Source organism: Promicromonospora sp. NPDC050880 (genome assembly GCF_044456525.1).
Taxonomy (GTDB): domain Bacteria; phylum Actinomycetota; class Actinomycetes; order Actinomycetales; family Cellulomonadaceae; genus Promicromonospora.
In genome coordinates this window covers 1-57,671 of the sequence record NZ_JBITFV010000013.1, presented here as the reverse complement: position 1 = coordinate 57,671, position 57,671 = coordinate 1, and the positions used below count along the sequence as shown (strand labels likewise).

Genomic DNA, 57,671 nt, shown 5'->3' with positions numbered 1-57,671 from the left:
AGGAAGGACCCCGTGGGCCGGTCGGGGTCGGCGACGCCCGCCCGGGTACGTCGCACGGCGTCGGACACCGCGGACACCGCGGCCTTCTGACCGATGAGGCGCTGCCCGAGCACCTCCTCCATGTGCAGGAGCTTCTCGGACTCGCCCTGGAGCAGGCGCCCGGCGGGGATGCCGGTCCACGCCGCGACGACCTCCGCGATCTCGTCGGCACCGACCTTGTCCGCGATCATCGGCTGGTCCGGGGACGGCAGGCTCTCGACCTCGGACTCCTCCTGCTCGGCCGCGGCGAGCTGCTTCTCGACCCCCGGGATCTCGCCGTACCGGATCCGGGCGGCACCCTCGAGGTCGCCCTCGCGGAGCTTGCGCTCGGCGTCGGTCCGCAGCTCGTCGAGGCGCGCGCGCAGGTCACCGACGCGGTTGTGGCCCGCCTTCTCGGACTCCCAGCGCGCGGTGAGCGCGGCCAGGGCCTCCCGGCGGTCAGCCAGGTCGGCGCGGAGGCGCTCCAGCCGGTCCTTCGACGCCGCGTCCTCCGACTCGGACAGGACCACCTCCTCCATCTCGAGCCGCGTGACGGCACGCTGCAGCTCGTCGATCTCCACCGGGGACGAGTCGAGCTCCATGCGCAGGCGCGACGCCGCCTCGTCGACCAGGTCGATCGCCTTGTCCGGAAGCTGCCGTCCGGAGATGTACCGGTCGGAGAGCGTGGCCGCGGCCACGAGCGCCGAGTCGGCGATCGTCACCTTGTGGTGCGCCTCGTAGCGCTCCTTGAGCCCGCGCAGGATCGCCACCGTGTCCTCGACCGACGGCTCGCCGACGAAGACCTGCTGGAAGCGCCGCTCCAGGGCCGGGTCCTTCTCGATGTGCTCGCGGTACTCGTCGAGGGTCGTGGCACCCACGAGACGCAGCTCGCCGCGCGCCAGCATCGGCTTGAGCATGTTGCCGGCGTCCATGGCACCCTCGCCGCCGGCTCCCGCGCCGACCACCGTGTGCAGCTCGTCGATGAAGGTGACCACCTCGCCGTCCGACGCCGTGATCTCCTCCAGGACCGCCTTCAGCCGCTCCTCGAACTCACCCCGGTACTTGGCACCCGCGACCATGCTCGCCAGGTCCAGCGCGACCAGACGCTTGCCCTTGAGGGACTCGGGCACGTCACCGGCGACGATGCGCTGGGCCAGGCCCTCGACGACGGCGGTCTTGCCGACGCCGGGCTCGCCGATGAGCACCGGGTTGTTCTTGGTGCGGCGGCTGAGCACCTGGATCACGCGGCGGATCTCCGAGTCGCGGCCGATCACCGGGTCCAGCTTGCCGTCCCGGGCCTGCTGGGTCAGGTCCGTTCCGTACTGCTCCAGCGCCTTGTACGTGCCCTCCGGGTTGGGGCTGGTGACCCGCCCGGACCCGCGGACGGCGGGCAGCGCCGCGCGCAGGGCGTCGGCGGTGGCCCCGGCGTCGGACAGGATGCGGGCCGCGGACGACTGGCCGGCCGCCAGCGCGATGAGCAGGTGCTCGGTCGAGACGTACTCGTCACCCAGCCCCTGGGCCTCCTTGCCCGCCAGGTCGAGCACCGTCGCCAGGGCGCGGCTCGCGCTGGGCTGGGCGGTGCTCGCGCCGCTGGCCTGGGGCAGGGCGACGAGCGCCGCGCGCACCTGCTGTCCGATGGCCTGCGCGTTCGCCCCGACCGCGTCGAGCAGCCCGACGGCCACGCCGTTCTCCTGCTGGAGCAGCGAGGCGAGCAGGTGGACCGGCTCGAGCTGCGGGTTGCCGGCGGCGGACGCCGACTGGATCGCGTCGCCGATCGCCTGCTGCGACATGGTCGTGAACTTGGTGTCCATGAAGCCTCCCGGGGCTGATGACGTGGGCAGGGGTCTGTCCAGGGGAACCTGATCAAAGTTGAGTCTATTCCACTCAACTTGGAATTTCACTCTAGCGCGTACCGCCGACACTCGTAGCGTGATCCCATGAACACCCAGGTCATCGTGCTCAACGGCGGCTCCAGCTCCGGCAAGTCCGCGATCGCACGGAGCCTCCAGGCCGTGCTCCCCGACGCCTGGCTGTCGCTCAGCATCGACACCCTCGTCGACGCGATGCCCGCACGGCTCACGACCGGCGGCGACGGGATCGGCTTCGCGGACGACGGTGGCGTCGACGTCGGGCACGAGTTCATGGCGCTCCAGGACGCCTGGATCACCGGACTGGTCGCCATGGCGCGCGCAGGAGCGCACGTCGTGGTCGACGACGTCTTCCTCGGGGGCGCCGCCTCCCAGCGCCGCTGGCTCGACGCGCTGGGCGACGTGCCGGCGCTCTGGGTCGGCGTGCGGTGCGACCCGGCCGTCGCCGGGCAGCGCGAGGCGGCACGCGGCGACCGGGTGGCGGGCATGGCCGCGAAGCAGGCCGACGTCGTGCACCAGGGTGTCGCCTACGACCTCGAGGTCGACACCACGGGCACCAGCTCCGTGGACTGTGCGCGGACCATCGCCGCACACCTGAGATCATCACGAGGTGACCGAGCAGACTGACGACTCCCTGACACCCCCTCGCGCCGCCCTCGTCGGGATCGTCGGAGGCTCCTTCTCGGGACTGTTCGGCCTGGGCGGCGGCATCGTCATGGTGCCGCTCCTGACCTCGCTGGGCGGCCTGACGCAGCGCCGGGCCAGCGCCTACTCGCTGGCCGCGATCCTGCCGGCCGCCGTCGTCGGGTCCATCCCGTACCTGACGCACCAGGCCGTCGACCTGGTCGCCGCGGGCCTGCTCGTCGTGGGCTCGGTGATCGGCGCGGTCGTGGGTGCGCGCCTGCTCGCCAGGGTGCCGGAGTCGCTGCTGCGCTGGCTGTTCGTCGGCGTGCTGGTCGCCGGGATCGTGCGGTCGCTGCTCGACGGGTTCGGCGAGCCCCCGGAGGTGGACACCGCGGGGGGCCTGCCCAGCCTGCTCGACGGCGCCGGGATGGTGGGCCTCGGCCTCGTCATGGGCGTCGCCTCGGGTCTGCTCGGCATCGGCGGCGGCCAGCTCGCCGTGCCGGGCCTGTCGGCGCTGTTCGACTTCGCGCCCGCCCTGGCCAAAGGCACGTCGCTGGTCGCGATGATCCCCACCGCCGTCTCCGGCACCTGGGTCAACGCACGCAACGGCCTGGTGCACCTGAAGACCGCCGCGCTCATCGGCCTGGTGGCCTCGGCCTTCTCCTTCGGCGGCGCCAGCCTGTCGGTGGTGCTGCCCGACCGGGTCGCGTCGGTCGCGTTCGCCGCGCTGCTCGTCTTCGCCCTGGTCCAGCAGGTCCGCAAGGCACTGGAGAGGCGGCCACACTAGACCCCCGTCCTTCGAGACCCGACTTCTCGGCTCCGGACGATGCCGGAGCGAAGAGAGCCGGGTCCCGAAAGCGGCGGCGAGCCGGTCAGTCCGCCCGGCAGGCCTGGTCGCGGCGCGGCATCTCGCCGTCGACCAGGTAGGCCGTCCCGACGTTCAGGGCGCACGCGTTGCCGCCGATGACGTAGACGCCGTGACCACTGCCGTCCACGCTCACGAGCCGGGCACGCTCGCCGAACTTCTCCCGGGCCAGCTCGGCGCCCAGGTGCGGCGTCGCCGGGTCACGACGGTTCTGCATGATCAGCAGGTTGCGCGGACCCTCGTCGGTGATCTGCACGGGCGGCTCCACCGGCTCGTTCGACCAGAAGGCACACGGCGTGACGTTGGCGGTCGCCGCGCCGTACAGCGGGTATCGCTGACGGTCCTCGGCGACGGCCTCGCGGTACGTGTCGACGTTCTCCGACCAGTTGACGTCGTTGCAGGTCACGGCGAGATAGGCGGACCAGGCGTTGGACGCCGGCCACGGCTCGCCGGCCGCCGTCGCCCCGACGCCGGCCGGGCCCGCACCGAACCCGATGTCGGGACGGAAGGTCTCGGCCAGCCGCAGGGCGGCCTCGCCGTCGCCGCTCCGGACCGACTGCCAGGTCTGCGCCAGTCCCGCGTAGCTCGACTCGCCGTACAGACCGGCGAAGCTGACGAAGCGGAACAGGGTGCCGTCCAGCCCCTCGACCGGGTTCTGGTCCAGCCGCTCGGCGGTCTCGAAGTAGGTGGCCTGTACCTGCGCCGGCGTCCGGCCCAGACCGTACGCGGCGTGCCGCTTCGCCGCCCACCTGGCGAAGTCCGGGAAGGTCTGCTCCGTCCCGAGGCCGAACCTCCGCAGCCCCTCACGGTCGAGCGCGGTGTCGCCGAGGTTGCTGTCGATGATGACGCGATCCGAGGTCTCCGGGAACAGCGACGCGTAGGCCGCCCCGAGCGCGGAACCGTAGGAGTAGCCCAGGAAGCTGGCCTTGTCCTCGCCGAGCGCCGCCCGGACCTGGTCCAGGTCACGAGCGATGTTCGCCGTCGTGACGTGCTGCATGTGGCCCTCGGTGTCGTTGCGCGCGCACTGCTCGGCCGCCGACCGGGCGACGTCCGCGTTCGCCAGCACCGCGGCGTCGTCGACCGCGTAGGGCGGGACGTTGCTGAAGTACGCGTCGTCCATCGTGAACCTGCAGTCCACCGGGGTGGAGTGCCCCACGCCACGGGTGTCCATGCCGATCAGGTCGTAGGCGTCCAGCACGCTGTCGGGCATGCCCCGGGTCTTCAGGACCGCCGGGAAGTCCAGGCCCGCGCTCCCCGGACCGCCCGGGTTCAGCAGGAGGATCCCCCGGCGCTCGGCCGGGTTCGTGCTCGCCAGCCGCGAGATCATGACGTCGATCTGCTCGCCGTCCGGCTCGGCGTAGTCCAGCGGCACCGGCACGGTCGCGCAGGTCAGCACGTGCGGCTGCGCCTGCGCGACGACGTCGGCGGGGCACTCGCCCCACTCGACCTGTGCCGCGGGCCCGCCGCCGGTCCCGTCCTGGTCCTCGGCGGCAGCGGGCACCGCGGCCGATGCCCCGGCCAGCCCGATCGTGAGCAGCAGGGCCAGTCCCCGGCCCAGCTTCCGTCGTCGTTCCATGGTGTCCAGCCTCTCGGCCTCGGCGAGGGCTTCCGCCCCTGTCGAGACCCGACTCCACCCCGTGTGCCCACCACAGGGTCAAGCGCCCGGCGGGCGCGTCGGCCGATCACCCCGGGACGGGGACGCGCCCCAGCACCGCCGCGCACTCCGCCGCCACCGCCACGGCGACGTCGCGCACCGTGTCGCCGTCGCGCTCCGGGACCACCCGCTGGACCGCGCCCTCGGCGAGCAGGTCGACGGCGCGGACGTGCTGCGCCTCGGCCATCGCCGCCGCGTGCGCCGTGTCCCCGTGCACGATGACGCTCGCACCCTCGGGCGGCAGCGGCGACAGCCAGGCGTGCTCCGCCGCGATCACGGTCCGCGCGGGCAGCAGCGCGAGCGCCCCGCCACCGCAGCCCTGACCGAGGATCACCGACAGCGTCGGCACCGTCATCCGCGTCAGCGCCGCCATGCAGCGTGCGATCTCGCCGGCGAGCGCCCCCTCCTCGGCGTCCCGGGAGAGCTCGGCGCCCGGGGTGTCGATCACGGCGACCAGCGGGAGCCGCAGCTCCTCGGCGAGCCCCATCGCGCGCCGGGCCACGCGCAGCGCGGCGGGCCCCATGGGTGCGCTCTCGCTCTGCCGCGTCCGGTCCTGGCCGACCATCACGCACGGCTGCCCGTCCAGCCGCGTCAGGGCCACCAGCATGGACTCGTCCCGCTCGCCCTCGTCCGTCCCGGACAGCCGCACGGTGCCCGAGGCCCCGTAGCGCAGCAGGTCCCGCACGCCGACCCGGCCCTCGGCGCGGGTCCGCAGCACGGAGTCCCAGGCGGACGTCGCCGCGGACGGCTCGCCCTGACGACGCGGCAGGGACGACGGCGACGGCGGGTCGACCAGCACCGCGAGCGCCCGTTCCACCAGCGCGGGCAGGTTCTCGGGGGCGACGACGCCGTCGAGCACGCCCTTGGCGGCGAGGTTCTCGGAGGACTGCACGCCGTCGGGCAGCGCCGTGCCGGTGAGCGCCTCGACGACGCGCGGCCCGAGGAACCCGATGAGCGCGCCGGGTTCGGCGACGGTGAGGTGCGCGAGCGAGCCCCAGGACGCGTACACGCCGCCGGTGGTCGGGTGGCGCAGGTACACGAGGTAGGGCAGGCCGGCGGCGCGGTGGTCCATGACGGCGCGGGAGATCTCGACCATGCGGAGGAACGCGGGCGTGCCCTCCTGCATGCGGGTGCCGCCCGACGCCGTGGTGGCCAGCAGGGGCAGCCCCTCGGCCGTCGCACGCCGGACGGCGGCGGTGATCCGCGCGGCGGCCGACCGGCCGATGGAACCGCCCAGGAACCGGAACTCGTTGACGATCACCACGACAGGCCGGCCGCGCACGCGGCCCCGCCCGGTGAGGACGGACTCGTCGGTGCCCGCCTTCTCGGCAGCCGCGGCCAGCACCGCCCGGTACTCCGCCCGGTGCCCTGCGGTGTCGACCGGCTCGTCCCAGGACTCGAAGCTGTCGTCGTCGAGCACCAGGTCGATCAGCTCGCGGGCGGACCAGCGGCGGGTCATCAGCCCGCCTCCGGCCTCGGGCCGGCCGCGGCCGACCGGACCGAGGCCCGCTCCGCCGAAGGACGGTCTGGGGTCGGGCCGTCCCCGTCCAGCCAGGCGCGGATCCGCTCGGCGTGCTCGTCCAGCACGGGCGGCGCCCGGTGGTCGCGCCGCGTCACCTCGGCGCCGTCGGCGTCGAAGAACCGCAGCGGCGGCCCGGGGAGGGTGACCGTGCCGAGGCTGGTGTGCTCCACGTCGACGAGCAGGCCCTGGCTGGCCGTCTGCTCCCACGCGTACACCTCGTCGAGGGTGCGCACCCGGCCGGCCGGGATGCCGGCGTCGGACAGCCGGGTGAGCAGCGCGTCGGCGTCGTACCCCGCGAACACGGCCTCGACCGCCTCGATCACCTGGTCGCGGCGGGCCACCCGCTCGGGGTTGCTCCGCAGGCCCTCCGCGTCAGGGTCGAGGCCGAAGGCCAGACAGAACCTCTGCCACAGCGCCTCGGACCCGACGGCTATCTGGACGGCGCCGTCACGGCAGCGGAACAGACCGTACGGCGCGATGGAAGGGTGGTGGTTGCCCTGCGCTCGCCCCACCTCCCCGGCGACCGTCCACCGGGTGCCCTGGAAGGCGTGCACCCCGGTGACGGCGGCCAGCAGCGACGTGCGCACCACCTGGCCGGCGCCCGTGGTGTGCCGTTCGTGCAGCGCCGCGAGCACCCCGTACGCGCCGTAGATCCCGGCGAGCAGGTCGCCGATCGGCACGCCGACACGCTGCGGGTCGTCCGGACCGGATCCCGTCAGGGACATGAGGCCGGCCTCGCCCTGGGCGATCTGGTCGTACCCGGCGCGGCCGCCCTCGGGCCCGTCGTGACCGAACCCCGTGATCGAGAGCACCACCAGGCGCGGGTTGCGCTCCAGGAGCGACTCGACGCCGAGCCCGAGCCGCTCCAGCACGCCGGGCCGAAAGTTCTCCACGAGCACGTCGGCACGGTCGACGAGCGCCAGGAGGGTCGCCCGGCCGGTCTCGTCCTTGAGGTCGAGCGCGATCGACTCCTTGTTCCGGTTCGCCGACAGGAAGTACGTGGACTCGCGCGCGTCCTCCTCGCCGACGAAGGGCGGGCCCCAGCCGCGCGTGTCGTCGCCACGCTCGGGCACCTCGACCTTGATGACGCGGGCGCCGAGGTCGCCCAGCATCATCGTGGCGTGCGGCCCGGCCAGGGCCCGGGAGAGATCGACGACGACGACGTCGGAGAGGGGTCCGGTCATCGTGCTCACCAGCCCGGCAGCACGAGGATGGCCCATACCAGCAGCGGCCCCGCGAGGGTGACGATGACGGCGTAGCCGAGGATCTGCTTGTAGTAGGTCTGCTCGGAGATCGTGTCCGGGCGGTTGGCGAGCATCAGGGCTCCGTTCGTGGAGAAGGGGCTCACGTCGACGATGGTCGAGGAGACGGCGAGGGCCGCGGCCATGGCCCAGGGGCTGACCCCGCCCGCGGCGATGAGCGGCACGGCGATCGGGATGATCACCGGCAGCAGCGCCGTGGACGACGCGAACGCCGAGACGATGCCGCCCACGTAGCACAGGACGAGCGCACCGACCGCGACGATGCCGAGGCCCGCGGCCCAGTTGCCGATGTACTCGGGCACGCCGGCCGCGGTGAGGATGGCGGCGTACGTGCTGACGCCCGCCACCAGGAGCACGGTGGGCCAGGCGATCTGCTTGACGGCGTCCTTGTGCTGCTGCGGGGACAGCATGGCCAGCGCGACGGCGGCGGTGATGGACACGAAGCCGATGTTCTGGTCGAACGCGAGGGCGGTGACGGCCACCGCCGCGAAGGCGACGAGCGTGAGCACGTGGTCACGGCGCACACCGACGGCGCGCGTCGTGGTGGAGACGCCCGCGCCCTGGCCCCGGACCGTGACGGACGCGCCGCCCGCGTGCAGGTCATCGGCGAGGTGCGCCGACGCCTCGGCAGGGTCGACCCGCTCGCGCATGAGCTGGCGGCCGCCGAGCGCGAGGAACAGGACGACGGCCATCGCGATGTTGATGCCGAGCGACGCGAGGAAGACGCCCATCTCGGTGCCCTCGTAGCCGACCTCGGTCATGACCGAGTTGGTGATGGTGCCGTAGATGCTGATCGGGGAGAACCCGCCGCCCTGGGCGCCGTGCACCACGAACATGCCCATCATGAGCGGGTTGATCTTGTACCGGCGGGCGAAGCCGAGCGCGACCGGGCCGATGATGGCGCAGGCGGCGGGGCTGGCCGCGCCGATGGCGGTGAGCAGGGCGGTCACGGCGAACATGACCCAGGGGATCAGTGCGACCCGACCACCGACCGCCTGCACCGCTTTGGACACGATGAGGTCGACGGTGCCGTTGTTCTTGGCGATGGAGAACAGATAGGTGACGCCGATGAGGGTGAGGACGAGATCGGCGCTGATACCGCCCAGCACCTCCTTCTCGTCCATCTGCAGCGCGAAGACTCCGACGAACCAGGCGGCGACGTAGGCGAGCGCGCCCATGTTGATCGGCAGCACCGTCCCGGCCACGAACAACGCGACGAGCGCGATGATCGCGATCCACTCAGGACCCATGACAACTCCTCTTCCCATCGCGGCGGACACCTTTGACCGACGAGGCACGATGGATCAGTGGCCTAGCCAATAGTCCACTGCCGCTTCTGTCAAGTACTCTCGGCTGGTGACCTCGAAGGCTTCGGCCGAGCTGCCGACACCACTGGCCCGCACCCGCCTCTACGAGCAGGTGGCGGAGCAGATCACCGCCTGGATCCAGCAGAACGGGCTGCAGGCCGGGGACCGGCTGCCGCCGGAGCGGGAGCTTGCGGCGCGCCTCGGCGTCAGCCGCGCGACCCTGAGCCAGGCGCTGGTCGCGATGGAGGTCGTGGGCGTGGTCGTGGTGCGCCACGGGGACGGCACCGTCCTGACCGGCAGGCACAGCGAGAGCCGCATCGTGGAGGCCATCCGCGCGCACGCCGACCGGATGCCCGAGATCATCGACATCCGCGACGCGCTGGAGACCAAGATCGCCGCCCTGGCCGCGCAACGACGCACCGAGGACGACCTGGTCGCGATCGACGCCGCCCTGGACGCGATGGAGCAGTCGATCGAGCACGGCGACCGCGGCGTCGACGCCGACGAGCAGTTCCACGCGGCCGTCACCGCCGCCGCCCACTCCGACCTCCTGGCCCAGACCATGCGGGAGATCGCGAGCCTGATCCGGGAGAGCCGCATCGAGTCGCTGTCGCAGCCAGGCCGACCACGCAACTCCCTGGCGGGGCACCGCGCGATCACCGACGCGATCCGCGCCCGCGACCCCGAGGCCGCCGCCGCGGCGATGCACGCGCACGTCGAGATGGTCAGTGACGTGGCGCTGCTGCGGGAGGACGACCGGTGAGCGGCTGGGAGCACCTGGCCGTCCTGGGCGCCGGGCTCGGCGCCGGCGTCCTGACCTCGACGGTCGGCGTCGCGTCGCTGCTCAGCTTCCCGGTGCTGCTCGCCGTCGGGCTGCCCCCCGTGGTCGCGAACGCGTCGAACACCGTGGGCCTCGTACCGGGGGCGCTCAGCGGCGCGTTCGGCTACCGGCAGGAGCTGCGCGAGCACCCGCGCGTCACCGTGGTGGTGCTGGTGACCTGCGCGGTCGGCTCGGTGGCCGGCGCCGTGCTGCTCCTGGCGCTCCCGCCGGGCGTCTTCGAGACCGTCGTGCCCTGGCTGATCCTGCTCTCCTGCCTGCTGGTCGGCGCCCAGCCGTGGATCAGCCGGTGGCTGCGCAGCACCCGCAACGAGCCCGCCCGGCTCCGGCACGACATGTCGCCCGCGACGATGGTGTTCTCCGTGCTCACCGGGACGTACGGCGGCTACTTCGGGGCCGGCGCCGGGGTCATGATGGCCGCGGTGCTCGGGCTGGGCACCGACCTGCCGGTGCGCATCGTCAACGCCCTGAAGACCCTCGCGGTGCTGGCGGCGAACGTCGTGGCGACCGTCATCTTCGTGGCGGTCGCCGACCTGGACTGGGTGGCGATCGGTCTGCTCGCGGCAGGGTCGCTGGTGGGCGGGTACGTCGGCGCACGCCTGGGCCGCCGCATGCCGCCGGTGGTGTTCCGCGTGCTCGTGGTGGTCGCCGGCGTGACGACCGCCGTCGTCATGCTGCTCTGACGGCTGCCCGCCGCCCCGCGCTCCCAGCGGCGTGCCGCCCTTCGTGCACATTTTTTGTGCACGACTCTTGTGCACAGAGAGTGTGCACGCTTATCGTGCACACATGGCCACTCCCGACGACGACTTCCGTCTCACCCCCGAGGCCGTCAAGGTCCTCGCGCACCCGCTGCGGTCACGCCTGCTCGGCGCGCTGCGCCGCGGCGGCCCGGCCACGGCGACCACGCTCGCGACGACCCTGAGCACCAACTCGGGCGCCACGAGCTACCACCTGCGCAAGCTGGAGTCCGTGGGCCTCGTCACGGACACGGGCGAGGGAGCCGGCAAGCAGCGCCTCTGGCGGGCCGCCACGAGCTCCCACAGCTGGGAGCGCACCGAGCTGGCGCACGACGAGGACGCCGCCACCGCGCTGGGCTGGCTGGAGCGTGACTACCTGCGCCTGTTCAGCACCGAGTTCGGCCACTGGCTCGACGTGGCCGAGACGTGGCCCGACGACTGGCAGGACGCGACCGGCATGGGTGACACCTGGGTCACCGCCAACCCGGAGCAGCTCCAGGCCCTGCGCGCCGAGCTGCACGACCTCTTCGAGCGGTACCGCGCCACCGAGCCCGGCCCGGGCGCGCGGCGCGTCACCTTCTGGCACGCCCTCTACCCCCTGGAGGCCGACGCCGTCCCCACCGGCCAGGACGACGCCGTGCCCGACGGCACCGCTCCCGGACAGGAACCCTCATGACCCCCTTGACCCCGGCCCGCGCCCGCCGGATCTTCCTGCTGCTGACGCTGACCCGGTGGTTCCCCGTCGGGCTGGTCGTCACCGTGACCACGCTGCTGCCCATCGAACGAGGGCTGCCGGTCACCCAGACCCTCACGGCGCTGTCGGTCACCGGGCTCACGGTCTTCCTCCTGGAGCTGCCCACCGGCGGCCTCTCCGACGCGCTCGGCCGACGCCCGCTGCTGGTCGCGGCGGCCGCCATGCAGGTGCTCGCCGCGGTCCTGTTCCTCACGGCGCAGACCTTCTGGGCCTTCGCCCTCGCCGCAGCGGTCACCGGCGTCTTCCGGGCGCTCGACTCCGGGCCGCTGGAGGCCTGGTTCGTCGACACCGTGCACGCGACCGAGCCGGGCGCCGACGTCGACCGGTCCCTCGCCGCGCACAGCACCGTGCTGGGCGGGTCGATCGCCGCCGGCGCGCTGGTCTCGGGCGGGCTCGTCTGGTGGCACCCCTTCGGCGCGTGGTCCGCGCTGGCGCTCCCCTACGCGGTGTACGCCGGGCTCGCGGTGGTGCACCTGGTCGCCGTCGCGCTCCTGGTCCGGGAGGCGCCGCGCCCGCTGACGCCGCCGTCCGCCGTCACCGCGGTGGAGGACGGCGGGGCGGCGGACGACCGGGCGGCGGACGACCGGGCGGCGGACGACGTGGTGGAGGACGGCGCGGCCGGCCCCGGCACGGCGCCGGCGCTGCCGCCGTCGGGCCGCTGGGCCGGGGCGCGGCGCGCGCTGGACTCCGCGCGGGGCGCGCCCGGCGCCGTCCGTGACGGGCTGCGCCTCGCGCGGGACAACCGGGTGCTGCGCTACCTGCTGCTCGTCGAGGTGTTCTGGAGCATCGGGATGGTCGTGTTCGAGACGTTCCAGCCGATCCGCCTGTCCGAGCTGCTGGGCGGCACCGCCGCCGGGGCCGCGGTCTCCGGCCCCGCGGCTGCCGCCGGATGGGCGGTGTTCGCGGCCGGGGCCGCGCTGACCGGCCTTGCCACACCCCGCCTCGGCGTGGCGCGCACGGCCATCCTCGCGCGCGTGCTCAACGGGCTCGGGGCGGTGTGGATGGGGCTCGCGCTCGGACCCGCCGGGCTGATCGCCGCCTACCTGGTGACCTACGGCCTGCACGGTGCCTGCGGACCGGCCTACCAGGCGCTGCTGCACCGGGAGGCGGAGTCGCGGAACCGGTCGACCGTGCTGTCGATGGCCTCGATGCTCGCGTTCGCCGCCTTCTCGGTCGCCGGCCCGACGCTCGGCTGGGTGGCCGACCTGCTCTCGACGCCGGCCGCCATGGTGCTGGCCGGGGCGCTGAGCACCCTCGGTGCGCTCTGCTTCCTGCCGGCCCTGCGCCAGGAGCGCCGCCGGGCGGCCGCCCTCGCCACGCCGGCCGCGAGCGCGGCCTGACCCCTACCCGATACGCCACGTCCCGCACATGGGGACAACTCCCCTCGATCAGGCTTTTCCAGACGGGCGGTCGGCCGTCATGCTGTCCCGGTGACCCCTCCTCGCCGCGTCGGTGCCCTCGCCGCCCTCGCCGTACTGACCCTGACTCTGTCGGGGTGCGTGCGCATGGGCGTGGAGCTCGACCTGAGGCCGGGCGACGCGGCGTCGTCGAGCGTGGTGCTCGCGGTCGAGGACCGGTACCTGGACCGGACCGGCCAGTCCCCCGGCGACGTCATCGACACGCTGACCCGGGACCAGGAGGACCCGGCCCAGGACGCGGCGCGCACCGAGGACTTCCGGCAGGACGGCTACACGGGCACCCGCTACGTCTACCCGGAGACGGGTATCGGCACGGTCGGCGCCCAGGTGGGCTGGCCCATCACGGTGGTCCGCGAGGGCGACGACTACCTCGTGTCGGGCACCCTCGACCTCACCGAGGAGGGCCTCGGGAGCCGGGGCGCCGCGTCCGTCGAGAACCTCAGCTTCACCGTCGACGTGACCTTCCCGGGCGAGGTGCGCACGTCGAACGGCACGGCCGTCGGGAACACGGTGCGCTGGGAACCTGCCGTGGGCGAGACGGTCGAGATCCACGCACGCGGCTCCGCCGTCGGCCCGGAACGGGAGGATCCGGCCGCGGCGAGCGGGGCCGCGGAGGTGGTGACGCTCCCCGTGGTGCCCGAGTGGATGGTCCTCGTGCTCGGGCTGAGCGGCCTGGTCATCCTGCTGCTCATCGGCGTGATCGTGTGGCAGGCCATGCTGCGGGTCCGGGACCGCCGTCCAGCGGAGGGGGCCCCGGCCTACGCACAGGTGCCCGGCCCGTACGGCCCGGTGGCCGGACAGCACGGTGCCGGGCCCGCACCGTACGGGGCCGGACCCGCTGCACCGCCGTACGGGGCAGCGCTCCCGTCGCACGGGGGTGCGCCGGGGCCGCACCCGGGTGCGTCCGTCCCGTACGGCGGCGCCCCGGGGCACCCGCAGGAGCAGACGACCCCGCCGGACCCGAACCGGCCGCCGAGCTTCCCGCCCGGGTTCTGACCCGGACGCGCCCGACGACCCCGCACCGGGTGCCGACGCAGCGGGCGACCCGCGGGCCCGTTGCCGATATGGTCGGCGGGCCGTGCGACGTGCGCGGCACGACGCACAGGAGCGACGTGGACGACACCGAGAAGAACCGGACCGCGGGCGGCTGGACCGAGGACGTGCTGGGCGCGGGTTACGAGGCCCGGACGCTGCACCTGCCCGCACCCACCGGCCGTCCCCGCGGACGCGCCGCCCGGCGAAGGACGGGGGACGGCGGCGCGGAGGCGACGCTGGTCCGGTACGTCCCCGAGGGGACGCCGCGCGCCGGCCGCCCGCCCGTCCTGTACGTGCACGGGTTCGCCGACTACTTCTTCCAGCGTCACCTCGCCGAGGCCGTCGCGGCGCGGGGCTACCCGTTCTACGCCGTCGACCTGCGGGGTCACGGGCGGTCGATCGACGCGTGGACGGCCTCGGGCGGCGACCCCAACATGGTGGACGACCTGGACCTCTACCAGCAGGACCTCGACGCCGCCGCCGACGCGATCGCCGCGGACGGCCACACCGGCCTCGTGCTCCTCGGCCACTCGACCGGTGGGCTCGTCACCGCGCGGTACGCGCACGCGCGACCCGGGCGGGTGACCGCCCTGGTGCTGAACAGCCCCTGGTTCGACCTGCGCGGGAGCTGGTCCGACCGCACCCTGGCCACCCAGATGGTGTACGCGCTCGCCCGGTTCGCGCCGCGCACCGTCGTCAGCCACCTGGGCGGGGACTACGGCCGTGCCCTGCACCACGCCACCGGCGGCGAGTGGGAGTACGACCTGCGCTGGAAGCCGTACGACGGCTTCCCGGTCCGGGCCGGATGGCTCGCCGCCATCCGGCGGGGGCACCGCGAGATCGGTCGCGGGCTGCCCGTGGAGTGCCCGACGCTGCTGTGCACCAGCGACCGGACCGGCCCGGACCGTGGCGAAGCCGCAGCGATGCTCAGCACCGACACCGTGCTCGACGTGGCGCACATGCATGCCCGGGCACCACGACTCGGCGACGCCGTGGACGTGGCAGTCATCGAGGGCGGCGCGCACGACCTGGCCCTCTCCCCGCGTCCGGCTCGCGAGAAGTACCTGACCACGGTGCTCGACTGGCTGGACGCGAACACCTGACCGACGAAACACACATTCGGCATGAAACCGTGACCAGTTCCACGCGCGCCGCGAACCCCTGAACGGGACTGCTCCGCCAGGCTTTCGCTCATGGAAGAGACGTGGGTCAGTCACGCGCTCCGGCGCCTGCCCGACACCCGCACCTGCCCCGCGTGCGGCACCGTCCTGCACGGCGGCCTGTGCGGGCACTGCGCGCTCGACCTCCGCGGCCCGCGCGGGATCGAGCTGTACACGGCGTCGCTCGCCGCCGAGCGGGCGATCCGGGACCGCCAGCGGATCCTCGACGAGATGCGGGCCGAGCAGCCCGCCGCCGCACGGTTCGCCCGGCGGGCCGACGGCGGGGCGCCGACCCCGGGTGGGACGGCATCCGAGGCCGTCCGTGGCCCGGCAGCCGAGGCGGACTACGGCGCGGCGGCCGGGGTGGCAGGCGGCGCGGTGGCCGGGACCGTGCCCGGCGCGGCCGGCGTCCTGGCCGATTCCCCGCACGGCGGCTCGGGCACCGGCCCGACGGGTGCCACCCCGGGCACGGCCGTAGCCTCCCCGGCGAGCGGCACGACGTCCGCGCCCCGGCGCGCCGTAGCCCTCCAGCCGATCCTCGCGGGGGTGGGCGCGGCGCTCCTGGCGGTCTCGGCCGTGGTGTTCGTCTTCTTCACGCTCGCCGACCAGCTCGTGCTCCGCACGGTCGCGACCCTGCTGGTCACCGCAGCCGCCGTGGTGGCGGCAGCGGTGATGCGCCGGGCCGGCCTGCGGTCGTCCGCCGAGGCGGTCGCCACCCTCGCCGTCGCGCTCACCTGGGTGTGCGCCGAGCTGGGCCTGCAGGCCGGGGCGGTCGAGGGCGCTACCGCGCACCTCGCCCGGGCGGGGCTGCTCGCGCTGGTCGCCCCGGCGCTCGTGGCGGTCGGCGGGCGGCTGCGGATCCGCTCGTGGACGGCGGCCGGGACGCTCTCCGCACCGCTGGTGCCGCTGCTGCTCGCCGCCGGCCTGACCAGCGGTGACCGCCTCACCTGGGCCTGGATCCCCGCTGTCGGCGCCGTGGCGCTGATCGCGCACGCCGGCACCGTCGTACAGGGCCGGGTGGCCGAGCGCCTCGGCCTGGGAGCGGCCCGGTGGGAGACGCGGCTGCTGGGCGTGGTCCGTACCGTGGCCGTGCCCGCCGCACTCTACGCCGTCACGGACGTGCCCGGCCTCGCCGCGCTGTGGTTCGCCGCGTGGTGGGCGGCGGTGTCGGTCGGGGCGGTCGTGCTCGGTCACGTGCTGCGCGTGCGGGCGTGGGTCTCGACCGGCCTGGTCACGGCCCCGATCACCGCGTTCCCCGCGGCGCTCGCGCTGCCCGCCACGGTGGACCTCGCCTGGGCCGTGGGCGCCGGTGCGCTCCTCGTGGGGCTGGCCACGCTGGCGGGGCCCGCGGCGGCGCGGACCACCGGACCGCGTGTCGGCTCGGCGCTGCGCACGGAGCTGCTGCTGCTCGAGGCGACACAGGTCCTGGCGATCGCGGTGGCGGTCGGTGCCGCCCTGCTGGTGCCCCCTTCCGCCGTGCTCGCGGCCCTGCCGGGCGACGCAGCGACCGCCGTGCTGCTCGCCGTCACGGCCGTCGTCGCCGCGGTGCTCCGGCGGGGCACCCACCGCCGCTGGTGGACCTTCACGGCCGGTGCGCTCGGCACCACCCCCGCCCTGTTCCTCGCGACCGGCGACGGGGCCGACCTCCTGTGGATCCTGCCCGCGGCCGCCGGAGTGGCCTGGGCGGCGCTCGTCGTCGTCCTGGCGGTCCTGGTCGCGGTGGGCGCACGCCCGGTCGTCCCCGCCGCGCGGACGCGCGCCGACCTGCTGCTCGCATCCTGGCTCGTCGCGGTGCTCGCGGCGGTTCCCGCCACCTGGGCCGCGTGGCCGCGCCTGATCGGGGTGCTGCTCGTGGCGCTGGAGGCGGACCCCGCACCACGCCTGGGCGCCGGCCCGCTGGGCGGTGGCTTCCTCGCCGCGGGGCTCGCCGGACCGAGCCTGCTGGGACTGGTCGTGCTCACCGTGCTGGTGCTGACCGCCTCCCGGCTGGGACCGGCGGCGGGCACCGCGCCCGGCCGTGTCCCCGCCGTCGTACGGAGCGCTCGCGCCCTGGCCCCCTGGACCACGCTCCTGCTGGTCCTCGTCGCGTCCCTGCACCCCGGGATCGACGGTGCGGCGTCGCTCGTGCTGCTCGCCGTCGCCGCCGCGCTGCTGCTCGCCGCCGCCACGCGGTCGGAGCGGGCGTGGCCGGCGCTGCGCCCCGCCGTCGTCGCCGTGCGCTCGGCTGTCACCGGCCTGCGACGTGCGTCCGGGTTCCTGCCCCGGGTCGGCGGCGCACCCGTCGGAGCGTCCGAGGTGCCGGCCTGGCGACGTGCGGCCGTGTCCGGCGCGTGTGCCGCGCTGGTCCTGCTCACGCTCGGCTCGTGGCAGAGCCGGCCGACGGTGCTCGCCGCGACGGTCGTCGCCGTCCCGCTCGTGCTGGCCGCGCGCGGCGCACTGCCGGCGGCGGCGCGCCCGGGGCTCGTGGGTGGTGCGTACGCGTACGCCCTGGTGGTGGGCGGTGTGTGGCTCGGGTGGCTCGGGCTGGACCAGGTCGCGGCCGTGTGCACCGTGTCGGCCGCCGCCTCGCTGACGGCCGCGGCGGTGACCGCCGTCCGGGTCACGCGCGGCGAGTGGTTCGCCGTGCTCGGGGTCACGGGCGTGCCCTTCGTGCTCGGCGTGCTCACGGTGGTCGCCGAGCGCACGTGGTGGTCCGCCGGGAGCGCGGTCGCGATGCTCCTCCTGGAGCTCGTGCTGCTGCTCACCCGACGGTCCGGCCTGGCCCCGGTCGTGCGGGTGCTCGCCGCGGGCCTCGTGCTGCCCACCGCCGCGGTGGCGATCGTGAGCGCCGGGGCGATGCTGGTGCCCGGCAGCGGCTCGCCGGTGCTGCTCCCGGTGATCGCGACGGCCGTCGCGGTGGTCGCGGGCGGCGCACCACGCGTCGCGGGCTCCCTCACGAGCCGCGTGCCCGACGGCGCGGGCGCCGGACGCCGGGTGCGCGGCGTGCTCGAGCTGAGCGCCGTCGTCACCGGGGCCATCACCGTCGGTCTGGCCTACGGGCGGCCGTCGGCCGGTCCGGACATCGCGGTGGCGGTGCTGCTGCTCCTCGCGATCGGCGCGGGCGTGGTGGCGCGCGAACCCGACCGGACCCGCGTCTGGTGGCTCGCCGGCACCCTCGCCACGGCGGCGGTCTGGACCGCGCTGGCCGACGGCGGCGTCCGGCTCGTCGAGGCCTACACCCTGCCGCCGGCGGTGGCGGCGGTGCTGGTCGGCGGGCTGCTGGCCCGGCGGGCGGCGCGCTCCGGGGACGGGGCCGCCCGGTGGGAGCACGGCTGGCGGCTCACCGCCGCGGGGCTCGTGCTCGCGGTCGTACCCAGCGTCCTCACGCTCGCCCTCGCGGACGACGCGGGCGACCCGCGTGCCCGGGCGCTGCTGGCGGCCGGGGTGGTCGTGACGCTCACGATCGTGGCCCTGCGGCGCCGGCCGCTCGTGTCCGAGCTCTGGTCCGCGCGCGCCCGGACGCTGCTGGCCGGGGCGGCCCTCCTGACCGCCGTGGGTCTGGCCGTGGAGTCCCTGCAGGTCGCGGCCTCCGGGCTGGACACAGCCGGGGCACGCTTCGCGACCGGCCTCGCCTGGGCCTGCGCGGCGGGCGGGCTCGCGCTGGTCGCGTCGACCGGGGCGCGGTCGGGGGCGCCGTCGGGCCGCCTGCGACGGGCGATCGACGCGGGCGGCCACGTGCCCGCCCTGCTGCTCCTCACGGCGGGAGCGGTGGCCAACACCGAACCGCACTGGGGCGCGATCGTCACGCTCTGGACGCTGGAGGTGGCGCTGCTGGTCACGCTGGTGCTCGTGGCCCGCCGGCTCCTGCGCGGGCTGAGCACCGGTGTCCCGGCCTGGGCGGTCTGGGTGGCCGCGCTGGCCGCGGCGATCGCGGCCTGGAGCCCGCGCGAGCTCCGGGTCGAGGTGTTCTCCCTGCCCCTCGGGGTGGGGCTCGTGGTGGCGGGCTGCTTCGCGCTCGGTGAGTGGGAGGCCCGCACGCGGGTCGCCGGGCCGGGCGGTGTGCGCAGCGGGCGACCCACCCTGGTCGGCTGGCCCGTCGACTGGACCGGCTCGTGGGCGCTCCTGGCGCCGGGCATCGCCGCGCTGCTCGGCCCGTCGGTGCTCGCCACCTTCACCGACCCGCAGACGTGGCGGGCCGTGCTCGTGGTGGCCGTGGCGCTGACCGGGGTGCTCGTCGGGTCCCGGCGCCGGCTCGCCGCACCGTTCCTGCTGGGCGTGTGGGTGCTGCCGGTCGAGGTGCTGATCGTGTTCGTGTCCCAGCTCGGCACGGAGATCTCCGCCGTGTCGTGGATGCTCACGCTCGCGGCGGCGGGCGGGGTGCTGCTGATCATCGCGACCCTGGACGAACGCCGCACCGCCGGGTACGGCGGCGCGGCGGCCTACCTCCGCGACCTGCGGTGAGCACCGATCCGGTGGTCGAGGTCGGCACTCTGTCTCGAGGTCGGCACTCTGTCTCGAGGTCGGCACAGGCCTGTGCCGACCTCGAGGCCAAGTGCCGACCTCGGGGGGCCACCGGGCATGGGACGGGGCCGCGCGGGGGACCGGTTGTGTGGTCCGATGGCGCCATGCAGCACGATCTCCGCCTCTCCGCCCACGGAGTCCGCCTCGTCCCGCTGACGCGGGAGCACGCGCCCGCCCTGGCCGGGCTCGTCGACGACCGGCTCTGGGCCGGCATGACCATCCCGCTCCCGGACACCACCCCGGCGATGGAGGCGTTCGTGGACGCCGCCGTCGCGGCCCCCGACCACCTCGCGTTCGCGGTGCTCGGGCACGACGGCGAGGTACGCGGGTCCACCCGCTTCTACGAGCTCAACCCGGGGCAGCGCCGCGTCGAGATCGGCTCCACGTTCTACGGCCGCGACTGGTGGGCCGGGGTGACCAACCCGGCGTGCAAGCTGATGCTGCTGCGGCACGCCTTCGAGGACCTGGGGCTGCGCCGGGTCGCCCTGCGCTGCGACGCCCGCAACACCCGCTCCCGCGCCGCGATCCTCAAGCTGGGCGCCCAGGAGGAGGGCAGGCTGCGCGCACACCGCGTGGCACCCGACGGCTCCGAGGGCGACACCCTCTACTTCTCCATCCTGTCCGACGCGTGGCCCGAGGTCCGGGCCGGCCTCGACGCGCGGCTGACGGCGCTCACTGCCGTGTCCGAATCCCGCTAGCCGGGGCGTCCGGGCGGGGCGCAGGATGGGGGTCATGACCGACGTCGACACCCGCGATCCCGCGTTCGCCGAGCGCTACCGCGCCATCGCCGCGCGCGACTCCCGCTTCGACGGCCAGTTCTACACGGCGGTGCGCACCACCGGAATCTACTGCCGGCCCTCGTGCCCCGCCCGCACGCCCAAGGCGGAGAACGTGTCCTTCTACCTCACGTCGGCGGCGGCGCACGAGGCCGGCTTCCGCGCGTGCAAGCGGTGCCTGCCCGAGGCCGCCCCCGGCACACCCGCCTGGGACCTGCGGCGCGACCTTACGGGCCGCGCGATGCGCCTGGTCGCCGACGGCGTGGTGGACCGGGAGGGCGTGTCCGGGCTGGCCACGCGGCTGGGCTACTCGGAGCGGCAGCTCCACCGGCTGCTGGTGGGCGAGCTCGGCGCGGGGCCCCTGGCCCTGGCCCGGGCCCAGCGCGCGCAGACCGCGCGGGCCCTGCTGGTCGGCACGTCCCTGCGCCTGGCCGACGTCGCCTTCGCCGCCGGCTTCGGGTCGATCCGGCAGTTCAACGACACCGTGTCCGAGGTGTTCGGCACCACGCCGTCGGAGCTCCGTGCCCGCTCGCGCCGCCCCACCCCATCCCGGGGATCTGCTGCCACCCCTGGATCAGCCGCCGAGAGCGGTCGCCTGCCTCGAGATCGGTCAGCCGGGCGACCGATGTCGGGGCAAGCGACCGAACCTGCGGTGGGCGGCGCCGGCAGCGAGCCCGTGCGGATCTCGCTCACGCTGCCCGTTCGTGAACCCTTCGACGCGCGCGGTGTGCTGGAGTTTCTCGCGGTCCGTGCGATCGACGGGGTGGAGTCGGCCGACCTGGACAGCACCCTGCGGTACGCCCGCACCGTGCTGCTGCCGCACGGGCCCGGTGCGTTGGAGGTGCGGGTCCCGCACCCCGGCGCCGGGCGGGTGGAGCTGGACCTGGAGCTGGCCGACCTGGCGGACGCCCCGGTCGCGGTGGCCCGCGTGCGGCGGCTGCTCGACCTCGACGCCGACCCGGTCGCCGTCGACTCCGCGCTGGCCGCGGACCCGGTGCTCGCGCCGTCGGCCGCCGCGACACCCGGGGTCCGCGTGCCCGGCACGCTCGACCCCGCGGAGCTGCTGGTCCGCGCGATCGTGGGCCAGCAGATCAGCGTCGCCGCCGCGCGCACGCACCTGACGCGGCTCACGGTGGGCGCCGGGACGCCGTACGAGTCGGCGTTCACCGGGCTCACCCGGCTGTTCCCCACGCCGGGCCAGATCGCAGGCCCGCCCAGGGGCGACGAGGTGCGCGCCCGCACGACCACCGGAACCGGACCGGGCGGCGCAGCCGCTCCGAGCGCCGCCGAGACCTACCTCCGGCTGCCGGCCCGGACCCTGGCCACCGTGGTCGCGGCGACCCGGGACCTCGCGGACGGCACCCTGACCCTCAGCGTGGGCGACGACCCGGACGACCTGCGCCGACGCCTCGTCTCCCGGCCCGGGATCGGTCCGTGGACGGCCGGCTACGTGGCACTGCGGGTGCTCGGCGACCCGGACGTGCTCATGGACGGCGACGTCGCCCTGCTCGCCGGGGCGCGCGCCCTCGGCCTGGTGTCCGCGGCGGACCCCCGACCGCAGCAGTTCAAGGAGCTCGCCCGGCGCGGCGCGGCATGGGCGCCCTGGCGCTCGTACGCCGCCATGCATCTCTGGCGCTCCGCATGACCGGCCGGACCGACGCGGCACCGCGGGTCCGGCACCTCGAACGGAAGGTAGATCGATGGACGCGACAACCCTGACCACCCCCGACGGCCCGTTCAGCATCATCGTGTCGCCGGTCCCGGCGCCGGACGACGCCCTGGGGCCGGACCCCGCGGCCGTGCTCGCCGCGGGCTGGACCGACGACCTGGACTCGCTCCTCGCCCTGGTGCACCCCACGCTGCGGCCCGTGGACGGCAGCCGCCCGGCGCCGTCGTCGGCCACGGACGGCGTGCTCGCCGAGGCCGCGGACGCCGTCCGCGCCTACTACGACGGCGACCACGGGGCGCCCGGGCGGGTTCCGGTGCGCCAGGCGAGCGGGCCGTTCCGGACGCACGCGTGGGACGTGCTGCGCGAGGTGAAGGCGGGTGAGCGCCTGACCTACAGCGAGTACGCGGCACGTGCCGGGCGGCCCGCCGCGGTGCGCGCCGCGGCCGGGGCGTGCGCGATGAACGCCGCGGCGCTGTTCGTGCCGTGCCACCGCATCCTGCGCACGGACGGCTCGCTGGGCGGGTTCCGGTACGGCCTGCCGGTCAAGGAGGCCCTGCTGTCCCGCGAGTCGGCGGCCTAGGCACCACGAGGCCCGGGTCGCCCCGCTCCGACGTCGCTGGAGCGGGGCGGCCCGGGCCTCGTGGTGGCGGGCGGTACGGGAGGATCAGCCCTTGACCGCGCCCGCCAGGAGCCCGCGCACGAAGTAGCGCTGCAGCGACAGGAACACGATCAGCGGGACGATCAGCGAGATGAACGCGCCCGCGGACAGCACGTGCCAGTCACCGCCGCGGGAGCCCGCGAGCTCGGCCACGCGCACGGTGAGCGGGAACGTCCGCAGGTTGCCCATGACCAGGGCGACCAGCAGGTCGTTCCACACCCAGAGGAACTGGAAGATGCCGAAGGCCGCGATCGCCGGGGTGAGCAGCGGCAGCACCACCCGGAAGAACACCTGCACGTGCCCGGCGCCGTCCATGCGGGCCGCCTCGACCAGCGAGCTCGGGATGTCCTTCATGAAGTTGTGCAGCAGGAAGATCGCCAGCGGCAGGGCGAAGATCGAGTGCGACAGCCAGATGGCCCAGAACGTGCCGTTGATGCCGATGTCCACGTAGGCCGTGAGCAGGGGCACCAGCGTGATCTGGATGGGCACGATCTGCAGCGCGAACACCGCGATGAACAGGAAGTCGCGCCCCTTGAAGTCCACCCAGGCGAACCCGTAGGCGGCCAGCAGCGCGACCGTGATCGGGATGAACACCGCCGGCAGCGTGACCACGAACGAGTTGACGAAGTAGGTGGCCAGGTCGGTCGAGCCGTCGAACAGCGCCGTCTCGTAGTTGCGCAGCGAGAACACGCCCTCGCCCGCGAGGGCGTCGCCGAAGACCGTCCACCAGCCGCTCTGCCGCACGTCGAGCTCGGGCCGGAACGAGGTGACCAGCAGACCGACCGTCGGCACGGTCCACAGGACCGCGATGACGATGGCGAGCGTGCTCGCCCACGGGCTCGACAGCGCCTTGCGCGCCTTGCGGGCGCGGTTGCCCATGCCCGACGCCGACCGGGGCACCTCCGTCGCGGGGGCGTCTGCCTTCACGGTGCTCATCGGACCTCCTCCGACAGGCGCTGCTGGCGCACGTTGTAGATGATCACCGGGATGACGATGACGAACAGGATCACGGCCAGCGCGGCGCTCAGTCCGGCGTCACCCTGCCGGAACCGCTGGTTGTAGAACTCCAGGGCCACGATCGAGGTGCCGAAGTCGCCCGCCGTCATCGTGCGCACGATGTCGAAGGTCTTGAGCGTGGTCATCGCGATGGTGGTGAGCACCACGACCAGGGCGGGCCGGATGCTCGGGATCGTGATGCGCCAGAACATGCCGAACCCGGAGACGCCGTCGAGCCGCGCGGCCTCGGTGATGTCGTCGGGGATCGCCTTGATCGACGCCGACAGCAGCGTCATGGCGAAGCCCGCCTGGATCCAGATGAACACCACCATGATGAGGAACGTGTTCAGGGGGCGGCCGATCAGGAACTGCTGGGGCTCACCGCCGAGCCACACGATGAACTGGTTGAGCAGACCCGTCTGGTCCACGCCGGCGGGCTTGTACTCGTAGACGAACTTCCAGATGATCGAGGCACCCACCATCGAGATGGCCATCGGCAGGAACACGAGGCCCTTGGCGATGGACTCGAACCGGCTCTTGTCGACCAGGTAGGCGTACGCGAGACCGAAGAAGGTGGCCACCAGCGGCGCGACGAGCACCCACAGCGCGGTGTTGCCGAGCACCACGAGGAACTGTGGCTCGGTGAAGGCCCGCACGTAGTTGTCGAACCCCACGAACTCGGTGCTGTTGCGGTTCATGGCCGAGTTGATGATGGTCCGGATCGCCGGGTAGACCAGGCCGATCAGGAGCAGCAGCAGGGCCGCCCCCACGAAGCCGAAGCCGACGAACCAGCGGGCCGGGTTCCGTGGTCGGTCGACCACGAAGAGGATGATGCCCATGATCGCGACGAACAGCACGATCGCGATGAGCATCAGCAAGAACTTGTGCGTGGGATCGTCCCCCGCGTGCAACAGCCAATCCATGGCTCTCTCCTGTCGCTGTCCTGGTCCGGTCTCCCTTGACTGGGCCGGCCCCCAGCCTAGGACGGCGGAGGCGTGGGACTCGTGGTCCCACGCCTCCGCGCGTCATGCTCGAGGGCCGACCGTCAGTTCGACGGCCAGGAGTTCTCGATGGCGGTGGTGACTTCCTCGCTGCTCTGGTCGCTGGCGAACCACTCGATGATGCCGCTCCAGAACGTGTCCGTACCGACCGCGGCCGGCATCAGGTCGGACGCGTCGAACCGGGCCACCGTGGCCTCGTCGGCCAGGATCTCCGCGGAGAGCTTGTCGAAGTCCGTGGCCAGGAGCTCCGGGTCGAGACCCTTGTTGGCGCTCACCCAGCCGCCGGCCGGGGTGGCCGCCGCCTTGGCGTTGGCCCAGTCCGCGCTCGACAGGTAGGTCTGGAAGGCGACGACCTCGGGACGGTCGTCGAACGCGCCGATGAACTCGCCGGCCACCAGGGTCGGCTTCTCGTCCTCGGTCATGGCCGGCAGGTAGAAGGCGTAGACGTCGCCGTCGGGCGCCACCTCGGTGCCCTCGGGCCACTGCGTCGCGTAGAAGTTCGCGGCACGGTGCATCCAGCAGTTGCCGTCCAGAATCGGGTAGCCCGCGTCGGTCCAGGTCGCCGTGGCGATCGAGTCGACGCCGCCCAGGCCGCCGTTCACGTAGTCCGGGTTCTTGAGGATCTCGCCGGCGGCGTCCCACGCCTCGACGATCTGCGGGTCGTTGAAGGGGATCTCGTGGGTGTACCACTGGTCGTAGACGTCCGGGCCCGCGGTGCGGAGCACGGTGTCCTCGATCCAGTCGGTGCCCGGCCAGCCGGAGGCGTCACCGGACTCCACGCCCGCGCACCAGGGGCGCGTGGCGCCCTCGTTGTTCTCGGCGATGGTGGCGGTGAGCTCGAGCATCTCGTCCCAGGTGGTCGGCACCTCGTAGCCGGCCTCCTCGAACATGGAGGGCGAGTACCAGACGAACGACTTCACGTTGGAGCCCAGCGGCGCGGCGTAGAACGTGCCGTCGACCGTGCCGTACTCCTTCCACTCCGGGGCCCAGCCCTCGTCGACGTTCGCCTCGACCTGCTCGGGGGCCGGCAGGACGGCGTCGTAGTCGCGCACCAGGGACTGGAGCAGACCCGGCTGCGGCAGGATGGCGATGTCCGGCGGGTTGCCCGCCTGGACACGCGTCGGGAGCTGCGCCTCCATCTCGCGCGACGCCTCGTACTCGACCGTCACGCCGGTGCACTCCTCGAACGGCTCGTAGGACGCCGTCTGGGTCTCGGCCTCGGGCTCGACGATCGTCGTGTAGACGGTGACGGTCTTGCCGTCGAGGTCACCGAACTCGTCGAACGCGCTGCAGTCGATCTCGTAGCTGGCCGCCTCGCCGCCGCCACCACCGTCACCGCCGCCGTCATCGGTGTCGGCACACGCCGACAGGATCAGGGCCAGGCTCGCGCCGGTCGCCGCGACGGCGATCGCCCGGCGCTTGGAAGCCTTCCGGATAGTCATCTCGTGCTCCTCCACTGCTTCGTGGGCTCAGAACCCTCTGACATGCGGGTACGGCCCGGCAGACTGCCAGGTTGCCCTTCGTCAACGCAACCGTGGTTTACGATCCAATGCAAGCCCATACAGCACCGGCTTGCATTACGAAACCGTTTCAATCACCCGGGCCGCTCAAGCCGGGTGAATCCCCTGGTCGGCTCGGTGCAACGAATCGGCTGACCGTCGGCGGCGGGACGTAGGCTTGTGCCCGCCAGGACCCTGGTGCACCGACGGAAGGACGGACATGATCGAGCTGAGGACGCCGCGCGAGATCGAGGAGATGCGCCCGGCGGGACGCTTCGTCGCGGACGTGCTCCTCGCCGTCCGGGAGGCCGCCGGCGTGGGTGTGAACCTGCTCGAGCTCGACGAGGTCGCGCACAAGATGATCCGCGACCGCGGCGCGGAGTCGTGCTACATCGACTACCACCCGTCCTTCGGCGCCATGCCGTTCGGCAAGACCCTGTGCACCTCCGTGAACGACGCCGTGCTGCACGGCCTCCCGTACGACTACGCGCTGCAGGACGGTGACCTGCTGTCGATCGACTTCGCCGCGTCCGTCAACGGCTGGGTGTCCGACTCCGCGCTGTCGTTCGTGGTGGGCAACCCGGCGCCGGGCCGCGCCGAGGCCGACGCCACGCTGATCCGCACCACCGAGGTCGCACTCGAGGCCGGCATCGCCGCCGCGCGCCCGGGCAAGAAGATCGGCGACATCTCCGCCGCCATCGCCGAGGTCGCGCACGCCGCCGGGTACTCGATCAACACCGACTTCGGCGGGCACGGCGTGGGCCGCACCATGCACGGCGACCCGCACGTGCCGAACAACGGGCGCGCGGGCCGCGGGTTCCCGCTCAAGCCGGGCCTGGTCATCGCCGTCGAACCGTGGTTCCTGGAGACCACCGACGAGATCTTCACCGACCCCGACGGCTGGACGCTGCGCTCGGTGGACGGCTCGCGCGGCGCGCACTCGGAGCACACGATCGCCATCACGGACGGCGACCCGATCGTCCTCACGGCCCGCTGACGGCGGGGCTGGTCAGAGAAGGGTCTTCAGGGCCTGGATCACGCCGTGCTGCGTGATGTCGCCGACGGTCTCGTCGGCGATCGCCTTGACCTCGTCCGGCGCGTGCCCCATGGCGACCGACCGGGCGGCCCAGCTCAGCATCTCGATGTCGTTCAGGCCGTCGCCCACGGCCAGCGTGTTGTGCGCCGGGACGCCGAGCACCGTACGGACGCTCTCCAGCGACGTCGCCTTGCTGAGCCGGCGCGGCGTCACGTCGATCCAGTCGGGCCCGGCGGGGGTGGCGGTCACGCCGTGCCGGCGCAGCGCGTCCAGCAGGTCCAGCACGTGCGGGCCGCGGAGGATCGCACGCGAGGCGGGCAGCTCGCCCAGCTCCTCGGTGGTGACCGCCCGCTGCGCCCCGTTGACCTCGTGCGGTGCGAAGGGCCGGTTCACGCGGTAGCCGACGCCGATCTCCTCGACGCCGATCTGCACGTCCGGGAAGCGGCTGAGCGCCATCTGGGCCACCGGCCCGACGTCGAACGTCAGCACGTCCTCCAGCATGTAGCCGTTGGTGCAGGTGGCGCACAGCCGGGCCGTCACCGCACCGTTGGAGGCGACCACCCACCCGTCCGTGATGCCGAGCTCCCGGGCCACCGGCAGGATCCCCGTCAACGACCGTCCCGACGCGAGGACCACGTGGTGCTTGCGGCTGCGGACGAGCCGCACCGCCAGCACCGTCGGCTCGGGCACCCGCTGCCCGGTGACCAACAGGGTCCCGTCGATGTCGAGGGCGACCAGATGAGGCGCGTCGTTGCGCACTCGCATGGACACCGGTTGGTCGTCCAGGATCATCACGTACCCCCATGGCACCGTGAGCGCCGTCACCCTTCGACGGATCGCGCCCAAATGTACAGGCATCCGCCCGTGGTTCCATACCTTTGCACGAATAACTTTGACCTGCGTCGTGGACCCGCCGGTTTTTCTTGCCGCAGCCGAACCGTTATCTTCCCGGACCGCCCGGAGCGGCCCTCAGTGCGGCCCCGGACCGTCGCTCAGAGCAGGGAACGCAGCACCGCGACGGCGCCGTCGTCGTCGATCGAGCCCGTCACCTCGTCGGCCGCGGCCTTCACGGGGTCGGTCGCGTGGCCCATGGCCACGCCGCGCCCCGCCCAGCGCAGCATGTCGATGTCGTTGTTGCCGTCGCCCACCGCGACCGTGTCCTGCGGCGCCACGCCGAGCGCCGCACGCACCATCTCCAGGCCCGACGCCTTGGTCACGCCCTGTGGCGCGACGTCCATCCATGCGGACCAGCCGACGGCGTAGGTGACGTCGTCGAACCCGAGACGTGCGGCGATCTCGTGGAACTCCGCGCTGGTCTCGCCCGGGCTGCGCACCACCACGCGGGTGACCTGCCCCGCCCACAGGTCCTCGAAGTCGACCACGCGGTGCTCGCCGTCGAGCTCGCCCTCCGGGAAGAGCTCGGTCATCCGGAAGCCGATGCCGACGTCCTCGACCGCGTACCGCGCGTGGGGAAGCTCTTCCTTGAGCATGCGGAGCACCGGCTCCGGGTCGAAGGTCTCGACCCGTTCCAGCACGTAGCCCGTCTCGGCACGCGGGTCGAGGCGGGCCGTGACCGCGCCGTTCGACGCGACGATCCAGGACTCCTCGATCCCGAGCTTCGCCGCGACCGGCGTCATCGCGATGAGCGACCGGCCGGACGCCAGCACCACGTGGTGCCCGGCCTCCCGGACGGCGGCGACGGCGTCGCGCGCGGCGTCCGAGAGCACGTCGTCGTACGTGACGAGGGTGCCGTCGATGTCGAGGGCGATGAGCTTGGTTCCGGAGTCGCGAGCCACACCCGCACCCTACCGACCGACCTGTGAACACCAGCCGTCCGGGGCCGGGTGATCGGTGGAACGTCCGGTGATCGGCGGCGGGCGCCGCCGATCACCGCGCGCCGCGCGCCGCGCGTCACTTCGCGGGCTCGAGGACCTCCAGGCCGCCCAGGTACGGACGCAGCCCCTCCGGGACGTACACCGAGCCGTCGGCCTGCTGGTGGTTCTCGAGGATCGCCACGATCCAGCGGGTGGTGCCGAGCGTGCCGTTCAGCGTGGCGACGTTGCGGGTCGAGCCGTCCTCCGTGCGCTCGCGCACGCCCAGGCGGCGGGCCTGGAACGTGGTGCAGTTCGACGTCGAGGTGAGCTCCAGCCAGCGCTCCTGGGTGGGCAGCCAGGCCTCGCAGTCGAACTTGCGGGCCGCCGACGAGCCCAGGTCGCCCGCCGCCGTGTCGATGACACGGTAGGGCAGCTCGACCTTGGCCATCATGGCCTCCTCCCAGCCCAGCAGGCGCTGGTGCTCGGCCTCGGCGTCCTCGGGGGCGCAGTAGCTGAACATCTCGACCTTGTGGAACTGGTGCACGCGGATGATCCCGCGCGTGTCGCGGCCCGCCGAGCCGGCCTCACGGCGGTAGCAGGCGCTCCAGCCGGCGTAGCGCAGGGGGCCGTCCGCGAGGTCGACGATCTCGTCGCTGTGGTAGCCGGCGAGGGCCACCTCGGAGGTGCCGACCAGGTACAGGTCGTCCTTCTCCAGGCGGTAGATCTCGTCGGCGTGCGCGCCCAGGAAGCCCGTGCCCTGCATGGTCTCGGGCTTGACGAGGGTGGGCGTGATCATGGGCGTGAAGCCCTCCTGCACCGCCTGGTCCATCGCCATGTTCAGCAGCGCGAGCTCCAGCCGCGCGCCGATGCCGGTGAGGAAGTAGAACCGGGCGCCCGACACCTTCGCACCGCGCTTGGTGTCGATCGCGCGCAGGCCCTCGCCCAGCTCGAGGTGGTCCTTGGGCTCGAAGCCCTCGGCCGCGAAGTCGCGCCGCGTACCCACCTGCTTGAGCTCGATGTAGTCCTCCTCGCCACCGGCGGGAGCGCCCTCGATCACGTTCGCGATCGCGTACAGCACACGGTCGAGCTCCTGCTCCGCCTCCGCGGCGGCGGCCTGGTGGCTCTTGACGTCCTGCGCGAGCTGCTTGGTGTGCGCGAGCAGGGCCTGCTTCTCGTCCCCCTGGGTCTGCGCCACCTTCTTGCCCAGGGACTTCTGCTCCGCGCGCAGGTTCTCGAACTCCGCCAGGGAGGAGCGGCGACGGGCGTCGGCGTCCAGCGCCGCGTCCACGAGGTCGGGGTCGTCGCCGCGGGCCACCTGGCTCGCGCGGACGACGTCGGGGTTGTCGCGCAGAAGTCGGAGATCGATCACGGGTCGAGCCTATCGGGGCCGTGCCAGAGTTTTCGTGCGCAGCGCGACCATCGTGACCAGGGGCACGGCCGGGATGAGCGCGATCACCGCGATGCGCAGGCCGAAGTCGTTCACGAGCGAGCCCAGCACGGCCACCACCCACATCGCCACGAGCGCCGGCCGGAAGAACTCCCAGCGCTCCTGCGCACGCGTGTACCAGGCGGGCAGCCAGCGCTCGCGCCAGGCCACGGGGCCGAACAGGGCCAGGCCGACCACCACGAGCACCACGACCGTGACCCAGATCGCGGGCCCGCCGGTGATCGAGCCCAGCGCGTACATGGCCTTGCGCAGCACGGTGGACACGGCCTCGCCGGTGACCACCTGCTCGACGAACCGCCCGAGGTGCGATCGGGAGTCGGGCGGCCGCAACCAGTCGAGGATGCCCACGACGGCGACGACGCCCACGCCCGCAGCCGCGACACCCGTGAACCGCCAGAACGTGAGCCGTAGCCCGGAGGCGGCCGTGGCGACCACCACGAAGGCCGGCACGAGCACGAGCCCGCCCCCGAGGTCGGCGCCCAGGTTGGGCAGCACGTCGACGGCCATGGCGATGACGCCCACGACCGACACGGCGAGCGTCGCCAGGACCCGGCGGCCCCGCGTGACCAGGAGCTGGGCCAGCGCGGCCGCGAGCGCGATCGCCGCCACGGCGTAGACCGAGAACGTGGGGTTGCCGAACCCGTAGAAGCGCGCGCCGAACGTCGGCGCGGAACCGAGCGGGGCCGCACGGTTCAGGGGCGTCCCGAACAGGGCGTCGATCGTGAGCGCCACGAACGTGATGCCCGCGACCACCGCGGGTGCCGCCCAGAGGGGACGACGCGGCGCGAGCAGGCTCAGCCCCGTGACGGCCGCCGTCACCAGCACCGTGGCGCCCACGATCGCCAGCACGGGCAGGTCGAACCGCCACCAGCCGGTGAGGGACACCAGGAAGCCGCCGGCCGGGAGCGCGGTCAGCGCGGTGGCGCAGACCTCGGCCGCGCGCTGCCACCCGGACGGCACGTCCCCCAGGCCGCGCGCCCGGCGCCGGTACGGCACCCACCAGCACACGGCCGCGAGCGCGAGGCCCACCCAGAAGGGCACGTCCACCAGCCAGATGTACGCGTCACGACGCACGTGGTCCCGGGCGGTCATGTCCGCGAGCTCGTCGGCGGTGAGCCAGGCCGAGGCGGGCCGTTCCCCCGCGCGCACCAGCGGCGTCGGGTCGATCGCGGCGGGCCGGTCCACGCCGACGGCGTCGAGCACCGCGGCCGGGACGTCCATCAGCCGGGCCACGCCCTCCGTGCGGGTCGCCGTGCTGCCCAGGTAGCGGGGCAGGCCCTCGTTCGCCGCGGAAGGGCGCATCATGGCGAGCCCCAGCTCCAGCGCGTGCTCCGGCACGGTCGCGACGTCGATGACCAGCACGGTCGTGTCCGCGGGGGCGGCGTCCAGGACGCGCCACACGGCGAGGTCGACGTCGGAGACGAGGTCGGCGCGCAGCGCCTCCACCTGGTCCCGGCCGTCGGGCTGCTTCTCCAGCTCGGCGCGCTCCGTGACGTCCAGCAGGGCGGACCCGGCGTCCACGAACGTGATCGGGCAGTCCCACGCGCCCGACCCCTCGGCCACCGCGGTGTCGAGGTCGAAGTACCGGCCGACGCTGCCGTCGCGCCCGGCGAGCGCCACCGCGGCGCCCGGGCCGACCGCCGTCGTGCACTCGTCCGCCAGGGCCTCACCGAGGGTGCCGGGGTGGGCGGCGTAACCGGACCCGCGCTGCAGCTCGGTGAGGCGGTCCCACTGGTCGACGACGGCGGGGCTGTCGCCCCGCGCCGGCGTCACGGTGATGTCGTCGCAGATCCAGTGACGGTCGGCGTCGCGCTCGTCGGCGATCTCGGTGAGCCGGCCCGCCGAGAGGCTGAGCCAGCCGCTGTCCGGGCAGCGCGCCGCGCGGCCGTTGGGGAGCGTGAGGCCCGCGGCGTCGGCGCCGTCGGTGAGCATCCCGTACAGGGTCGGCGCGGGGGCCTGACCGGTGTCCGGGGACGGTTTCACGTCGGTCCAGCGCAGTCCCTCGGTGCCGATCACGACCAGGCTGCCGCCCGGCGGGACGATCGGCGCGGCCGTGGCGAGCGAGCCGGACTCCTCGCCGGCGGCGTCGGCCCCGGGCACCGGGAGCAGCGCGGCCGCGAACAGCAGGCTGAGCAGCAGCGCGCCGGACAGGCCCAGGACCGCCGACGGCACGCCACGCACGGGCGCGGCGGTGGCCGGCACCGCCGCACGACCGGGGGCCGGCGGAGCGGTCCCCGGTCCCGTCCGCGGCGCGGACAGCGGCAGCCAGCCACGCAGCAGGCGGACGCGGGCCACCAGCCCGGGCCGGGCCACGAGCAGGGCGACCAGCGCGAACGGCACGAGCAGGAGCAGTCCCCGCGGACGGTCACCCAGGAACGGCGCGGCGTCCACGCCCACCGTCACGAGCGCGACCACGGCCACCACGGCGACCGCCGTCGAGACCGGGCGCCCGGGCCGACGGCGGTCGCCGCCCCCGGCGGCCGCGCCTCCGGTCCGGCGCAGCACCGCCGCCGCGAGCCCGGCGGCGAGCACCAGGCCGGCCGCGGCGTAGAGCACGAAGGCCACGTCGGAGAACCCGTAGAATCGGTCGGCCGTCGCGAGGGACGGCCCCAGCAGGGACCTCTGCAGCAGCGTGAACCCGGTGATCCCGTCCACCGTGAACACCAGCCAGGTGACGCCCGCCGCCGCCAGGGCGTCGCGCCACGGCAGCGGGGGCAGCAGCCCCGCCAGGCCGCGCACGGTGAGCGCGACGACGACCGTGGCCACCGTCAGCGAGAGAGCCAGGCCGAACTCGGGCGCCGGCCACACCCACCACCGGCTGAGCGTCGCCAGGCTGGCCGCCGCCGGGGCCGAGACGGCGAGCAGCGCGGCACCGAGCGCGATGCGCCGGCGGTACGGGCCCGGCTCCCGGCGCGGCCGCCCCGTGCGACGGGGCAGGACCAGCACCAGGACCGCGGCCAGCAGGAACAGCACGATCGCGCCCGCGAAGGCCGGGACCTGCGCGGGGATCGTGTCGGCCAGCACGTTGATGTACTGGCGGTTCTCGACGGTCCGGGCGACCGTCGTGCGGCGGGGTTCACCCACCTCGATGGGCATGCCGTCGATCGTCTGCTGCTCGACGACGGGCGCCAGGCCGGGCTCCTCGGCCGCCGGGTCGGGGAGCGCGCCCCCGGCCTCGGCGGCGGTCGCCGTGAGGTCGGTGAGCTGGACGAACCCGGTGCTGCGCGACGCGTCGGAGGTCAGCCACCGCACGCGGGGGACGTCCACCACCCAGTCGACCACGACCTGGAGGCCCTGCTGCGTGAGCGGGGTGTCGGCGATGCCCGTGACGAGCACACGGGTGCCGGACGGCAGGCCGGTGCGCAGGGTGCTCAGCGTGTCGTCCAGGGCGTCGAGCGCCTCGGCGCGTTCCGGTCCCTCGGGCAGGCTCCCGGCGTCGATCACGGTCACCGGGCACTCGGCCAGGAGCTCGCCCCAGGCGGGACCGGGTGCGGCGGCCTCGCCGTCCGCCTGCTCGGCGCCGGCCCGCGCCGTGCCCTCGACCAGGGCGTCGAGCGACGGGACGTACCGGTCCACCGTCCCGTTCTCCCGGCCCAGCATCACGGCCGCGCCCGGCCCGACGGCCGTCGAGCAGGCGTCGGCCTCGTCCAGCAGGCCACCGAGAAGACCGGGGGCGGGGGCCTGCTCGGCGGCGTCGGCCTCGTCCTGCTCGTCGTCCGCGCGCTCCGGGAGCCCGGCCCAGCCGTCCACCGTCGCCGCGGCGGGCTCCCACCCGCCTGTACCCAGCGCCCGGGGCACCGGGGTGCACGACGTCGCCCCGCGCTCCTCGGGCGACCGCTCGTCCTGCTCGGCGTCCGGCGCGTCGGCGCGCTCGGCACTGCCGGCCGAGACCGTCCGGCTGCCCGCGGACAGCGTCAGCCAGGCGTCGAGGGGACACGTCGCGGGCGCCGCGGTGCGGACGTTGATGGACGCGACGGAGCCGCCGCCGATCATGTGCCAGAGGTTGGGTGTGGTGTTGCGCGACACGTCGGTCCAGCGCAGGCCCGCGACGCCGACCACCACCACGGGGGCGGCGGGCTCGGCCTTCTCGTCCGCCGCGAGGTCCGGCGCCGTCACGGAGACCGGCCCGGACACCGGCGCGGACACGGGTGCGGCCCACGCCGCCGACCCGCCCGGTCCCAGCACGGCCGCCATGAGCATGACCAGGAGTACGGGCACGGTCAGGGCTCGCGCGGAACGGGGATTCACCCGCCCAGGGTAAATGGCGCGCGGCGTCACGGTGCGCGGACGAGCAGCGCGCCCGCCTGCACGTGCACGTCGATCTCGACGGCGCGCCCGAGCGGGTCGCCGTCCACCTGGGCCTCCTCGCCCGCCGGGACGCGGATGCGGGCGCGCCGGGCCTTGGTGTGGTCGATGCGGCCGAGCTTCTCCGGCAGCTCGCTGCGCACTCCCACGCCCTGCATCGCGATCTCCAGCGTGAGCTGGGCCCAGCCGAACACCCCGCCGCGGACGTCGACGGCCGCGACGTCGAGCACGCCGTCGTCGAGCACGGCGTCGGGCAGCAGGGTCACGCCGCCCGGGAGCATGCCGCAGTTGCCGACCATGATCGAGCGGGCGCGGGCCTCCACGGGTGCGCTGTCGTCGAGCTGGAGGGTGGCGCGCATGCGCCGGGCCTGCATGTGCGACAGCCCGGCCACGAAGTAGGCCACCCAGCCCACGCGCTTCTTCAGGCCGGCGTCGGCACTGGCGACCATCGCCGCGTCGAAGCCCAGCCCGGCGATGACGAGGAAGATGTGCCGGCGCTCGGTGTCGGGCTCGTGGTCCGGCTGGTTGGGGTGGTCGCCGTTGCGGGGCTCGTCGGCGAACTCGGTCACGCGCAGCCAGCCGACGTCGATGGCCCGGGTGCGGCCGTGCACGATCATGTCGAGCGCCTCGTCCACACCCGTCAGCGGGAGCTCCAGGTTGCGCGCCAGGAGGTTGCCCGTGCCGACCGGGAGCACGCCCATCGGCGTGCCCGAGTCGACCATCGTCTCGGCGACGGCCCGCACGGTCCCGTCGCCGCCCGCCGCGACCACGATGTCGGCGCCGTCCGCCAGGGCGCGGCGGGCCGGACCCTGCCCCGGGTCGTCCACCGTGGTCTCGTACCAGAGCGGCTCGGCCAGGCCGTGGGCGTTGCAGTACGCGCGGACCTGGACCTGGAGGCCCGCAGCACCCTGCTTCGACGGGTTCACGACCACCGCCAGCCGGGGCGCCGCGTCCGCGCTCTGCGCCACCGCGCGGCGGGGACCACGACGGCGCATCCGGGCCTGCTGCGTCCAGACCACGGCGGCCACGGAGAGCGCCAGCACCGCGATGGCGATCGCGACGATCCCGAGCCAGGCCTGCCACTCCATGGGCTCAGAGTACGGGGCTGTCCTGGGGGTCGATCAGCTGCGGACGTTCGAGCCCGCGTGCCGCACCGCGTCCACCGCGCCACGCATCTTGCGCGCGTTCACGGCCAGCAGGACGTCGCGGTACTGGGCGGCACGGTGGATCTGGCCCTTGAGATCGTTCGCGGAGGCCCGGTGCTTGAGGTCGCACGGCACCTCGACGGCGACGTACCCCTTGCGCAGCAGGTCGATCGTCATGCCCGTCTCGACACCCCAGCCGCGCGCGAGCGGGGTGGCCGCCTCGAACGCCTCGCGGGTCAGGCAGCGCATGCCGGACAACGGCTGCGACGGGCTCCAGCCCGTCATCGCCTCGATCGCCCGTCGCGAGGCGCCCACCACGACGCCACGGCCGCCGGCACCCGCCTGCTTGGGCAGCAGCGCGATCGCCAGGTCGGCCACGCCCTCGCGGACGGGCCGGACGAGCGGTGCGGTGTTGACCGCGGTGTCGCCGAGGTCGCCGTCGATGAACATGAGGAGACGCGGCGGGCGCCCGTCGGCGTCACGCATCGCGACCACCGCCGCACCCGTCTCCATCGCGGCGGCCTTGCCGCGGTTGTGGGAGTGGCGCACGACGACGGCGCCGGCGGCACGCGCGACATGCTGCGTGTCGTCCTCGGAGCCGTCGTCGACCACCAGCACGAGGTCGACGTGCGGGATCGCGCGCGCGGAGCGCACGGTAGCCGCAATGCGCTCGGCCTCGTCCTTGGCGGGGATGATCGCCGCCACCCGCTGGACGTTCTTGCCTGCCTGTGCATTGCCGGGACGCGTGGTCTTCGCGACCGGGAGAGCGTTCACACCTGTCCTGCCTGAAGCGTCGATTTGCCGTGGTGGGTGTTCGGATAGTCCTTTGCTTGGTGAGTGCAAAGGTTTACCCCTGGAATCCTACTCCCTTGGTCCGCTAGTTGCCGAAACCTGGATCGCTCGTGGCGATCCGCGGTGACTGCCGACGCGTTCCGAGCCGCTCGCGCACGACCGGCCGGGGTGTCCGGTCTAGCGCAGGGTGACCTGCCGGGAGACGATACCTGCTCTTGCGCGTCGCTCGTTCGCATCAAGCGGCTCCTTGGTGGAAAGTGCTTTCGCGAGCTTCTCGCCGAGCTCGGCCAGGGGCCCCTCGAGGTCCTCCGCCTGCGTGCCCTTCGGCAGCTCCCAGACGGGGACCACCAGCCCGGACGCGCGAAACGCTCCCACGAACCTTCCACCCGCCAGCCCTGACTCGCGCTTTGCGTGCAGCCGGGAGATCGCGTCGATCACGTCGTCCTCCGGTTCGGGGCGCGCCCAGCGCAGGAACTCGCGGGTCATGCTGCACCAGTAGGCCGACTCGACCGACGCCACCTTCACCGTGGGGATCGCGCCGTCGGCGGCGTCCTCCAGGTTCTGCTTGAGCTCGGGCGTCACGTCGGCGCTCGGGTCGAGCCAGTAGTCGAACGACTCGTGCACCGTGACCTCGAACGGCACGCTCAGGTCCAGCACGTCCTGCAGGCGCGGACCCTCGCCCGGCAGCGCACCCGACTCCACGGCGGTGCCCGGCTCGAGCTCGATCGCCTCCAGCAGCGCGGCGGCCAGGTCGCGGCTCACGTCGCCCGAACCCACGATGCCCTGCACGGCCAGCAGGATCGTGCCGTCCGCACGGTGCAGCGCCGTCCACGCACCCGGCAGGAGCGTCACGATCGTCACGTCGCGGGCGCCGTACTCAGCGGTGGTGCGGGCCGTCGCAGTGGCCGACGGGACGATCTCGCGCATCGCCACCCAGTCGGTCTCGCCGGGGAGGCCCTCGAAGGGCCGGAGCACGAAGTCGGAGGAGGGGTTCTTGGCCATGCGGCGAGTGTATCCGCGCACCTGGTCCCAGATCTGTCGGGCCGGTGATGTTTCCCGGGCAGGGCGATGATGAGGTCGTGGAACCCTGGCTCGCCGCCCACCTGCCCGTGCTCGACCTGGCGCTCGACGCGGTCCGGGCGGTGGAGCACGCGACCCAGCGCGCGGGTGGGAGCGGCGGGGCCGGCGCCGCCGGCGGACGAGCCGCCACCCGGGCGGTGCACGCCGAGCCCGACGCCCGGCGCGTCGCGGCCGCCTTCGCCTCCGACCGGTTGTTCGCGCTCGACGGCCGGCCCGTGGCGGGGTTCGCGGAGCTGTCCGGCTTCTTCCGGACGGCGGACGGCTGGGTGCGCACCCACGCCAACTACCCGCACCACCGGGCCCGGCTGACCGCCCTGGCCGGCCTGCCGGACGACGTCGGCCGGACCGCGTTCGCACAGCGCCTCGCCGAGCTCTCGGCGCACGACCTGGAGGACGGCGCGGCCGCGGCCGGCGCGATCGTGACGCGGGTGCGCACCGAGCAGGAGTGGCGGGAGTCGGAGCCAGGGCGCGCCGCGGCGTCGGGCCCGCTGGTGCGGGTCACGCCCGCGAGCGGCCCGGGCGACGCGGCCCGGTCCCTCGCGCGGCGCGTGCGGGCCGGCGGGTTACCGGCGGACCGGAGCGGGGCGGCGTCCGCGGCCGGCGGGACGGCCGCGGGCGGGATCGGGGGCGGGATCGGCGGCGGGATCGGCGGCGCTGGGAAGGGCGGCGGCGCGACGGGCGGCGGCGCGGCACCCCTGAGCGGCGTCCGCGTGCTCGACCTGACCCGGGTGATCGCCGGCCCGGTCGCGACCCGTACGCTCGCGCTGCTCGGCGCCGACGTGCTGCGCGTGGACCCGCCCGACCCCGCGGAGATCCCGTGGCAGCACCTCGACACCGGGCAGGGCAAGCGCAGCACGGTGCTGGACCTGCGCGACGGGGCCGGCCTCCGCACCGCACAGGAGCTGCTCGACGCCGCCGACGTGCTGGTGACCGGCTACCGCCCCGGTGCCGTGGAGGCGCTCGGGCTCCGGGTACCGCCCGGCGTCGTGACGGGGCGTGTCTCCGCGTGGGGCGACACCGGGCCGTGGGCGGGCCGGCGCGGCTTCGACTCGATCGTGCAGGCGGCGAGCGGCATCGCCCTGCTGGAGGGGCACGACGGCGTACCCGGGGCGCTGCCCGCCCAGGCGCTCGACCACGCCTCGGGGTACCTGCTCGCGGCGGGGATCGTCGATGCGCTCACGCTCCGGGACGGCGGGGGCGACGGGGCTGCGGGCCGCGGGACTCCGGACGACGGCGGCCCGGGCCGCGGGACTCCGGACGACGGCGGCCCGGGCCGCGGGCGCCCGGACGACGGGGCTGCGGGCCGCAGGGCCGGCGACGGCCTCGGCCGGGACGTGTCGGTCTCGCTCGCGCGCACCGCGACCTGGCTGCTGGACCTGCCGGGCCGGGACCCGCTGCACCCACCCGCAGCGACACCGGACGGCCCGACCGTGACCCATGCCGGCGTGACCACCGCACGCCCGGCACTCCCGGGCTATGCCGACTACCCGCACCCGGCTCACGCGTGGTCCACGGACCCGCCCACCTGGCCCGGCTGACCCTTCTCCGGCAGCAGGCTCCCGTGCTGAGGTCCGTTCAGGCGCGGGAGCGGCCGCGGCGGGCCAGCACGAGCGCGCCGGCGCCGCCCACCACGAGCGCTCCGGCAGCCGCCGTCAGGGTGGCGGCCTCGGCGCCGGTCAGGGCGAGCTTGATCGGGGCGTCGAGGGTGGCCTCGGCGAGCGCGGACGCATCCTGCTCGATGCCCTCGGCGCGCTCCGGCACGTACGAGGTGAGCTCGGCCCCGGCGGTGTCGGCCGACGTCGGGCCCTCCCACTGCTGGCCGGGCGCCTGGACGGCCACCGGCTCGGACGTGGCCATCGCCGTGGGCACCGCATCCGTCGTGGCGGTCTGCGTGACCGTCCGGGTCTGGGTCTGCTCCTCGACGACCGGGGCGGTGGCGGGCACGCTCTGCACCGGCTTGACGACCTCGGGCTCGGGCTTCGGGGCGGGCGCCGGGGCGGCCTCCTCGGCAGCCTCGACGTACTCCCGGACCGCCTCGCGCACCCGCTCGCGGTCCTGCTCGTCCCAGCCGCCGTGCTTCCAGCCGTCCTGCTGACCGTCCTGCTGGGTCTGGCTGCCCTGCTCCCAGCCCGCCTGCTGGGTCTGGTCGGCGTCCCGGCCGCAGTTGCCCTGGGAGCCGTACCGCGGCACGTCGTAGTTCGGCTCGGTGTAGCTGGCGGGCTCGTACGAGCGCGGGGCCTCGTGGGACTGGCGGCCGCGGTCGTACCCGGAGTGACCGTCGTAGCCCGACGAGTGGCCGTCGTAGCCGCCGTGACCGTGGTGGCCGCCCCCGTCGTGCGCCATCGCCGGGCTGGCGACGGCCGTCGCGGCAGTGGCGAGCGCGATCGTCGCCACGACACGGGTGGCCGTGGACTTGGCGGCGGACGAAGGCTTGACGGCGGCGTGCTTCATGAGAGCTGCTCCAGCTGGTCGGCTACAACGGCCCGGATCCCGGGGGCCGCGACGACGCTACCCGATCTCCCTTCGGTGAAAAAGGGGCACTTACGAAAAAGCCGATGCAACGGTAACGATTGGATAACAACGGCGTTATCGATGGAACCTCCTCAAAGCGCCGAAAAACGCAAACAGGGTGGAGTGCCGATGGCACTCCACCCCGTTGCGTCAAGTCCGAAGAGGCTGGGGTCCTCTTGGGTTTCAGGTCAGGAAAGGCCGCCCAGCAGCCCGCCCGTCAGACCGCTCACGGCACCGCCGGTCAGGCCGTCCACGGTGTCCGTGACGCCACCGACGGTGTCGGTCACGGCGCCACCGGCGACACCCTTGACGGTGCTGCCCACGGTGTCCACGACAGGCTTGGCCACGCCGTCCACGACGACGTCCTTCACGACGGGCTTGGCGACACCCTCGACGACGACGTCCTCGACCAGCGGCTTCGCGACGCTGTCCACGACGGTGTCCTTGACGACCGGCTTCACGACGTTGTCGACCACGCCGTCCTTGACCACGCCACCGACGACGCCGTCGAGCACGACGTCCCCGACGACCGGCTTGGCGACGTGGTTCACGACGCCCGGCACGACGTCGCCGGTCACGGTGCCCACGGCACCAGGCACGACGGAGCCCGTCGCGGTGCCCACGGTCGAGGTGACGCCCGGCAGGACGCTGCCCTGCACGGAGCCCACGGCGCCCGGCACGACCTCGGTCACGGCCGGCTTCACGACGCCGTCCACGGCGACGTCACCCACGACCGTCTCCACCGCGCCGGCGGCCGGCGTGGTGACCTTGGCGACCACACCGGGCACGCTCGCGACGACGCCCGGGACGTTCGACACGACGCTGTTGACGACGCCACCCACGCCACCGAGCACGCCCGGCAGGTTGGCGGTGAGGCCGGCGACCGGAGCGGTCACGCCGCCCAGGACGTTCGGCAGGTTGCGGATCACGTCGGCCACGGTGGCCGGGACGCCGTCGACCACCTCGGTCGCGGTGCCCGTCACGCCGGCCACGGTGCCCGTGGCGCCGGTCACGACGTCGCCCGAGGCCACGCCGCCGACGACGCCGGAGACAGCGCCCGTCGCGGTGTTGAGGGCGCCGCCGGCCACGCCGTTCACGACGTCGCCCTGCAGCACGCCGCCGGCCACGCCGTTCACGACGCCGGTGGCCGTGCCCACGGCGCCGGTGGCGGTGCCCACGACGCCGCCGCCGAGCACGGTCTGCAGCGCCGACTGGGCGGTGCCGGTCACGCCGGCGGCGGTACCCGTCACGCCGGACAGGGCGGAGCCGCTGGTGACACCGCGCACGACGTCGGAGACGACCTGCGGGGCGGCACCCTGGACGGCGCCGGACACGAACTGCGCCGGCTTGTAGTTCGGGGCGAGCGCCGTGGTGGGCGCGATGGAGGCGGGGAGCTGCTTGGTCACGGCGTCCGCCGCGGGGACGGCGGCCGTGAGCTCGCTGAGGTCGACCGAGGTCGACGAGAGGGCCGGCAGGCCCTGCGTGAGGCCCTCGGCCGTGGTACCGAGGTCACCAAGGGAGTCCAGCGGCGAGGCCTCGGCGGCCATGGCCGGGGCGGCCATGCTCGTGGCCGCGGTTGCGATGGCGACGGTCGCGATGGTCCGCGCGCCCGCCGATGCGGTCTTCTTCTTGGGTGCTGCGTGCTTCAAAAGGTGCTCCAGCATCTCGTTGCGCATAAGCGCTTCGGTCCTTGAGCCACCGAACTTAGTCTTCACCCCCGGGTGAATAAAATCACCCTCATCACGATTCGATAACGATGGGTTGATTGGACCGCTAGAACCGGTCCGCCCGGCTTGTTCCTTAGCGTGACGCTAAGGCGTTATCGGCGTGGTGCCGATCCGGCGTCTCGCCGTACGGACGCCTCCACCGTCAGGGCCTCGGCACCCTGCACCAGCGCGGCCTCCGCGGCCCGCGCCTCTGCGGTCGCCCGGGCGCGGACCTCGACGATCCTGTCGTGCAGCTCGGAGTGCACCCGCTTGCGCACGTCACGGGCGATGGCATCGACGTCCGAGTCCTGCGGGGCCGGCTCGCCGCGTGCGGCCAGCTCGTCGGCGAGGCGCGCGACGGCGTCGGCCACCTCGACCCGGACCCGGACCTCCGCCTCGTCGAACAGCGCGACCACCGCGGCGTCGGCCTCCCGGCCCAGGCGGGTCTCCTCGAAGCGCTGGGCGGCGGCGTCCACGATGTCCTGCGCCTGGGCGACGACGTCGCGGGCCACCGCGGGCGCGTGCGCCTTGAGCGTGGCGAGGTCGTAGAGCAGCACGCCCTCCACGTCGGCGACACCCGGGTCGACGTCGCGGTGCAGCGCCAGGTCGAGGATCACCAGCGGACGGGGCTCCGGCTCGTCGCCCGCCCGGTCGGCAGCACGCTCGCGCGCCCGGACCAGGGCGGCGGCGTCCAGGACGTGGCCGAGGCTCGCCTCGGGGCCCGCGTCGGTCGTCAGGTGCGGGAGCACGGCCGGGGCGCCGAAGTTGCCGGCCACCACCGCGGCGAGGTGCTCGTCGTGCCCTGCGGCCTGCCGCTGGTCGGCGGGCTGGTCCGGCTGCTCGGCCCGGGCCGCGAGCGCGCGCCCCCGGGCGCCGCTGCAGCTGACCACCAGGTCGGCGTCGGCGAGCGCCTCGACGAGGGAGTCCACGGGCTGCACGTCGTGGGACGCGGCGAAGGCCGCGGCGCGGCCGGACTGGGAGTAGACCCGGATGTCGTCGCAGCCGCGCGCCCGCAGGGCCGCCACGGAGGCGCCGGCGTACGAGCCCGTGCCGATGAGCACCGCACGGGTGCCGTCCCACGGCGGCAGCTCCCGCTCGGCGAGGTCCAGGGCGAGGGCCACGACGGACCGGCCGGCCGCACCGAGCTCGGTGTCGGTGCCGACCCGCTTCGAGGTGCGGGACGCCGTCTGGAAGAGCAGCTCCAGGGTCTTCGAGGTGGTCTCCTGCTCGCGGGCCTCCGCGAGCGCCCGCTTGACCTGGCCGGCGATCTCACGCTCGCCCACGACCATCGCGTCCAGGCCCGACGCCACGGCGAACAGGTGCTCGGTGACCTCCGGCCCCGTGCGCACGGTGAAGCTGCGCGCGGCGACCTCCCCCGTGACGCCGGAGGCGTGCGCCACCAGCTCGGCCACGTGCCGGGTCGCGTGCCGCACGCTGTCGCCGCTGAGCGGCGCGTCGACGTCGAGGTAGAGCTCGAAGCGGTTGCACGTGGAGATCACGACGGCGCCCGCGACGGGGCCGCACGTACCCACGACGACACGACCCACTGACGACGAACCCGTGGACAGGCGCTCCAGCGCGTCGAGGTCGAGCTCGCGGTGGCTGGCGGTGAGGGAGAGGAGAACCACAGTGCTCCAACTTTATGCACCCTGGCCCGGCAGGGCAGAATCGTGAAGCGTGAAGTCCACCACCCTCGCGCCCGCCCACCCGCTCACCGACGGGCGGACCTCTGCCGCACCCCTGGTGCAGGCCCTGCGGGGTGAACGCCCGGGCCGGACGCCCGTCTGGTTCATGCGGCAGGCCGGCCGCTCCCTGCCCGAGTACCGCGAGGTGCGCCGGGGCACGGGCATGCTGGAGGCCTGCCTGCGCCCGGACCTGGCCGCCGAGATCACGCTGCAGCCGGTGCGCCGGCACGGGGTGGACGCCGCGGTGTTCTTCTCGGACATCGTGGTGCCGCTCAAGCTGGCCGGCGTGGGCGTGGACATCGCGCCGGGGGTGGGGCCCGTGATGGACCAGCCCTACCGCACGGCCGACGACGTCGCCCGCCTCACCTCCCGCGGCCTGGACGACGCCGCGCTGGAGCCGATCCGCGAGGCCGTGGCGCTGACCGTGGCGGAGCTGGGGTCCACGCCGCTTCTCGGGTTCGGCGGCGCGCCGTTCACGCTGGCGGCCTATCTCGTGGAGGGCCGCCCGTCGCGCGACCACCTCGCGGCGCGGACCCTGATGCACGCCGACCCCGAGACCTGGGACGCGCTCGTGGCCTGGACCGCCGACCTCACCGGGGCGTTCCTCCGGGCCCAGGTCGAGGCGGGTGCGAGCGCCGTACAGCTCTTCGACTCCTGGGCCGGGTCGCTGTCCCTGGCGGACTACACGGCGCGGGTCGCGCCGTCGTCGGCCCGGGCGCTGGCGTTCGTCGCGGGCAGCGGCGTGCCGGCCATCCACTTCGGCACGGGCACCGGGCACCTGCTGCCGGCCCTGCGGGACGTGCTGGTCACCGCGGGCGTGCCGGACCACGCCGTGGGGATCGACTACCGGACCCCGCTCGACGAGGCCGCGGCGCTGCTGCCGGGCGTGCCGCTGCAGGGCAACATCGACCCGGCGCTGCTGGGCGCCCCGTGGGACGTGCTGGAGGCGCACGTCCGCGACGTCGTCTCGCGCGGGCTCAAGGCGCCCGGACACGTGGTCAACCTGGGGCACGGCGTGCCGCCGGACACCGACCCGACGGTGCTGACCCGCGTGGTCGAGCTGGTCCACTCGTTGTGACCTCCTCCGGCACGACGACGCCCTCGGGTGCTCCGGACGCCGGGCGTGCTGCTGAGGCCCGGCGTGCTGCTGGAGCCGGGCGTGCTGCTGGAGCCGGGACTGGTGCCGGGGCCGGGCCTGCCGCCGAGGCTGCCGACGCCGTCGTGGTCGGGGCCGGGATCGGCGGGCTGGTCGCCGCGCACACGCTCGCGGAGCGCGGGCTGCGTGTCGTCGTGCTGGAGGCCGCCGACCGGGCGGGCGGACCGATCCGCGGCGGGTCGTTCCGGTCGCTGCCCGGTGTGCCCCTGGACCTCGGGGCGGAGTCCTTCGCCGTGCGGGGCGGGGTCGTGGAGCGGCTCGTCGCCGAGCTCGGGCTGACCGTCGAGGCGCCCGCCGGCCTCTCCGCCTGGGGGTACGCGGCCGAGCGGGCGTTCCCGCTGCCGGCGGGCGGTGTCCTGGGCATCCCCGCACGGCCGTGGGCCGCCGACGTGCGCCGCGCGATCGGCTGGCCCGGCGTGCTGCGGGCCTCGCTCGACCGGGTGCTGCCCGCGCGGAGGGTGGACCCGACCGACCTCGGGACCCTGACCCGGTCGCGGCTCGGCGCGCGGGTCGCCGACCGGCTGGTCACGCCGGTCGCGGCCGGCGTGCACTCGGCACCGCTCGACCGGCTCGACGTCGCCGCCGTCGCCCCCGGGCTGCTGGACGCGTACGCCCGTACCGGGTCGCTGTCCCGCGCCGTGGCGGCGCTGCGGGCCGCGGCGCCGCCCGGGTCCGCGGTGCGGGGGATCGACGGAGGGGTGCACGCCCTGGTGAACGTCCTCGTGGACCGGCTGGACGTGCGGTTCGGGGCGCGGGTGGACGGCGTGGAACGGGTGGGCGGCGCCGAGCGCCTGGATGCCGCGGATGCCGCCGGTGGCACCAAGCGGCAGGCCGGCCCCGCCTGGCTGGTGCGCACGGCGAACGGCACCCTGCTGCGCACGCCCCGTCTGGTGCTGGCGACCCGCACCGACTTCGGTCCCCTGCCGAGCGCCAGCGCCGAGATCGGTCCTTTGCACCGAGATCGGTCCGCGGATGGACCGATCTCGGTGCAAGGGACCGACGTCGCGGCTCGGGCGCTGGTGCCCCCCGCGAGCCCCGAGCGCGGGGCCGACATCTGGCTCGTCACGCTGCTCCTCGACGCGCCCGAGCTCGACGCGGCGCCGCGGGGGTCGGGGATGCTCGTGGCCCCGGGCACCGCGCCGGGCGCCGTCCGGGCCAAGGCGCTGACCCATGCGACGGCGAAGTGGCCGTGGCTCGCCCGCCGGGTGCGGGACGCCGTCGGACCGGGGGTGCACGTGGTGCGCCTCAGCTACGGGCGCATGGGCGAGCCGACGCCGGAACCCACCGCGCAGGAGGCCGCCCGTGATGCGTCGGCGCTGCTGGGCGTGGACCTGACCGGGCGCGTGCGGGACAGCCTGCACCAGCGCTGGGACGGCGCACTGCCCCCGCCGACGCCGGCCTACCGGGCCGCGGTCCAGGAGTTCGAGACGGCGGTACGGGCCGAGCCGGGCCTCGACGTCACGGGCGGCTGGATCGCGGGCACGGGGCTGGCAGCGATCGTCGGGCATGCGCGGCGCACGGCCGAACGGCTCCGGGCCCAGGTTGCCGGCTGAGCCGGGCACCGGTTCGCGCGGTCGGCGCAAGCGTCTCCGGCCCGCCTCGGACCAGGGTTCTGACACGGTGTTCTGACAGTTCGCCAGCAAGGATGTGAGATCGGCCCGTCCGGGCGCCCCGGTTTCCTCCGGGCGGGGGTTCGGGTGGAGACTGGGTTGGTGACCCCGACCCCCCTCTCCGTCAGCACCCCCGGAAGCACCCCGGGCGATCGCGCGCCGATCCGCCTCGGTACCCGCGCGAGCGCCCTCGCCACCACCCAGAGCGGTCTGGTGGCCCGGCGCCTGGAGGAGCTGACCGGCCGGCCGGTCGAGCTGGTGCACATCCGGACCGAGGGCGACGTGAAGACCGGGAGCCTCGCGAGCCTGGGCGGCACGGGCGTCTTCGTGACCGCGCTGCGCGAGGCGCTGCTGGACGGGCGCTGCGACGTCGCCGTCCACTCGCTCAAGGACCTGCCGACGACGCCCGCGGACGGCCTCACCTTCGTGACGCCCGAGCGCGAGGACCCGCGCGACGCCCTGTGCGCACGCGACGGCCTGACGCTCGCCACGCTTCCCCACGGCGGACGCGTCGGCACCGGCTCGCCGCGCCGCGCCGCGCAGATCCGCGCCGCCCGCCCGGACCTCGACGTCGTGGACATCCGGGGCAACGTCGGCACCCGGCTCAACCGGGCGCTCGGCCCCGACGCCGACCTCGACGCCGTCGTCCTCGCCTACGCGGGCCTGTCGCGTCTGGACCGCACGGACGTCATCAGCGAGATCCTGGACGTCGACGTCGTCGCGCCGGCCCCCGGGCAGGGTGCGCTCGCCGTGGAGGTGCGGACCGCGGACATCGCGTCGGAGCCCGGCACCCCGCCCCGCGCGCCCGACCTCGCCGAGGCGATCCACCTGCTCGACCACCGCCCCACCCGCCTCGCCGTGCTCGCCGAGCGCGCCGTCCTGGCCCGGCTCGAGGCCGGCTGCGCCGCCCCGGTCGGTGCGCACGCCACGGTGTCCGGCACGGCGCTCGGGCTGCGGGCCGTCGTGGCCGCCGTGGACGGCTCCGAGCAGATGTCGCGCACCGCGGAGACCCGGCTCTCCCTGGACGTCGCCCCCGAGACCATCGACGCCGCCGCCCGAGCCCTCGGCGTGGCTGTCGCCGAGCACCTGCTCGCCGACGGCGCCGAGCGGCTCGCACCGCTGAGCGCGTCGGTGCCGGAGAAGGCGTGACCGAGCGGGTCCCCCCGTCGGCCGCTCGGCCCACCGTGCTGGTCGCCCGGTCCCCGGAACGCTCCGTCGCGCTGCTCGCGCTGCTGCGGGAGCGCGGGCTCGACGCGGTCGCCGCTCCGGTGATCGAGCGGGCCACCGTCGAGGACCCGGCCGAGCTCGACGCAGCGCGCAACCTCGTCGCCGCGGGCGGCTACGCCTGGGTCGCGATCACCAGCGTGAACGCCGTGGACGCCCTGCTCGGCCCGGCCGAGCCCGCGGACACCCCGGCCCTGCCGGGAGGTAACACCCCTGCGGGGGACTCGGTTGCGCACGGTAGACAACGTCTACTCGGCGCAACCCACCTGGGCGCAGGTGACCTCCTCCGAGCCGACACGCCGGCCGACACGCCGAGCCCTGCACCGGGCCCTGCACCGAGCCACACCTCGGCCGGCGCGTCGCGGACCGGACCGGTCCGGTGGGCCGCCGTCGGCCCGGCGACGCGCCAGGCGCTGGAGGCGCGCGGTGTCACCGTCGACCTCGTGCCCGGGACCGCGACCGGTGCCGGTCTCGCCGACGCCTTCCCGGCCGCACCCGCCGAGAACACCCCCGCCGAGAACGCCTACGCCAGGCGGGTCCTGCTGCCGCTCGGTGATCTCGCGTCCGGCACACTGCGGGCCGGCCTCGTCGCCAAGGGCTGGACCGTCGACGTCGTGACCGCGTACCGCACCGTCGCCCACGAGCTGCCGCCGGAGCTGCACCGGCGCTACGACGCCGTCGTGGTCGCCTCCGGCTCGGCCGCCCGCCAGGTCGCCGCCCAGCTCGGCCCGCAGCGGGTGGTCGCGATCGGGGAGCCGTCGGCCCGCGCAGCAGGCGCCGTCGGGCACACGGTGCTCGCCGTCGCCGCGGAGCCGACGGACGCGGCCCTGGCCGACGCCGTCACCGAAGCACTTGTCAGCATCTGATGCACCAGACAGAAAGAAGGACACCGTGAGCACCACCGGGATCGTGTACCGGCCGCGTCGTCTGCGCGCCACGCCGGGCATGCGCCGCCTCGTGGCCGAGACCCGCCTGCACCCCGCCGACCTGGTGCTGCCGCTCTTCGTCAAGGAGGGCCTGACCGAACCCGCACCGCTGACCAGCGTGCCGGGCCAGGTGCAGCACACCGAGGAGTCCCTGGTCGAGGCCGTGCGCGCCGCACGCGACGCGGGGCTGGGCGGCGTCATGCTGTTCGGCATCCCGGCCGTCAAGGACGGGAACGGCTCGCAGGCCGACGCACCCGACGGCATCCTGCAGCGGGCACTGCGGGCCGCCCGTGCCGCGCTGGACGAGGGGCTGGCCCCGGGCGCACCCACGCCGGTGCTCATGGCCGACACCTGCCTCGACGAGTTCACCGACCACGGGCACTGCGGCGTGCTGACGTCCACAGGGGCTGTGGACAACGACGCGACGCTGATCCGCTACGCCTCGATGGCCGTGGCCCAGGCGAAGGCCGGGGCGGACGTCATCTCGCCGTCGGGCATGATGGACGGCCAGGTCGCGATGATCCGGGACGCGCTGGACGACGCGGGCTTCGCCGACACGAGCATCCTGGCCTACAGCGCCAAGTACGCGAGCGCCTACTACGGGCCGTTCCGCGAGGCCGTGGACTCGGAGCTCACGGGCGACCGCAAGACGTACCAGATGGACTCCGCGAACGCCCGCGAGGGCCTGCGCGAGGCCGACCTGGACCTCGCCGAGGGCGCCGACCTGGTCATGGTGAAGCCGGCCGGGTCGTACCTGGACGTGCTGCGCGCCGTCGCGGACCGGAGCGACGTGCCCGTGGCCGCGTACCAGGTGTCGGGCGAGTACGCGATGATCGAGGCGGCCGGGGCGAACGGCTGGATCGACCGTGACCGTGCCGTCCTGGAGTCGGTCACGAGCATCAAGCGCGCCGGCGCGGACGTGATCCTCACGTACTGGGCCCTGGAGATCGCGGAGTGGATCAAGTGACCGAGCAGAACCGAGACACCGTCGAGGCGCAGGGGCTGCGCCGCACGCCAGAGGCCAACCATGCGGCGTTCCTGCGCGCGCAGGGCGCGATCCCGGGCGGTGTGAACTCACCGGTCCGGGCCTACGGCAGCGTGGGCGGCGACCCGCGGTTCCTGACGTCGGCCCGGGGGCCGTACGTCACGGACGTCGCGGGGCGCGAGTACGTGGACCTGGTGGGCTCGTGGGGTCCGGCGCTGCTGGGCCACGCGCACCCGGACGTCGTCGGCGCGGTGCAGGACGCCGCCGCGCGCGGGCTGTCGTTCGGCGCCCCGACCGTGGCCGAGGTCGAGCTCGCCGAGGAGGTGCGCCGCCGGGTGCCTGCCGCCGAGCGCGTGCGCCTCGTGTCGACGGGCACCGAGGCGACGATGACGGCGATCCGCCTGGCCCGCGGCGTCACCGGCCGGCCGCTGGTCGTCAAGTTCGCGGGCTGCTACCACGGGCACATGGACGCGCTGCTGGCCGAGGCCGGGTCCGGCGTCGCGACGCTCGCCCTGCCGGGCTCCGCGGGTGTCACCGAGGCGACCGCTGCCGAGACGCTGGTGCTCCCCTACAACGACCTGGCGGCCGTCGAGGCGGCGTTCGCGCAGCGCGGCTCGGAGATCGCCGCGGTCATCACCGAGGCGTCACCCGCGAACATGGGCGTGGTGCCGCCGGCCGAGGGCTTCAACGAGGGCCTGCGCCGCATCACGTCGGCGCACGGGGCGCTGTTCGTCATGGACGAGGTGCTCACCGGCTTCCGCGTGGGTCCCGCCGGCTGGTGGGGCGTGGAGAACGACGCGCTGCGCGCGCAGGGTGGCGCGGGCTACACCCCCGACCTGTTCACGTTCGGCAAGGTCATCGGCGGCGGCATGCCGGTCGCCGCGCTGGGCGGTGCGGCGTCGGTCATGGACCACCTGGCCCCGCTGGGACCCGTCTACCAGGCGGGCACGCTGTCCGGGAACCCCGTGGCCGTGGCGGCGGGCCTGACCACCCTGCGCCTGGCCGACGACGCCGTGTACGCCCGGGTGGACGAGGTCTCACGGGTGCTGTCGGACGCCGTGGGCGAGGCGCTGTCCGCCGCGGGCGTCGAGCACCGCGTGCAGCGCGCGGGCTCGCTGTTCTCGGTGTTCTTCGGCCCGCTGGCCGCGGCGTCGGGCGTGCGGGACTACGCGCAGGCCCAGGCGGCCGAGACCTACCGGTACACGCCGTTCTTCCACGCCATGCTGGACGCCGGGATCAACCTGCCGCCGTCGGTCTTCGAGGCCTGGTTCGTCTCGGCCGCCCACGACGACGCCGCGGTCACCCGCATCCTGGACGCCCTCCCGGCCGCCGCCCGCGCGGCCGCCGCCGCGCGGTAGCGCCCGGGCGTTCCACTCCGGCCGGTCGGTGGGGAGTTCTCCCCACTGACCGGCGCCCGCGCGTCTGTCACGCTCTGCTCGCCTCGTGCACGGTGCGCGTGGTTCGAGACAGAGGGATTGACCATGGTCTTCTTCGGCTGGGGCAGCAAGAGCAAGACGGCACCGCTCGACGCGGGGCGAGCCCTGGTGCTGCGGTACTCCTACTTCCACCTGTTCTGGCTGCTCCGGGTCTCCTGGGGCCTGCGGTACAGCCTGGCCACGGCCACCGAGGCGGGCTGGGCCGTGCGACCCCTGTCGGACGAGGAGGCCATGCAGCTCGACGCGCCCGGCAAGCTCTCGCTCAACCTGTGGTGGCGGTGGGGGCTGGTGCTCTGGGCCGCGGTGGCCGTCGTCGGCATCGTCATCGGCAACCTGACCCGCTGACCGGAGCGTGACCCGGCGACCGAGGTCACGGCCACCCACTTGACGCACTACCCCCGAGGGGTATGTCATTGTGGGATGACCGAGGCGACGGAGACCACCGAGGCGACCGAGGCCGCCGTCGGACAGGCTGATGACCACCACCACGACCACGACGGGCCGCACGGCTACGCCTCCGACAAACCGGGGTATCTCAAGCGGATGCGCCGGATCGAGGGGCAGGTACGCGGCATCGCGCGCATGATCGACGAGGACGAGTACTGCATCGACGTGCTCACCCAGGTCAGTGCCGTCACCAAGGCGCTGCAGGCGGTGAGCCTCGCCCTCGTGGAGGATCACCTGGGGCACTGCGTGGTGGACGCGGCCAAGGCGTCCGACGACGAGGGCGCCGCCAAGGTCAAGGAAGCCTCCGAGGCGATCGCCCGCCTCGTCCGCATGTGAACGCCGACCAGCCCGTGACCAGAGGAGACCACATGACCACCGTGACCAAGCTCGCCGTGACCGGAATGACCTGCGGGCACTGCGTGTCCGCCGTGACCGACGAGCTGCGCGGCGTGCCCGACGTCCAGGACGTCACCGTCGAGCTGCACGCCGGCGAGACGTCGATGGTGCACGTGATCTCGAAGCTGCCGCTCGCGGAGGCGCCCCTGCGCGACGCCGTGGACGAGGCGGGCTACGAGGTGTCCGGGGTCGAGGTGCTCGAGAACGCGGTCGCGGCCGAGTCCGCCGCACAGGCTCCCGGGCGCCAGGCGACCCGGATGCTGCCGATCGTCTCGTCCTGACCGGCCGGGCGGCGTCGTCCGCGGCGTGCTCACGCTGCGGACGACGCCCGGTCCGGTCTAGCGGAACCGGCGGCCCTCGTCACCGCGGTACGACAGGACCGCCAGCACCACGAACAGCAGCGTCCACCCGGCCAGCACCGGGAGCGCCAGGGCGTACGCCTCCACCCCTGTCGTGGCCTGGACCAGCAGGTCCCGGCCCGCGCGGGTGGGCGTGGCCCGCGAGATCGCGTCGAGCCAGCCGGGGAACATCTGCGGCGGCAGGAACAGCCCGCCCGCGAAGGCCAGCGGGAAGAGGATGATCTGCACGACGGGCAGCGCCGCCTTGGCCGACAGCCGGTAGCCGATGGCCATGCCGAGCAGCACGAACGGCACGGACACCGCCAGGATCGTGCCGATGCCGGCGAGGAGCTGGCCCGCGGTCACGGTGGCCGCGGTGAACAGCCAGCCGATGAGGATCAGCGGCAGCAGGCCGAACAGCGAGAAGATGCCGCCGTTGAGCACGCGCGCCACCATCTGCGGTCCGGGTCCGGCGGGCAGCGAGCGCAGGAACGGGTAGAACGGCAGCTGCCGGTCCTCGGCCACGCCGAGCCCGTAGGTGAAGAGGCTCGCGGAGCACACGGCGAACAGCCCGAGGCCGGCCACGGCGGTCGTCGCGAACAACGGGTTGCCGGCCACCGCCTCCTGGGGCACCACGAAGAAGAACATCGACAGCGACGGGAACAGCACGTTCCCGAGCACCGCGATCGGGATCCGGACGGTCTCCAGGAACTGGTACCTGAGGTGCAGCCAGGACAGCACCCAGAACGGCCGGGTCCGCCCCGCGGGGGCGGTCAGGTCAGGTGCCTCGTTCGCGCTCATCGCACTGCTCCCTCGGTCGTGCGGGGGTCGACGAGCTGGCCGAACGCCTCCTCGAGCGAGGCCCCGCGGATCTCCAGGTCCCGGAACTCCGCCCCGGAGCGGACCAGGTCGCGCACGAAGGCGTCCGAGTCCGCGACGAGGTGCTCCTGCCGTGCGCCCGTGGCGTCGGTGAGCTGCACACGGCGCACGCCCACCCGGCCGAGGATGTTCTCCAGGGAGTCGTCGGCGAGCACGGTGCCGCGGTCGATGACGACGACCCGCTCGGCGAGCGCCTGCACCTCCTCCAGGTAGTGCGAGGTGAGCAGCACGGTGCCCCCGCCGGCGTGGTACTCCCGGATGGCGTCCCACAGCGCGGTGCGGCCGGACACGTCGAGCCCCGTGGTGGGCTCGTCGAGCAGCACCACGCGGGGCCGGCCGACCAGCGAGAGCGCCACGGCCAGCCGCCGCTTCTGCCCGCCGGACAGCGATCCGGTCTGCCGCCTGCCCAGGTCGGCGAGCCCGAACTGCTCCAGCAGCTCGTCCGTCGGCACCGGGTGCGGGTAGTGCCCGCCGACGAAGTCGACCACCTCGCGCACGCGCAGCGTCGCCGGCAGACCCGTCTCCTGCGGGGTCAGGCCCAGCACGGTGCGCGCCCGGGCGTCGCGGGGGTCGTGGCCGTGCAGGCGCACCACCCCGGTGTCGGGCCGCCGCTGGCCGCTGACCAGCGACAGCAGCGTGGACTTGCCGGCCCCGTTAGGGCCGAGCAGGCCGACCAGCTCACCCTCCCCCACCTCCAGCGAGACGTCGTCGAGGGCCACCACGTCGCCGAAGCGCCGGGTCACCCCGCTGACCTCTACCGCACTCATTCCTGTGCTCCCTTCAACAGGTCCATCAGGGCCGCCTGGTAGTCCGCGAACGCGGTGCGGCCGGTGTCGGTGAGGGCGAGGTACGTCGCGGGCATCCTGCCCTCGTGCGTCTTGGTGACGCGGACGTACCCGGCGTCCTCCAGCTTGCGCAGGTGGGTCGACAGGTTCCCGGCGGTCATGTCCAGCAGCGTGCGCAGCTTCGGGAAGGCCACCTCGTCCCCGCGGCCCAGGGCCGCGAGCGAGGCCACGACCCGCAGGCGCGCGGGCGCGTGGATGACCGGGTCGAGGTCGTCAGGCACTCCGCCCACCGCCCTCCCTCCCCCGGACGGCCCCGGGTGATCGGCGCCTGACGCGGAACACGTGCTCCACCACGGCCATGGCGAGGAATCCGCCGCCACCCGCGACGGCCATCACCAGGTAGGTGTCCGGCATGCCCGCGAACGCGGCGAGCACGGCGGCGACCAGCATCCAGCCGCCCGCGGCCGCCATGCTCGGCGCCCCGAAGAGGAGGCCACCCGCGATGTACATGAGGCCGACGATCAGGCACGCGAACCCGTTGGCGGCGACAGCCATCACCTCGGGCGACGCCCCGGCGTCACCCATGGCGCCCAGCATCACTCCGAAGGCCATGAACGCGAGGAACCAGGTCCACCCGTACAGGGCGCCGATCCGGGCGCTCGCACCACGGGTCCCGGAGGTGCGCGTGATGCTGTGCACGATGGTGAAGACCATCGCACCGACGATGCAGCCCGCGAGCACCCAGCCTGCCCAGCCCGCCGGCGTCCCGGTCTCGCGCGCTGTGGTCCACATGGCCAGGTAGCCGACGAGCCACGCGAGGCCCCAGGCGCCGAACAGCAGTCGCCCGTCCGGCTCCGTGGCGTCCCGGGCACGTTCCTGCTGTTCCCGGATCATCCGCAGGGTCTCGGCGGGGTCCAGCCCCGCGACACCCCCGGGGCGGTCGGGTCCGTCCGGTGTGCCCGACGTCGGGTCGCTCGCCATAGTGATCGCCTCACCCTTCAAACTAGTTTGCACTACAAACCAGTTTGACGAGGAGCTGCCATCACCGCAAGGGGTTTTCCGATCGCTCAGGCAGACGCGAGCAGCACCAGGTCCTCGGACGGTGCGAGCGCACGTGCGCGCAGGATGTGCGACGCGGCGGCGAGAAGCCGCGCGTCCGCGTCATGGGCCTGGACGGCGAGACCGAGCCTCTCGGCGAACCAGTCCGACACCTCGGCCCACGAGTAGAGCGAGGCCTTGCCCGAACCGACGGGACCCGGGAATCCACCTGGTCCACGACGACCTGCGGCGAGAAGCCGAACGGATTCATGGGTGCGGCCTGCGCGCTCGGCGATCTGCCCGAGCGTCACCAGGTCCTCGTCCACGATCGACACCGGACGCAGCCCGGCACGAACTACATCGTGGACCGCCGAGACGATCGCATCGAGGAGGCGAGGGGCCTCACGCGTCACGGCGACGTACCCCCGGCCACCCTCGGAACCTGGAGAGCTGTCGTCGAGGCCGGCCTCGAAGAGCCGGTCGTAGTCAGCGTCCGAGACGTCCCTGTCGAGGACCATCGTGAATTCGTACACCGGCATATCAGCCCTCCCCGTCATGCATGTGCCGCGCCACGAACCTGAGCAGGCGCCGCGCATGGTTGTCGGCGTCACGCGGCGTGGACCAGATCGCCTCGGTCGCACCGCACAATTCCAGCATGCCCCAGCGGTGCCCGTTGTGTACCGGCACCACATCGATGGACTGCGGCAGGTCGCAGATCACCGCGATTCTTCGGATGGCGCCCAGCACTGACCATGCAATCGCATTGCCTACCTCTCGTGTTGGATTCTGCCAACAGAACGGCAAGCTCGCAGACTGCTTGGCGACGCCAACTACACAGTGCATGCTGTCGTCTTTCTAGCTGGTTCGCATTCGTATCGGTTGTTTGTTGCTCATATGCAACGCCGCCCGTGCACCCGGGGCAAACCCGTGGAGGTGCACAGACCCACGCGATAGGTTCCCCACGTGACCGACGAGAAGAGCACGAGCAGCGAGCAGACCGAGACCACCACGACGGCGTCGGGCGACGTGGCGGGGACGAAGAAACCGGAGCCTGCCGACGACCTCGTCACCACGCGGCACACCCTCCACACCCCGGACGGCGACCTCACCTACTCGGCGACGACCGGCCGCATCGTGCTGCGCCAGGAGGTCGTCAAGGACGAGAAGTACGACGGCCGCAGGCCCAAGGCCGAGGTCTCGATCACGTACTACACGCTCGACGGCGCCGACGTGACCTCCCGCCCCGTGACCTTCGCCTTCAACGGCGGCCCCGGGTCGTCGTCGGTGTGGCTGCACCTCGGCGTGCTCGGCCCGCGCCGCGTCGACTCGGGCGACGTCGGCCGGCTGACGGCGCCGCCCTACGGGCTCGTGGACAACCCGGAGACGCTGCTGCGTGTCTCCGACCTGGTGTTCATCGACCCCGTCTCCACGGGCTACTCCCGCGCCGCCGAGGGCGAGCCGGCCACGCCGTTCCACGGGTTCACCGGCGACCTGGAGTCCGTCGGGGAGATCATCCGCCTGTGGACGAGCCGGCACGACCGGTGGATGAGCCCCAAGTTCCTCATCGGCGAGTCCTACGGCGGCACCCGCGGGGCGGGGCTGGCCGAGTACCTGCAGACGCGGTTCGGCCTGTTCCTGAACGGCGTCATGCTCGTGGCCCCGGCGCTCAACATGGAGGCGCTGTTCGACGGCGAGCACTCCAACCTGCCGCACCCGCTGTTCCTGCCCGTGTACGCCGCCACGGCGCACTACCACGGCCTCCTCGGCGACCGTTCGCTCGACGACGTCGTGGCCGAGGCCCGGGACTGGGCCGGGACCTACGCCTCCGTGCTGGCCCGCGGGGCGCGCGTGCCCGACGACGAGCGCGCCGCCGCCGTCACCAAGATCGCGTCCCTGACCGGGCTGGGCGAGGACTACGTGGACCGCGCCAACCTGCGCCTGGAGCACACCCGCGTCTACGCGGAGCTGCTGCGGGCGCGGCGCCTGGTCACCGGTCGTCTCGACACCCGGTTCACCGGCCCCGCGGACCACTACATCCACGAGCAGATGCCGTACGACCCGTTCATCACGGCCATCTCCGGCCCCTACACGGCCGCGCTGCACCACTACCTGCGGGGCGAGCTCGGGTACGAGCACGACGCGGTCTACGAGGTGCTGTCCCACCACGTGTACCCGTGGTCGTACAAGGAGTTCGAGGGCAAGGCCGTCGACGTCGCCGACAGGCTCGCCACCGCGATGATCCTCAACCCGCACCTCCAGGTGCACATCGCCATGGGCCGGTACGACGGCGGCGTGCCGGTCGAGGCCATCGAGTACAGCCTCGACCAGATGGCGATCCCGGCGTCCTACCGCGAGCGCATCGAGACCCGGGTGTACCCGGCGGGCCACATGATGTACATCCACCCGGAGTCCCGGGTGGCGCAGGCGGCGGACCTGGCGGCGTTCGTCCGCCGCGCGTCGAACCGCTGACCGGCGCGGTGGGGGGGGCGGGCGGGGGGGGGGGCCCCCGGGGGGGGGCGCCCCCCCCCACACCCCCCCCCCCCCCCGCGGGGCCCGGCCGCGGGGCAGAACGGGGGCCGGTCCCCACCCCCCCCCGGGCCCCCCCCCCCGCGGCCCCCCCCCGGGGGCGCCCCGCCGCCGCCCCCCCCCCCCCCCCCCCCCGCCCCCCCCCCCCCCCGGGGGCGCGCCCCGTCCCGTGCCCGGGCCGGGGTCGTCCCGCGTGCGCGGCGACCCTGGCCGAGGGGTCAGAGCTTCTGACCGGCCGAGCGG

Annotated in this window: 48 protein-coding genes (1 of these 48 running past the window's edge); 24 read left to right on the top strand and 24 right to left on the bottom strand. The window is 74.2% G+C overall.

Annotated features, from left to right (window positions below; all coding sequences use genetic code 11):
• On the bottom strand, positions 1-1,829 hold the 5' portion of the coding sequence (clpB, locus tag ACIBBF_RS19180) for an ATP-dependent chaperone ClpB (protein ID WP_397416417.1). 781 nt of this gene lie to the left of the window's left edge; the window shows 1,829 of its 2,610 coding nt (coding positions 1-1,829); its start codon is at positions 1,827-1,829; its stop codon lies off the left edge, out of view.
• Between the two features lie 126 nt (positions 1,830-1,955).
• Here clpB and cpt point away from each other — a divergent pair, with 126 nt between their 5' ends.
• Together cpt and ACIBBF_RS19170 are read left to right on the top strand one after the other, a co-directional pair.
• Complete coding sequence (gene cpt, locus ACIBBF_RS19175) at positions 1,956-2,513, top strand: chloramphenicol phosphotransferase CPT (protein ID WP_397416415.1); 558 nt, start codon at positions 1,956-1,958, stop codon at positions 2,511-2,513.
• Positions 2,497-3,297, top strand: coding sequence for a sulfite exporter TauE/SafE family protein (locus ACIBBF_RS19170; protein WP_397416413.1), 801 nt, complete (start codon positions 2,497-2,499; stop codon positions 3,295-3,297). Before cpt ends, ACIBBF_RS19170 begins: the two co-directional genes overlap by 17 nt.
• A gap of 85 nt (positions 3,298-3,382) precedes the next feature.
• Here ACIBBF_RS19170 and ACIBBF_RS19165 read toward each other — a convergent pair whose 3' ends face one another.
• From ACIBBF_RS19165 to ACIBBF_RS19150, 4 genes are all read right to left on the bottom strand, one after another.
• Positions 3,383-4,951 carry an alpha/beta hydrolase gene (locus ACIBBF_RS19165; protein WP_397416411.1) on the bottom strand — a complete coding sequence of 523 codons (1,569 nt, stop codon included), beginning with the start codon at positions 4,949-4,951 and terminating at the stop codon, positions 3,383-3,385.
• A 106-nt stretch (positions 4,952-5,057) separates the two neighbouring features.
• Positions 5,058-6,488: a carboxyl transferase domain-containing protein gene (locus tag ACIBBF_RS19160; protein ID WP_397416409.1), complete on the bottom strand. Its 1,431-nt coding sequence runs from the start codon at positions 6,486-6,488 to the stop codon at positions 5,058-5,060.
• The gene (locus ACIBBF_RS19155) at positions 6,488-7,735 is read right to left on the bottom strand and encodes a CaiB/BaiF CoA transferase family protein (RefSeq protein ID WP_397416407.1); all 1,248 of its coding nucleotides are present in this window, start codon (positions 7,733-7,735) and stop codon (positions 6,488-6,490) included. The genes ACIBBF_RS19160 and ACIBBF_RS19155 overlap by 1 nt, the downstream gene beginning before the upstream one ends.
• A 5-nt stretch (positions 7,736-7,740) precedes the next feature.
• A complete protein-coding gene (locus ACIBBF_RS19150; RefSeq protein WP_397416405.1) occupies positions 7,741-9,063 on the bottom strand; it encodes an SLC13 family permease in 1,323 nt (440 codons plus the stop codon).
• 103 nt (positions 9,064-9,166) lie between these two features.
• Between ACIBBF_RS19150 and ACIBBF_RS19145 the strand changes: the two genes are divergently transcribed.
• The 10 genes from ACIBBF_RS19145 to ACIBBF_RS19100 all read left to right on the top strand — a co-directional run bounded on the left by ACIBBF_RS19145 (position 9,167) and on the right by ACIBBF_RS19100 (position 22,587).
• Positions 9,167-9,883, top strand: a complete 717-nt coding sequence (locus ACIBBF_RS19145; RefSeq protein WP_397416587.1) for a FadR/GntR family transcriptional regulator — start codon at positions 9,167-9,169, stop codon at positions 9,881-9,883.
• Positions 9,880-10,641, top strand: coding sequence for a sulfite exporter TauE/SafE family protein (locus tag ACIBBF_RS19140; protein ID WP_397416403.1), 762 nt, complete (start codon positions 9,880-9,882; stop codon positions 10,639-10,641). Before ACIBBF_RS19145 ends, ACIBBF_RS19140 begins: the two co-directional genes overlap by 4 nt.
• Before the next feature lie 103 nt (positions 10,642-10,744).
• A complete protein-coding gene (locus ACIBBF_RS19135; protein WP_397416401.1) occupies positions 10,745-11,371 on the top strand; it encodes a winged helix-turn-helix domain-containing protein in 627 nt (208 codons plus the stop codon).
• A complete protein-coding gene (locus tag ACIBBF_RS19130) occupies positions 11,368-12,789 on the top strand; it encodes an MFS transporter (RefSeq protein ID WP_397416398.1) in 1,422 nt (473 codons plus the stop codon). The genes ACIBBF_RS19135 and ACIBBF_RS19130 overlap by 4 nt, the downstream gene beginning before the upstream one ends.
• A gap of 90 nt (positions 12,790-12,879) precedes the next feature.
• A complete protein-coding gene (locus ACIBBF_RS19125) occupies positions 12,880-13,863 on the top strand; it encodes an LppM family (lipo)protein (protein WP_397416396.1) in 984 nt (327 codons plus the stop codon).
• A 116-nt stretch (positions 13,864-13,979) separates the two neighbouring features.
• The gene (locus ACIBBF_RS19120; protein ID WP_397416394.1) at positions 13,980-15,005 is read left to right on the top strand and encodes an alpha/beta hydrolase; all 1,026 of its coding nucleotides are present in this window, start codon (positions 13,980-13,982) and stop codon (positions 15,003-15,005) included.
• Positions 15,006-15,095: 90 nt separating this feature from the next.
• Positions 15,096-19,502: an SCO7613 C-terminal domain-containing membrane protein gene (locus tag ACIBBF_RS19115; protein WP_397416392.1), complete on the top strand. Its 4,407-nt coding sequence runs from the start codon at positions 15,096-15,098 to the stop codon at positions 19,500-19,502.
• 164 nt (positions 19,503-19,666) lie between these two features.
• Positions 19,667-20,260, top strand: coding sequence for a GNAT family N-acetyltransferase (locus ACIBBF_RS19110; protein WP_397416390.1), 594 nt, complete (start codon positions 19,667-19,669; stop codon positions 20,258-20,260).
• Positions 20,261-20,294: 34 nt separating this feature from the next.
• Positions 20,295-21,983 carry an AlkA N-terminal domain-containing protein gene (locus ACIBBF_RS19105; protein ID WP_397416388.1) on the top strand — a complete coding sequence of 563 codons (1,689 nt, stop codon included), beginning with the start codon at positions 20,295-20,297 and terminating at the stop codon, positions 21,981-21,983.
• A 55-nt stretch (positions 21,984-22,038) separates the two neighbouring features.
• Positions 22,039-22,587 carry a methylated-DNA--[protein]-cysteine S-methyltransferase gene (locus ACIBBF_RS19100; protein WP_397416386.1) on the top strand — a complete coding sequence of 183 codons (549 nt, stop codon included), beginning with the start codon at positions 22,039-22,041 and terminating at the stop codon, positions 22,585-22,587.
• A gap of 84 nt (positions 22,588-22,671) precedes the next feature.
• Here the strand turns inward: ACIBBF_RS19100 and ACIBBF_RS19095 are convergent, their stop codons facing one another.
• The 3 genes from ACIBBF_RS19095 to ACIBBF_RS19085 all read right to left on the bottom strand — a co-directional run bounded on the left by ACIBBF_RS19095 (position 22,672) and on the right by ACIBBF_RS19085 (position 26,104).
• Positions 22,672-23,601, bottom strand: coding sequence for a carbohydrate ABC transporter permease (locus ACIBBF_RS19095; RefSeq protein ID WP_397416384.1), 930 nt, complete (start codon positions 23,599-23,601; stop codon positions 22,672-22,674).
• Entirely contained in the window at positions 23,598-24,584 is a 987-nt protein-coding gene (locus tag ACIBBF_RS19090; protein ID WP_397416382.1) for a carbohydrate ABC transporter permease, read from the bottom strand. Before ACIBBF_RS19090 ends, ACIBBF_RS19095 begins: the two co-directional genes overlap by 4 nt.
• 122 nt (positions 24,585-24,706) lie before the next feature.
• The gene (locus ACIBBF_RS19085; RefSeq protein ID WP_397416380.1) at positions 24,707-26,104 is read right to left on the bottom strand and encodes an ABC transporter substrate-binding protein; all 1,398 of its coding nucleotides are present in this window, start codon (positions 26,102-26,104) and stop codon (positions 24,707-24,709) included.
• A 277-nt stretch (positions 26,105-26,381) separates the two neighbouring features.
• On the opposite strand from ACIBBF_RS19085, the gene map reads away from it, so the two are divergent.
• Entirely contained in the window at positions 26,382-27,158 is a 777-nt protein-coding gene (gene map / locus ACIBBF_RS19080; protein ID WP_397416378.1) for a type I methionyl aminopeptidase, read from the top strand.
• Positions 27,159-27,170: 12 nt separating this feature from the next.
• Here the strand turns inward: map and ACIBBF_RS19075 are convergent, their stop codons facing one another.
• The 7 genes from ACIBBF_RS19075 to ACIBBF_RS19045 all read right to left on the bottom strand — a co-directional run bounded on the left by ACIBBF_RS19075 (position 27,171) and on the right by ACIBBF_RS19045 (position 37,702).
• Positions 27,171-27,989, bottom strand: coding sequence for an HAD family hydrolase (locus tag ACIBBF_RS19075; RefSeq protein WP_397416376.1), 819 nt, complete (start codon positions 27,987-27,989; stop codon positions 27,171-27,173).
• A 200-nt stretch (positions 27,990-28,189) separates the two neighbouring features.
• Entirely contained in the window at positions 28,190-28,993 is an 804-nt protein-coding gene (locus ACIBBF_RS19070) for an HAD family hydrolase (RefSeq protein ID WP_397416373.1), read from the bottom strand.
• 115 nt (positions 28,994-29,108) lie between these two features.
• Positions 29,109-30,380, bottom strand: coding sequence for a serine--tRNA ligase (gene serS, locus ACIBBF_RS19065; protein WP_397416371.1), 1,272 nt, complete (start codon positions 30,378-30,380; stop codon positions 29,109-29,111).
• 9 nt (positions 30,381-30,389) lie between these two features.
• Positions 30,390-34,706, bottom strand: a complete 4,317-nt coding sequence (locus ACIBBF_RS19060) for a hypothetical protein (RefSeq protein WP_397416369.1) — start codon at positions 34,704-34,706, stop codon at positions 30,390-30,392.
• Positions 34,707-34,732: 26 nt separating this feature from the next.
• Positions 34,733-35,851 (bottom strand): diacylglycerol/lipid kinase family protein, encoded by a 1,119-nt coding sequence (locus ACIBBF_RS19055; protein WP_397416367.1) that lies wholly within the window; start codon positions 35,849-35,851, stop codon positions 34,733-34,735.
• Between the two features lie 33 nt (positions 35,852-35,884).
• The gene (locus ACIBBF_RS19050) at positions 35,885-36,682 is read right to left on the bottom strand and encodes a glycosyltransferase (RefSeq protein ID WP_142032120.1); all 798 of its coding nucleotides are present in this window, start codon (positions 36,680-36,682) and stop codon (positions 35,885-35,887) included.
• Positions 36,683-36,877: 195 nt separating this feature from the next.
• On the bottom strand, positions 36,878-37,702 hold the full coding sequence (locus ACIBBF_RS19045) for a DUF5926 family protein (protein ID WP_397416365.1): 825 nt from the start codon (positions 37,700-37,702) through the stop codon (positions 36,878-36,880).
• Positions 37,703-37,779: 77 nt separating this feature from the next.
• Here ACIBBF_RS19045 and ACIBBF_RS19040 point away from each other — a divergent pair, with 77 nt between their 5' ends.
• Positions 37,780-39,318: a CoA transferase gene (locus ACIBBF_RS19040; RefSeq protein ID WP_397416363.1), complete on the top strand. Its 1,539-nt coding sequence runs from the start codon at positions 37,780-37,782 to the stop codon at positions 39,316-39,318.
• Between the two features lie 37 nt (positions 39,319-39,355).
• Here the strand turns inward: ACIBBF_RS19040 and ACIBBF_RS19035 are convergent, their stop codons facing one another.
• The 3 genes from ACIBBF_RS19035 to ACIBBF_RS19025 form a co-directional block, all read right to left on the bottom strand.
• Positions 39,356-40,231, bottom strand: a complete 876-nt coding sequence (locus tag ACIBBF_RS19035) for a hypothetical protein (protein ID WP_397416360.1) — start codon at positions 40,229-40,231, stop codon at positions 39,356-39,358.
• Positions 40,232-40,479: 248 nt separating this feature from the next.
• Positions 40,480-41,967: a hypothetical protein gene (locus ACIBBF_RS19030; protein ID WP_397416358.1), complete on the bottom strand. Its 1,488-nt coding sequence runs from the start codon at positions 41,965-41,967 to the stop codon at positions 40,480-40,482.
• A gap of 143 nt (positions 41,968-42,110) precedes the next feature.
• On the bottom strand, positions 42,111-43,625 hold the full coding sequence (locus ACIBBF_RS19025) for a glutamyl-tRNA reductase (protein ID WP_397416356.1): 1,515 nt from the start codon (positions 43,623-43,625) through the stop codon (positions 42,111-42,113).
• A gap of 49 nt (positions 43,626-43,674) precedes the next feature.
• On the opposite strand from ACIBBF_RS19025, the gene hemE reads away from it, so the two are divergent.
• The 9 genes from hemE to ACIBBF_RS18980 all read left to right on the top strand — a co-directional run bounded on the left by hemE (position 43,675) and on the right by ACIBBF_RS18980 (position 52,143).
• Complete coding sequence (gene hemE / locus ACIBBF_RS19020) at positions 43,675-44,760, top strand: uroporphyrinogen decarboxylase (protein WP_397416353.1); 1,086 nt, start codon at positions 43,675-43,677, stop codon at positions 44,758-44,760.
• Positions 44,757-46,391 (top strand): protoporphyrinogen/coproporphyrinogen oxidase, encoded by a 1,635-nt coding sequence (locus ACIBBF_RS19015; RefSeq protein ID WP_397416351.1) that lies wholly within the window; start codon positions 44,757-44,759, stop codon positions 46,389-46,391. Before hemE ends, ACIBBF_RS19015 begins: the two co-directional genes overlap by 4 nt.
• Positions 46,392-46,550: 159 nt before the next feature.
• The gene (gene hemC / locus ACIBBF_RS19010; protein ID WP_397416349.1) at positions 46,551-47,597 is read left to right on the top strand and encodes a hydroxymethylbilane synthase; all 1,047 of its coding nucleotides are present in this window, start codon (positions 46,551-46,553) and stop codon (positions 47,595-47,597) included.
• A complete protein-coding gene (locus ACIBBF_RS19005; RefSeq protein ID WP_397416346.1) occupies positions 47,594-48,538 on the top strand; it encodes a uroporphyrinogen-III synthase in 945 nt (314 codons plus the stop codon). The genes hemC and ACIBBF_RS19005 overlap by 4 nt, the downstream gene beginning before the upstream one ends.
• 79 nt (positions 48,539-48,617) lie before the next feature.
• Positions 48,618-49,565 (top strand): porphobilinogen synthase, encoded by a 948-nt coding sequence (hemB, locus tag ACIBBF_RS19000; RefSeq protein ID WP_397416585.1) that lies wholly within the window; start codon positions 48,618-48,620, stop codon positions 49,563-49,565.
• Positions 49,562-50,941 (top strand): glutamate-1-semialdehyde 2,1-aminomutase, encoded by a 1,380-nt coding sequence (gene hemL / locus ACIBBF_RS18995; protein WP_397416344.1) that lies wholly within the window; start codon positions 49,562-49,564, stop codon positions 50,939-50,941. The genes hemB and hemL overlap by 4 nt, the downstream gene beginning before the upstream one ends.
• Before the next feature lie 123 nt (positions 50,942-51,064).
• Positions 51,065-51,364, top strand: coding sequence for a hypothetical protein (locus ACIBBF_RS18990; protein WP_397416342.1), 300 nt, complete (start codon positions 51,065-51,067; stop codon positions 51,362-51,364).
• Positions 51,365-51,439: 75 nt separating this feature from the next.
• Positions 51,440-51,802, top strand: a complete 363-nt coding sequence (locus ACIBBF_RS18985; RefSeq protein ID WP_397416339.1) for a metal-sensitive transcriptional regulator — start codon at positions 51,440-51,442, stop codon at positions 51,800-51,802.
• A 32-nt stretch (positions 51,803-51,834) separates the two neighbouring features.
• The gene (locus tag ACIBBF_RS18980) at positions 51,835-52,143 is read left to right on the top strand and encodes a heavy-metal-associated domain-containing protein (protein ID WP_397416337.1); all 309 of its coding nucleotides are present in this window, start codon (positions 51,835-51,837) and stop codon (positions 52,141-52,143) included.
• A 57-nt stretch (positions 52,144-52,200) separates the two neighbouring features.
• On the opposite strand, the gene ACIBBF_RS18975 is transcribed toward ACIBBF_RS18980, so the two are convergent.
• The 6 genes from ACIBBF_RS18975 to ACIBBF_RS18950 form a co-directional block, all read right to left on the bottom strand.
• A complete protein-coding gene (locus ACIBBF_RS18975) occupies positions 52,201-53,001 on the bottom strand; it encodes an ABC transporter permease (protein ID WP_397416334.1) in 801 nt (266 codons plus the stop codon).
• A complete protein-coding gene (locus ACIBBF_RS18970; RefSeq protein WP_397416332.1) occupies positions 52,998-53,846 on the bottom strand; it encodes an ABC transporter ATP-binding protein in 849 nt (282 codons plus the stop codon). Before ACIBBF_RS18970 ends, ACIBBF_RS18975 begins: the two co-directional genes overlap by 4 nt.
• Entirely contained in the window at positions 53,843-54,145 is a 303-nt protein-coding gene (locus ACIBBF_RS18965) for a transcriptional regulator (RefSeq protein ID WP_397416330.1), read from the bottom strand. Before ACIBBF_RS18965 ends, ACIBBF_RS18970 begins: the two co-directional genes overlap by 4 nt.
• On the bottom strand, positions 54,138-54,845 hold the full coding sequence (locus ACIBBF_RS18960) for a hypothetical protein (RefSeq protein WP_397416328.1): 708 nt from the start codon (positions 54,843-54,845) through the stop codon (positions 54,138-54,140). The genes ACIBBF_RS18965 and ACIBBF_RS18960 overlap by 8 nt, the downstream gene beginning before the upstream one ends.
• Positions 54,846-54,931: 86 nt before the next feature.
• Positions 54,932-55,420: a hypothetical protein gene (locus ACIBBF_RS18955; RefSeq protein WP_397416326.1), complete on the bottom strand. Its 489-nt coding sequence runs from the start codon at positions 55,418-55,420 to the stop codon at positions 54,932-54,934.
• Between the two features lie 22 nt (positions 55,421-55,442).
• Positions 55,443-55,649, bottom strand: a complete 207-nt coding sequence (locus ACIBBF_RS18950; RefSeq protein WP_397416324.1) for a hypothetical protein — start codon at positions 55,647-55,649, stop codon at positions 55,443-55,445.
• Between the two features lie 216 nt (positions 55,650-55,865).
• Between ACIBBF_RS18950 and ACIBBF_RS18945 the strand changes: the two genes are divergently transcribed.
• Positions 55,866-57,371: a S10 family peptidase gene (locus ACIBBF_RS18945; protein WP_397416322.1), complete on the top strand. Its 1,506-nt coding sequence runs from the start codon at positions 55,866-55,868 to the stop codon at positions 57,369-57,371.
• Positions 57,372-57,671: the final 300 nt, after the last annotated feature.

Coding starts and splice junctions, on each gene's coding strand:
- ACIBBF_RS18955 (WP_397416326.1), bottom strand. CDS start 55,420: ATGGTCCTCGACAGGGACGTCTCGGACGCTGACTACGACCGGCTCTTC.
- ACIBBF_RS19055 (WP_397416367.1), bottom strand. CDS start 35,851: ATGGAGTGGCAGGCCTGGCTCGGGATCGTCGCGATCGCCATCGCGGTG.
- ACIBBF_RS19115 (WP_397416392.1), top strand. CDS start 15,096: ATGGAAGAGACGTGGGTCAGTCACGCGCTCCGGCGCCTGCCCGACACC.
- ACIBBF_RS19100 (WP_397416386.1), top strand. CDS start 22,039: ATGGACGCGACAACCCTGACCACCCCCGACGGCCCGTTCAGCATCATC.
- ACIBBF_RS19035 (WP_397416360.1), bottom strand. CDS start 40,231: ATGAAGCACGCCGCCGTCAAGCCTTCGTCCGCCGCCAAGTCCACGGCC.
- cpt (WP_397416415.1), top strand. CDS start 1,956: ATGAACACCCAGGTCATCGTGCTCAACGGCGGCTCCAGCTCCGGCAAG.
- ACIBBF_RS19045 (WP_397416365.1), bottom strand. CDS start 37,702: ATGGCCAAGAACCCCTCCTCCGACTTCGTGCTCCGGCCCTTCGAGGGC.
- hemB (WP_397416585.1), top strand. CDS start 48,618: ATGCGCCGCCTCGTGGCCGAGACCCGCCTGCACCCCGCCGACCTGGTG.
- ACIBBF_RS19155 (WP_397416407.1), bottom strand. CDS start 7,735: ATGACCGGACCCCTCTCCGACGTCGTCGTCGTCGATCTCTCCCGGGCC.
- ACIBBF_RS18985 (WP_397416339.1), top strand. CDS start 51,440: ATGACCGAGGCGACGGAGACCACCGAGGCGACCGAGGCCGCCGTCGGA.
- ACIBBF_RS18960 (WP_397416328.1), bottom strand. CDS start 54,845: ATGGCGAGCGACCCGACGTCGGGCACACCGGACGGACCCGACCGCCCC.
- ACIBBF_RS18980 (WP_397416337.1), top strand. CDS start 51,835: ATGACCACCGTGACCAAGCTCGCCGTGACCGGAATGACCTGCGGGCAC.
- ACIBBF_RS19075 (WP_397416376.1), bottom strand. CDS start 27,989: ATGATCCTGGACGACCAACCGGTGTCCATGCGAGTGCGCAACGACGCG.
- ACIBBF_RS19130 (WP_397416398.1), top strand. CDS start 11,368: ATGACCCCCTTGACCCCGGCCCGCGCCCGCCGGATCTTCCTGCTGCTG.
- ACIBBF_RS19165 (WP_397416411.1), bottom strand. CDS start 4,951: ATGGAACGACGACGGAAGCTGGGCCGGGGACTGGCCCTGCTGCTCACG.
- ACIBBF_RS18970 (WP_397416332.1), bottom strand. CDS start 53,846: ATGAGTGCGGTAGAGGTCAGCGGGGTGACCCGGCGCTTCGGCGACGTG.
- ACIBBF_RS19030 (WP_397416358.1), bottom strand. CDS start 41,967: ATGCGCAACGAGATGCTGGAGCACCTTTTGAAGCACGCAGCACCCAAG.
- ACIBBF_RS19085 (WP_397416380.1), bottom strand. CDS start 26,104: ATGACTATCCGGAAGGCTTCCAAGCGCCGGGCGATCGCCGTCGCGGCG.
- map (WP_397416378.1), top strand. CDS start 26,382: ATGATCGAGCTGAGGACGCCGCGCGAGATCGAGGAGATGCGCCCGGCG.
- ACIBBF_RS19150 (WP_397416405.1), bottom strand. CDS start 9,063: ATGGGTCCTGAGTGGATCGCGATCATCGCGCTCGTCGCGTTGTTCGTG.
- ACIBBF_RS19105 (WP_397416388.1), top strand. CDS start 20,295: ATGACCGACGTCGACACCCGCGATCCCGCGTTCGCCGAGCGCTACCGC.
- ACIBBF_RS19135 (WP_397416401.1), top strand. CDS start 10,745: ATGGCCACTCCCGACGACGACTTCCGTCTCACCCCCGAGGCCGTCAAG.
- ACIBBF_RS19160 (WP_397416409.1), bottom strand. CDS start 6,488: ATGACCCGCCGCTGGTCCGCCCGCGAGCTGATCGACCTGGTGCTCGAC.
- ACIBBF_RS19095 (WP_397416384.1), bottom strand. CDS start 23,601: ATGAGCACCGTGAAGGCAGACGCCCCCGCGACGGAGGTGCCCCGGTCG.
- ACIBBF_RS19110 (WP_397416390.1), top strand. CDS start 19,667: ATGCAGCACGATCTCCGCCTCTCCGCCCACGGAGTCCGCCTCGTCCCG.
- ACIBBF_RS18990 (WP_397416342.1), top strand. CDS start 51,065: ATGGTCTTCTTCGGCTGGGGCAGCAAGAGCAAGACGGCACCGCTCGAC.
- ACIBBF_RS18975 (WP_397416334.1), bottom strand. CDS start 53,001: ATGAGCGCGAACGAGGCACCTGACCTGACCGCCCCCGCGGGGCGGACC.
- ACIBBF_RS19090 (WP_397416382.1), bottom strand. CDS start 24,584: ATGGATTGGCTGTTGCACGCGGGGGACGATCCCACGCACAAGTTCTTG.